Source organism: Limnohabitans sp., from assembly GCF_023910625.1.
In the GTDB taxonomy this organism is placed as follows: domain Bacteria; phylum Pseudomonadota; class Gammaproteobacteria; order Burkholderiales; family Burkholderiaceae_C; genus Limnohabitans_A.
This window is the reverse complement of record NZ_JAAVVW010000003.1, coordinates 2,133,085-2,188,402: the sequence shown is the minus strand read 5'-3', so window position 1 is coordinate 2,188,402 and position 55,318 is coordinate 2,133,085. Positions and strand designations below refer to the sequence as shown.

Genomic DNA, 55,318 nt, shown 5'->3' with positions numbered 1-55,318 from the left:
CGAACGAATTGGCCAAAGGTTTTGGCTTCTTCCAAAGCAAACCTGCCACCGCCTTCAGCCCGGTGGCCGTCACGCCCGACGAGCTGGGCGACACCTGGCAAGGCGGCCGTGTGCACCTGACGCTGCAATCCACCTGGAACGGCCGCAAAGTCGGCATGTGCGAAGCGGGCCCCGAGATGACTTTTCACTTTGGCCAGTTGATTGCCCACATCTGCAAAACCCGCAACGTGCGTGCAGGCTCCATCGTGGGCAGCGGCACCGTGAGCAACAAGAGCGTGGATGTCAACGGCAAACCCGAGTGGCCCAAAGGCTACAGCTGCATCGCCGAAAAACGCGCCATCGAAACCATCCTGGACGGCAAGCCCTCCACCGAATTCATGAAGTTCGGCGACACCATCCGCATCGAGATGAAGGGCAAGGACGGCGAGAGCCTGTTTGGCGCGATCGAGCAGGAAATCGTGCCTTTGAACCAGGAATGACGAGGTTTTGACGGCGGGGTGAAGCGCAAAAATGCCATTTACGCTTCACTCGTGAAGCGTAAATCCATAAAATACGCTTCATGTTCCTCTGGCAATCCCCCCAATGGCCTGAATTTCAGGTCGATCTGGCCGCGCTGCAACCCATGCTGGCGGCTGCGCGCTACGCGCAAGGGCGGGCCATGGGCTTGGCCAGCCATCTTCAACGGATGGACTTGGGCGACTTGCAACTGCAAGGTTGGGCCGACGAGGCCATCGCCACCGCCCAGATTGAAGGCGAAATTCTACAAATCAACTCGGTGCGGGCCTCAGCCGCCCGGCGCTTGGGACTTCAAGATGCAAAACCGCTGGCGCGTGACGCACGCACTGAAGCCACACTGGATCTGCTGCAAGCGGCCATTGAACAAAGCCATCAGCCTTTGACGCACGACATCCTGCATGGCTGGCAAGCCGCCTTGTTTCCCAATGGGCGCAGCGGTATTCAAAAGATCCGCACAGGTGCCTACCGCGACCATGCCGAGCCCATGCAGATCGTCACGCCCCGCTTGGGCAAGCCCGACATCGTCCACTACCAAGCGCCCGATTCGGCGGATGTGCCGGCGCAGATGACAGGGCTGATCGACTGGTTCAACAACAACCAGAGCCAGACCGACGGCTTGGTGCGTGCGGCGTTGGCACACCTGTGGCTTGAAGCCATTCACCCGTTTGAAGACGGCAATGGCCGAGTGGGACGGGCCTTGGTCGAAATGGCGCTGGCGCAAGACCTCAAAACCGATAAACGCCTGTGGAGCTTGTCGCAGCAAATGTGGCTCGACAGGGCGGGCTACTACGCCCAACTGCAAGCAGCCACCGGCCAAGCCAACATGGATGTGACGCCCTGGGTGCAATGGTTTGTGGGCTGCGTGCACAAAGCCGCAGATGCGACTTGGGACCACATGCAAACGGCCCTGCGCAAAACCCGCTTCTGGACAGAGCTGCGCGAGCAACACCCGCAACTCACGCCCACACAAACCAAGGCGATCAACAAGTTGTATGACGTGGGGCCAGACGGCTTTGCCAACGGCATCAGCACCGAGAAATACGTCAACCTGTGCCGCGTGTCACGTGCCACGGCCTACCGCGAACTCACGGCGTTGTGCGAGATGGGGGTGTTGGTGCAGACGGGCACGGGGCGGGGGACGCGGTACAAGCTTGGGGACTTGTTGTCGTGCCGCTAAAAGTCCTGTAAACGGTGCTGATCCCACATTTTTATGAACTCCTCTATGCCGCCGGCATATCAATCCGAACGCCCAAACAAGATGCTGAGGGCTGATCGGCCGATGCACACCCCACAACCAAACCCTCACTCAACCTGAATCGCCCCGCGCCGAATCTGGTCGCGCTCCAGGCTTTCAAACAGCGCTTTGAAGTTGCCTTCGCCAAAGCCTTCGTCGGCTTTGCGCTGGATGAATTCAAAGAACACCGGGCCCAGCAGGGTTTGGCTGAAGATTTGCAGCAGCAGGCGCTTCTCGCCATTGGCGGTGGAGCCGTCCATCAAAATGCCGCGCGCCTGCAATTCGGCCACCGGCTCGCCATGGCCCGGCAAGCGCTCTTCGAGCATTTCGTAATAGATGTCGTTGGGCGCGGTCATGAGCGGGATACCCGCCATCTGCAGCGCGTCCACGCTCTTCAAAAGGTCGTCGGTCAGCAGCGCAATGTGCTGGATGCCTTCGCCATTGAACTGCATCAAAAATTCTTCGATCTGCCCGCCGGTCTTGCCCGACTCTTCGTTCAGCGGGATGCGGATCATGCCGTCCGGCGCCATCATGGCCTGGCTGGTCAGGCCTGTGTATTCGCCCTTGATGTCAAAGTAGCGGATCTCTTTAAAGTTGAACAGCTTTTCATAAAAGCCGCTCCAGTACGCCATGCGCCCTTTGTAGACGTTGTGCGTCATGTGGTCGATGAGCTTGAGGCCGTGGCCCGGCGGGTGGCGGTCCACACCGTCGATGAATTCAAAGTCGATGTCGTAGATGCTTTTGCCGTCTTCAAATCGGTCGATCAAATACAAGGGCGCGCCGCCAATGCCTTTGATGGCGGGCAGGCGCAGCTCCATGGGGCCGGTGGGCACGTCCACCGGTTGTGCGCCCAGTTCGAGGGCTCGCGCATACGCCTTGTGCGAGTCCTTGACGCGAAACGCCAGCGCGCAGGAGCAAGGGCCGTGCTCGGCGGCAAAGTACCCCGCCAGGCTTTTGGGCTCGCGGTTGACGATGAAGTTGATGTCGCCCTGGCGGTAGAGCACCACGTCTTTGGATCGGTGCTTGGCCACCAGCGAGAAGCCCATCTGCTCGAACAGCGGCTCCAGGGTGTGGGGGGTGGGGGATGCAAACTCGACGAACTCGAAGCCACACAGGCCCATGGGGTTGTCAAACAAATCGGTCATGAAAATCTCCAGCAGTGAACGGGGCCACGCTGCAAGATGAGCATGGCCCGAATTGAAATCGGTCAAACGAAACGGGGGGGATGTTTAAAAACCCTGCGGCGGTGCGCAGGGCTTGCCCCGCGTGCTGCGGGCGAGGTGGATGCCGAAAATCAATACCTGGATGACCATGGGCTGATGGTCGTCGCTTGCGCTGCGGGTGTCAAGCGCTGAAACCCTGCCCTGTAACCCTGCCCCATTGCAAGCTGCGATGGTTGGGGCCATGTGGCCATGGCCCAAAAACATCAAGCGACCACTTGGATGCTGCGCAAGCGGGCAATCTCTGCCGCACTCAAGCCCAGGCCTTGCAGCAGCTCATCGGTGTTTTCACCTTGCGTGGGCGGCTGGCGGCGCACGCCCAAGCGTTGCCCGTCCATGGTGAACGGGAACAAGGCCGCACGGGCGGTCTGCCCCGCCTTGGGGCCATCGGTCAGGCGCACATCGGCCAAACCGCCAGTGGCATTGAGGTGCGGGTCGTCAAACAACTCTTCAGGCTTGACGATGGGTGCAAAGGGCAGGCCGGCTTTTTCGAAAATCGCGGTCAACTCGGGGGCGCTGAAGGCCTCCAGGCGGCTGCGCAGATCGGGCAACAATTCGGCACGGAAGGTCACGCGTGTGTTGTTGTCGCTGAATCGAGGGTCGGCCTTGAGGTCGGCAAAACCCAGCACATCACAAAAGACGGCCCACTGCGCGTCGCTCACTGCCGCCAAAAAGATCTGCTCGCCGTTCTTGACGGTGAACACGTCGTACACCGCCCAGGCCGAGATGCGGTTGGGCATGGGCTCGGCCGCTTTGCCAGTGATGGCGAACTGCAGCATGTGCTGGCCGACCAGAAACACGTTGTTCTCAAACAGCGCCGACTGGATCTCTTGTCCGCGCCCGGTGATGCCGCGCTGAATGAGTGCGCCCAGCACACCAATCGCGCCGAACATGCCGCCCATGATGTCGTTCACGCTGGTGCCTGCGCGCAGCGGGTCGCCGGGGCGGCCCGTCATGTAGGCCAGGCCACCCATCATCTGCACCACTTCGTCGAGTGCGGTGCGGTGGTCATACGGCCCGGGCAAAAAGCCTTTGAGGCTGGCGTAAATGATCTTGGGGTTGGCGGCTGACAGGCTGGCGTAGTCCAGACCGTACTTGGCCATGGAGCCGGGCTTGAAATTTTCGGCCACCACATCGGCCGTGGCGCACAGGCGGCGCGCCATCTCGGCCCCCTCGGAGTTTTGCAAATTGAGCTGGATGCTCTTTTTGTTGCGGTTGAACATGGGGAAGAAGCCCGCACCCGAACCCAGCAAATGCCGTGTGCGGTCGCCCTCGATGGGCTCGACCTTGATGACCTCGGCCCCCATGTCGGCCAACACCATGCCGCAGGTGGGGCCCATGACCATGTGGGTGAACTCGACGACGCGCAGGCCTTCGAGCGGGAGCTTGCGTACCGCTTCGGTCATGCGCGGATTCAGCGGTAAAACGCTTCGACCGTGCCTTTGATTTTGATCAGCAAGGGCTGGCCTTTGCGGTCCAGCGTCTTGCCCGCGGGCACGCGCACCCAGCCTTCGCTGATGCAGTACTCCTCGACGTCGTTGCGGTCCTTGCCATTGAAGCGGATGCCGATGTCGTGTTCAAACACGGCGCGCACATGGTGCGGGCTGCGGACATCAATGGCCAAGCGGTCGGGCAATGTAGGGCGGGCGGCAGTGGCAGGTGCAGTGGCAGTGGCTTCGGTCATGGCTTGGGGGATGAAAGTTCAAACAAGCCCGGATTCTCCCCGATTTGATGGCGCAGGTGCCGGGCCTGGGCTGCAGTTGGGCAGCACGGGTGAGGTCAATTCAAACGACTATTCGATCTTTTGCATATAAACAAACACGCCCATGAGGGGTTGGGCCTGGTCCAGCCGCAAGGATGCGCGGTGCGCCTTGACCCATCGCCAACCATGCTGGGCAGCCAACTTTTGCAAGTAATCCAGTCCGTGTGCATAGCGCAATGAACTGTGGAGCTGCACCGCCAAACCGGGCTCGGACTCTTCTACGGTGAACGCCAGCCACCCACCCGGCTGCATCCGGGGACTCAAGGCTTCGAAGGCGGCCTCGAGCCAGCCCACATAAATGAACACATCAGCGGCCAACACCAGATCAGCCTGCGTCGTGTTTTGCTGCAAGAAGGTCACCAGCTCCTGAGCATGCAGGCTGTCGTAAACACCCAGGCTTTGCGCTTTGGCCACCATCGCCGAAGACAGGTCCACCCCCGTCAAGTGGTCGGCACGGTGTCGGACCAAAGGCCCGCACAAACCTGTGCCACAACCCAAGTCCCATACCCGCTCGAAACGCCGCGTTGGCTCGACAGGCAACTGCTGCAACAACACGCTATGCCCTTGGTAACCCAACTGAGCCACCAGGTGCGCCTCAAAGTCTTCGGCGTATTGGTCAAACAGCTTTTCAACATAGGCCAGGGGCGCATTCACCACGGGCTGCTGCGGGCTCAGCGCGGCCAGGTAATAGCGGTGCAGCTCAGGCTCAGCCCCCAATTGCAAAGCACGCTGGTAATCGGCGATGGCCTGCTCGGTCTGGCCGGTGTCTCGGAACACGTGAGCACGCTGACTCCAGGCTTCGGCCAGGCCAGGGTCATGCGCCAGCGCCTGACCAAAGGCCTGCAGGGCTTGCGGCAAACGACCTGCGCGCGCCAGACATTGGCCCCAGCGCAAACAAAACCCGGCCCCATCGGCACCCAAAGCACGGGCTTGCTCGTGGCAATGCAGCGCTTGCGGCCAATCGCCCAAGGCCATTTGGGTCACACCCCAAGCCACCCAGGCATCGCACTGCTGGTCATCGGCCGCCAGGGCTTGGCGCAGGCACTCGTCCGCCCGTTCAAAGTGGCCCAACTGCACCCAGCTTGCGCCCAAGTTCATCAGCACAGACGGCCTGCCCGGCGCCAACTGCAAAGCCCGCTCAAAAAAAGATGCAGCCCTCTCAAATTGCTGGCGTTCAAACAGCTCAACGCCATCCAAAAACGCCTGTCGGGCTTGTTCGAGTGAGGATTCCATGCGCGCCAGTGTGACACAGACAAGCGCCCTTGTAAGCGGTGAGAGCCAAGCACAGTCAACGCTGGCGACCGTCATGCGCTTAAACTTCGCGCTCTGACCCCCACACAAGGAAAACCCCATGGGCGCGCAATGGAAAGCCAAAGGCAAAGCACAAGCCGCTGACGCCAGAGGCAAATTGTTTGGCCGCTTGGCCAAGGACATCATGATCGCGGCGCGCAACGGCGCCGACCCAGCCGCCAACTCGCGCCTGCGTTTGGTGGTCGAGCAGGCCCGCAAGGTGTCCATGCCCAAGGAAACGCTGGAGCGCGCCATCAAAAAGGGCGCAGGCCTGCTGGGCGATGCGGTCAGCTTTGACCGCGTGATTTACGAAGGCTTTGCCCCCCATCAGGTGCCGGTAATGATCGAGGTGTTGACCGACAACGTCAACCGCACAGCGTCCGACATGCGCGTGCTGTTTCGCAAAGGCCAACAAGGCACATCGGGCTCGGTCTCTTGGGACTTTGAACATGTGGGCATGATCGAGGCCGAACCCACCCAGGCCGGTGCCGACCCCGAGCTGGCCGCCATCGAGGCCGGCGCACAAGACTTTGAGCCCGCCGACGAAGACGGCATGACGCTGTTCATCACCGAAGCCGTCGACCTGGACCTGGTCAGCCGCGCCCTGCCCGGACACGGCTTCAGCGTGGTGTCGGCCAAACTGGGCTACAAACCCAAAAACCCGGTGGACCCGGCCAACCTGAGCGCCGAGCAACTCGAAGAAGTCGAAGCCTTTTTGGGTGCGATCGACAACAACGACGACGTACAAAACGTGTTTGTGGGTCTGGCAAGCTGAGCCTGCTGACCGGTGCTGCAACGCACTGAAAAACACCGCCCGACCAACTAAGGTGGGCTGCTGTCATTTTCAGGAGCGTTTTTCATGACCCTGTCCGAGCTTTGCCAACGCGACATCCTCACCCTGAGCGCCGAGGCATCGGTGCACAAAGCTGCCGAGATGATGCGCACCCACCATGTGGGCGCACTGGCTCTGACCGATCCCGAAGACCCCACACGCGTGGTCGGCGTGGTGACCGACCGCGATCTGGTGGTGAATCTGTTGGCGCAAGGCCGCACTGCGAACGAGCAGACTGTGGGAGCCTACAGCAGCGTGCACCTGGTGCGGGTGCCAGGCATAGGCCACGGTGCATGAAGCCATCCAGGCCATGCACCACCACGGTGTGCGGCGGGTGTTCGTCACAGCGCCCGACGGCCGCTTGATGGGCTTACTGTCTCTGGATGATTTGCTGACCGCCCTGGCCGATGACCTGAGCGGCCTGTCCGAGGCTTTGCGCTTTGGCATTGACATGGAGAGCGTGCGCACCTCGCCGATTTTTCGGCCCGACGAGCTGCCTACGCAGCTGTACCTGGCGCAACACGAGCCTTGAGGGTCGGCCTCTCAAGGCAGCGGGTTCAAGCCCAGCTCTTTCAAAAACGCGTTGTGCTTGGCTTTAGCTTCGACAATATCGTTTTCAATCTTCACCAATTCGGCGTGCGTGGCCGATAAGTCGATCTCCGCGTCTGCCACCGCCGTGCTGATGTAGCGCGAGATATTGAGGTTGAAATCGTTCCTCTCGATCTCGCTCATCTCCACCCGGCGTGAATACCTCGCCTCTTCAGTGCGGTTCTTGTAGGTGTCGATGATCTTGGCAATGTGCGCTTCGCTCAGCTGGTTCTGGCGCTTGCCTTTGTCAAAGTACTCAGCCTGTATTTGGGAGGCGTCCATGGTTGACCTTTTGTGGTTTCGTCTTTGGTTCACCGCTCAAGCGAACTCAAACCGAAAAGCTCGCAGCTTGGTTTTTTAATTGTGGCGAATTCGCCGTAAATAGCGTTCGAATTGTTACGCAAGAGAGGGAAAGATAAGTTCATTTCAACAAGGCCTTTCCTTGTGCGGTCAGGCAGTATTGCTGCAAGCGGCTGTTGGGTTTGTCGGGCAGGGTGTATTCAATCAGGCCGCTGCCGAGCAAGCGGCGAATTTGCTTGTTCAGTTCGCCAGACACGACTTGGTGCCCCAGCCCTTGCGCCAGTGCCAGCTTGCCCAGCGCTGAGTCATTGAGCAGCAATATGACTTTGGCCGCCAACTTTAACTCTAGCCGTGACTCTAGCCGTGACTCTAGCCGTGACTCTAGCCGTGACTCTGGCTCTTGGGTGACTGGGGCCTCGACTTGTTCGGTCACTTCTTCCTCATACACCGGCCCACTGGCCGCAAAGGTGATGCGCAAGAAGTTCTCGGTGAAGCGAAAGCACTCGGGGCCATAAAACTCGGTGATGCGGGGCAGGCCCGAGCCGAGGTGTTCCACCAGTTCCAAGTCGCGAAAGACGCGCATCAGTTCTTTGTTGCGGGGGATGGAGTAGCCCTCAAAAAACTCAGCCGGGGTCAAGCCCTCGGGCAAGGCGCAGGCAGAGGTGATTTCGATGCGGTCGGCAAAGATTTCAAACTTGGGCGGCGCTTCGCGGCTGTAGTCGTTGTGCACGATGGCGTTGATCACGGCTTCGCGCAGGGCCACGGCGTTCCACAGGCGGCGGTCAATGCGTTCTTTGGCGGTGATGGTGCTGGCGGTTTTGTTTTCTATCTCCAGCTTGTCGAGCACGGCCTTGGTGGCTTTGATGAGCGAGCAGTGGCCGTATTCGTTGTTCTCGATCAGGTGCACACGATTAAGGCCACGGTATTTGGCCACTTTGATGGAGGTGTTGTTTTCGTCGGCCAGCAGATAGGCGGCGTAGTTGAGCGCGCCGTCGTCGGTGGTCAGCTCCAGATTGGCTTTGAATTGCCGCCCAAGGGGCTTGCGCTTTTCTTCGTAGTAAATGCGCAGTTGCTCAAAGCTCAGGGCTTGGCGGTGGGCTTTGATTTTGCCAATCGAGTTGCGGGTGCGGTTGGCAAAGAGCCGCTCAATCATGGCGGTGGGCATGGGTTCGGTGGCGCTGCCCACGCGCATGAAGCAGCCTTTTTCGCTCAGCCCGTATTTCTTTTTGGCATAGGGCTTTTCGCTGCCGCTGGCCACGATGATTTTGATGCAGTGCACGCCTGTGGGGCCAGTCTCGTCCAGCACGTCAAACAATCCCATGGCCGATGGGTTGATGTTGTTTTTGATGCGGTCTTTGACCTTGAGCATGTCGCCGTCCACATCGACCACGCCCACGCGCTGTCCGTTTTTGTCGATACCGATGTAGATAAACCCGCCCTCGTGGCTGTTGAGGAAGGCGACCACTTCTTTTTCCAGGTCCAGCTCGGGCGTGAGTTCGCGCTTGAACTCGACCCGGTGGTTTTCGTGGGCATGGGCGGCGATTTTCACGGGCCGACCTCCCGGTTGATTTGCGTGATGAAGTGCTCCATTTCTTCCTTACGGGGCAACTCCACAGCGTAGCGAGAGACGAAAACCTGGTTGTTCAGGTCTTCCAGATCGGATTCGGCCATGACATCGCGCGAGCGCAGGCCCAGGAACTCAAAGACGTAGGGGTCGCGGATGACATGGGCGGGTTGCAGCGTGTCCGCCGTGGCATGGGCCAGGGCCGAGAGCTGGGCTTTGTCTTTGGAGAGGCCGCTGCGCTCGTAATACAGGCTGTCGATCTGGCGGCGCAGTTCCCGCACCGACCAGTTGCCGCGCATGCATTCGACTTCGTAGAAGCGGCGCTGGGTGTCGTCTGCGAGTTGGATCAGTTCGGCGAGATGGGTGAAAGAGAGCCGAAAAATCAGTTCAGGGTGGGCCGGTGGCAATTGTGGAGTCACTGACTCCCGAATCTGGGCAGTCGGGGGCGACGCCAGCGCCAGGAGCTGCCCCAGTTCGGGCAGCAACAAGGATTGTGGAGTCAGCGACTCCACAATCTGCGGATACGTGAGGTAGAGCTGACGAAACCGATAGAGCTCGCGGCGGTCGCAACGGGCCCAGCCCTGTTTGACCAGCCGCTTGGCCAGGGTGTCCATCAACTTGTCGCCATAGGTCGCACGGTCTAAGCCCTGGCGCTCATACACCTCAATCCGGTAGCCAATGAGCCAATTGCGCAAGGTCAGCGCGACGTTGACCGCTTTGGTGGAAAACGCCTGGGTTTGTTCATGGATGTGGACGATGGCGGACACCAGCGCCTCAAAGTCACCGCCCGCGGCGGATACAGGGGCGCGCTGGGATGCCATGGGGGCTTTCTTACTGCTCATACGCGCTGAGTCCAGAAATCTCGCGCCCTTGGGCGCGTTTGGTCAGCAGTGGCGTCAGCTCTTTCTTCAATCTGCTCCTCTTTGACGCCGTGCCCCGTTGTGACAGGGGACGAGTCATAGGTGATTTTTGAGGGTGACATATTGGAGCAAATAACCTTGGAGGCGGATGAAATGAGTACAAAAGAAATATTGTGACTGCATTTACGACTGAACAATCCGCCGTTTTTGCACCGCCTGCGCCAGCGCACCCAGCACCGGCACGGTTTGCGCAAAGCTGATGCAGGCGTCGGTGATGGACACGCCGTGTGCCAATGGCTGGCCTTCTTTCAGGTCTTGCCGGCCTTCGTTCAGGTGGCTCTCGATCATCAAGCCCATGATGCGGCGGTCCCCGCCCGCCACTTGCGCGGCCACGTCGCGCGCCACCTCGATCTGCTTGGCGTGCTGTTTGCTGCTGTTGGCGTGCGACACGTCCACCATGACTTGCGGCGCAATGCCCGATGCCTGCAAGGCTTTGCAGGCGGCATCCACGTCGGCAGCCGAATAGTTGGGCGCTTTGCCGCCGCGCAAGATGATGTGCACGTCCTGGTTGCCACGGGTTTCGAAAATCGCCGCCTGCCCCATCTTGGTCATGCCCATGAAAGCATGTGGGGCTTTGGCTGCCACCACTGCGTCTGCGGCCACTTTGACGCCACCGTCGGTGCCGTTCTTGAAGCCCACCGGGCACGACAAACCACTGGCCAGTTGCCGGTGGCTCTGACTCTCTGTGGTGCGCGCACCGATCGCGCCCCAAGTGACCAGATCGCTGATGTACTGCGGGCTGAGCAAGTCCAAAAACTCGGTGGCCACGGGCAGGCCGACATCGAGTATGCCCAGCAGCAGCTTGCGCGCCATCTCCAGGCCCTGGTTCATGGCGAAGCTGCCATCCAGGTGCGGGTCGTTGATGTAGCCCTTCCAGCCCACGGTGGTGCGGGGCTTCTCAAAATAAACGCGCATCACGATTTGCAAATCCTGGGCGTGTTTGTCGGCCTCGGCCTTGAGCAGCTTGGCGTACGCGATGGCCTGGTCGTGGTCGTGGATGGAGCACGGCCCGACCACGATCACCACACGGTCGTCCTGGCCTTGCAACACGTTCGAGATGTCTTGCCGCGAACGCTCGACCAGCGCCAGGTGGGCGGGCGATGCGGGCAGGCGCTCTTCAAGCAATGCCGGGGTCATGAGCGGGCGCACCGAAGCAATGCGGGTGTCGTCGATGCGGGTTTTGTCTTGGGTGGAGAGCATGAGGGTGACCTGATAATGAGCGCAAAGTGTAAAGGCAGCCCATGGTCAAAACCCTGGCCACACCAAGACTCGGACACCCGTGCGACCTGGCTGTGGCCATAGCGGCGCCTGTGGAGGTGGGCCATACGCCCGCCGGTTTGCGCCGCATGATTGCCATCACCGGCGGCACTGTGAACTGCGCCTGCATGAGTGGCAAAGTGTTGGCCGGTGGCGCCGACTTTCAACTGATCTTGACTGGCGGCACGCCAGCACCTTCACCCAAACCGCCGTGGCGAATAGGGCGTTGGGTCCACACAAGGCGGCTCACCGCTCACCATTTCGGCCAGCAAGCGACCTGCCACCGGGCCCATGGTGAAGCCCTGGTGCGCATGGCCAAAGTTGAACCACAGCCCCGGGTGACGCGGCGCGGGGCCCATCACGGGCAGCATGTCGGCAACGCATGGGCGAGCGCCCAGCCAGGGCGGCTCGGGCAGAGGCTGGCCCAGGTCGATCAACTCACGCGCCAAGATCTCGGCCTTGGCCAGTTGCACCGGCGTGGGCGGGGCATCGATGGGCGCAAATTCAGCACCTGTGGTCAGGCGCAAGCCACGCTGCATGGGGGCCAGCACATAGCCGCGCTCGACGTCCAGAATGGGCCGACGCAGTTGTGCGGATGATGTGTAGTGCTGGTGGTAACCGCGCTTGATGAACAGTGGAAAGCGGTAACCCAGCGTGCGGATCAAGCCGTCAGACCACGGCCCCAGGGCCAGCACCGATTGCTGGGCGTGCACCGTGCCTTCGGTCGTGCGCACCGACCAGGCCGCGCCTTGCGCCTGCAAACTGGCCGCGTCGCCCACCAGCAAACGACCGCCACGCGCCACAAACAGGTCGGCATAGCGTTGCACCAAAGCCCCCGGGTCGTTCACTGCCCACGGGTCCAGCCAGTGCACCGCGCCGGCCAAGGGTTTTTGCAAGGCCGGCTCGGCCAGCGCCAACTGGGCGGTGTTTTCGGCTTGGGAGCGCACACCAAAACGCAAAACCAAATCTTCGGCCCGCTGCGCCGCCGCGTCGAAGGCCTCGGCCGTGCGGAACACGAAGCGAAATCCTTCACGCGTCACCAAATCCTGCGCACCCGCAGCCTTGACCAACACACCGTGCTCATCGGTCGCATGGGCGATCAGGCGGCTGTAGGCTTGGGTGGCGTGGGCGTGTCGCTGGGGATGCGAGTGGTGCAAGTAGCGCAGCAATGCTCTGCCCATTTGCCACAGCCCTTGGGCGTGCCAATGCACTTGGGCACCGCGACCCAGGGCCGCGTCCAGCAAAAAGCCCGGCTCACGCGGAAAGGCATAAGGCTCGACCGCCTCGCGCTGGATCAGGCCCGCATTGCCCATGGACGTTTCCTGGCCTGGTGTACGCCGGTCCAACAGCGTCACGTCATAGCCGCGCTGCTGCAAATGCAAGGCGGTGCAGGTGCCCACCATGCCCCCACCCAAAACAAGTATCGATGTGGTCATAAGCTGCGCATCATGCAGCAGTTCCCGGAGACTCGTCTATCCCCTGCGATGTCGGTTTTTGGTCACCCGGTCACAATGTCAGGCATGAACCGCCTCTATGCCTATTTTTTCCGGGGTCTGATCACCTTTTTGCCCGTCGGTCTGACGGTCTATGCGCTGTACCTGTTCGTCACCTGGGTCGAAGGCTTGGCGATGCGCGTGCTGAGCCCGTTTACGGGGGATTTTTACCTGCCGGGTCTGGGCATTGTGCTGGGGACCGCCTTGATTCTGGTGCTGGGCTTCTTGGTGTCGCAGCCCTTCATGAAGCGGGATGCTGGGGTGGGTGGAGTTGCCCTTTACCAACTTGCCCCTGGTCAAAAGCATCTACTCGTCGCTGAAAAGCTTTGCTGATTACTTCTCGCCCAATGAGCGCGACGCGCAACAAGTCGTGTTGCTGAAAAAACCAGACAGCGACTTGTCCATCATCGGCTTGGTCACGCGCCAAAGCCTGACCGATTTACCCCTGGATGCGACCACCCAGCAACACGTGGCGGTGTACCTGCCCATGGGCTACATGATTGGTGGCTACACCGTGTTTGTGCCCCGCGATTGGGTGCAGGTGCTGGACATGTCGGTGGAAGAAGCCATGCGCTCGTCCTTGACGGCGTGGATGGGCACCCCCAAAAATCCGCCTGCGCCCTGAAGGGTGGCCAGGACGCGCTGGTCAAAACGCAGGTGCTGCGCGCAGGCAAAGTCATGGCTGTTGGCGCCGATGTCCATTTGATCAGGGGTGCCGATTTGAATTTGACCAGTGAGTGCCAAATGAACATGCCGCTCAAAGAACGTCGCAACCAAGTCGTCAAACTGGTCAAACCGTAGTCGGCGGGAACAACTGGCCCTGAACAGGCCTTCAGGCAGACCCAGCCTGAAGGCCTGTGATGCCCAAAACCTGGACCATAATCGCCCTCATGCGGTTGGATCCCCTATCTGTTCCGCAAGCCCTTTACAGGCTGCACTGATGTGACCCCGGTTGTCAGCGCCCCGCCAGCCTGGCTTGGCTACAATACCGCCATTCCTGTACTGAGGCCCTCCATGTCCAATCACAACGACGCACACACTTCTGACGACCCCGTTGAGAACGTAGTCAAACACATTCCCGTGGTCATTCCGGCCGCGGGTGCCTTGCTGATTTTCTTGTTGGCCTTCATTGCCGTGGCCATGGCCTGAGGCTTTGCCGCTCCCCGGTGCGCCGCTCAGGCAGCACCCCACCCACCCGCAACAGCGCGCGCTTTGCGGGTTTTATTTTGTCCGCACTGGCATGATGTGCAGCGCCCCAGCACAGCCAGCGGCTGGCCTGGGGAGTTGGCTTGGCTACAACGGCCGCCGCCTTGCGAAACGCACCACGGTCACGCCAGCCCGGGCCTGTCGCACAGAGGGCATGACCAGCACGCAGTCGTCATAAGGCGTGGTGACGGGCTCGCCATCGTTGTCGCCAATCACCGTGCCCGCCTTGGGGATGCATTCCAGTCCCTTGAACGGCTCGGTGAAACGGAACTTTTCGCTGCGCGCCACCACCGGTCCGGTGACTTCGAGGGCCCACTGTTGCGGGGCGTCGGCCTGTCTCCAGCCGGGCAATGCAGCCTGCAAGGCAGAAGCCGAAAGCACACCCGACACGTCCAGGAAGCGGATACACAGGTCGCGCGCCACATCGCGGCTGGCCAAGTCGCCATGAAAACCGCATTCGATCAGCAATGAGCGCGTCTCGGGTGCCTGGTCATCGGACAGGCCAAGGCGACCGTAATCGCGCATGCGCACACCGTCCTTGTGACCGGCATCGACCACGATGTGGACCGGATTGGCCAGCTCGCGTGCCAGTTGCAGGTTGCGTGGATGCATACCGGTCAGCAGCAGCGGCGCGCCAGGTTCGTGCATGGAATGCAGGTCCAGCACCCAGTCGGCTTTTTGCACCCAAGGGGCGAGCTCGGCCACGCGCTGGCGCTCGAGCGTGCGAGGTTCGGCGATGCGCTCGTCCATCCATTGGCGGTTCATGTCTTCGTCGACAAAACGCGATGCATCATGGTTCGCCTCGTCAAAGCGCTCGAATGCACGCAGGTTGGCAAACACCAGGGTCAGCTGACCCACCGCAGGGCGAACACCCGCCTCCAGCAGGCCCTTGAGCGCCCAAGCGCCACACAGTTCGTTGCCGTGGATGAGGGCGCTGATCAGGACGTGCCGACCGGGTTGTCCCGAATCGAAATGCCAAACGCCTTCGGTGCCGGTATTGCCCTGGCGCCACATCGAGATGTCGGGACAGGGCAGATCGAATTGAAGCGGTGTCATTCGCGGATCTTGGCAAAGTCAACGATGCGCTGGTACTTGGCCGTCTCTTCGCGCAGGAACTTGTTCATGTCCACCACGCCTTGGGCCACGGCCGAGCCGGAGGCTTCAAGCTTGCTGCGCACCTCGGGGTTTTGCAGGGCATCGGCCAGACCTTTTTTCAGTTTGGCGGCAACCGGTTCTGGCAGCTTGCCAGGGCCCATCAACACAAACCAGGTGCTGATGTCGGTGTTCTTAAGGAGCGGATGCTCGGCCAATGCGGGAATCTCGGGCGTGACCTTCGATCGGTTCTTTTCGGTGGTGCCCAGGGCCACCACCTTGCCGCTGCGGATGTGGGGCAGACCACTGGAGAGCACGAACACGCCGAACTCCAGGTTGTTGCCGATCAGGTCAATGGCCAGCGGGGCCACACCGCGGTAAGGAATGTGCGTCATGAAGATGCCCGCCTGTTCCTTGACCATTTCACCGGCCAGGTGCAGTGAAGTGCCCACGCCCGAGCTGCCATAGCTGAAGCGGCCCGGGTTGGATTTGGCCAGTTTGATGAACTCATCGGTGTTTTTCACGCCCATCTTGGGTGATGTGACCAGCACCAGGGGCTGCGTGGCGATCAGGCCGATGGGGCTGAAATCCTGCCAGCTGTATTTGATGGAGGGCGACACCAAGCGGTTGATGGCCACTTCGTTGTTAGCGCCCACCAGCAAGGTGTAGCCGTCGGGGGCGGCATTGAGCACCTTTTGCGCGCCGATGGCGCCGCCGGCACCACCGATGTTCTCGACCACAACCGTGGCGTTCAGGCTCTTGGCCAGGGCGGCGGCCACCACGCGCCCGGTCAGGTCGGTGCTGCCGCCCGGCGGATAACCGACCACGATGGTGATGGGCTTGGAGGGGTAGTTACCGGTCTGGGCATGGGCCAATGGGCTGACGGCAGCCAGGGTGCAGGCCAGAAGGCCGAGGATGTGTCGCACGACTTGGGTGTTCATTGCAGGCTCTTTCATGAATTGAAGAAAAAGTCATTGTGTTCAAGCAAAGCCGTCTTACATGGCCAGTTGAGCAATATGACTTGCTTTTTTGGCATCACAGAACGGGGGTGGTCTGCCAGACCTGTTCCGCGATGGGGCCCAGCATTCGCCGCATACGGACCAAGCGCACCTCGAAAGGAATTTCCATGCTGCGATCCCAACACACCTCCAGCAGCCCTTCTTGACAAGCCGTGGCGACCAAGGACCAGGGCAACCAGCAAACACCCATGCCCTTGATCGCGTATTCCATCAAGGCATCTGCCGAATCACATTCAAGCACCCTTTGCAAGCTGTCCGGGCAAGGGCAGCGCTCCAGATGGTCTTCGACCAGACCCGCCAGGGCCAAGCTGGGTGCATACGCCAGCAAGGGCAGGGCGTTGATTGCCTTGCTTCTTGGGTGCAGGCGCCGCTGCCGAACTGGCACCAGCTTGTCCTGGGCCAGCACCTTTTGCAAGAAGCCGCGCCCTCGGGGGCGTTGCGCAATGGCTGGATGGTGATAGGCCACCAGCAGATCGACCCGCCCCTCTTCGAGCCAGACCAGCGTGTCGGCCAAGCCGCCGGTCCTGACCTCAAGCCGCTTGGGATTGACGGTCTGTCCGATAAGGACCAGCCAGTCGGCCACCCAGGAGCGCGCCAAGGTTCGGCCCGTAGCCAGTTTCAGAACCTCGTCGGTTTGGCGGTTGCGCTGGAGCTCTTCGCGAACATCGTGCAAGCCTTGCAGACTTTCCTGGGCCCGCTTCATGAGTTGCAGACCGGCCTCGGTCAATTGCAGGGGTTTGTGTTCGCGATCCACCAGCGGCATGCCTGCCCAGGCCTCCAGCGCGCGAACACGCCGACCAAACGCCGGGGGAGTGACGTGTCGCAGGTCGGCGGCCCGAGCCAAGTTGCCCGTTTTGCCAATGGCCACCAAGTCTTCAAGCCATTTCAAATCCATGCTTCACTCCTTCAGGCTGTTGCCCGGCGTCCTGTTCATCAACCCAATGCAGCTGGGCAAGAGATATACGTCCATCGTTGGTCAACAGCAACCGCTTTGCGGGTTTTATTTTGTCCGCACCGGCATGATGTGCAGGGCCTCTGGCGCGATCTGCAGCTGAACCCAGGCTCCCGAGCCAACCTGCAAACGCCGCAGCAATCGGCTGGTCAGGTTCAGGGTGATGGTTTGGCTGGGCAAGGCTTCGGGCCTGAGCGTGCACAAACTGATCTCTCCCAGCGACAAGACCTCCAGCAACTGGCAGCGCAGGCGGGTGTGGCCAGGCGACGCAAGGCTGGGCTCCTCGCCATCGGCCATCACGTCCACCTGTTCCCCGTTCAGCACCCAAGTCACAGGGGGTGCCGTCGTCGATCTTGTTTTTGTCGTAACACCGCCAAGTCCAGACCGGTGCCTGATGACTGCCGCATCGGTCCAGCGCAAGCGCCCCCAGTCGGCGTGGTCCTTGTAAAAGCGCCCCTCAAAATGGTTTTGAATGCCCACCAGTTCGGCCACCCGGGCGTTGCGCGGGCTGGCAAACTACGCGGGCGGGTTCGCCCGTTTGCAGGGTCTGGCCCGCGTCCACGATCACCACCCGGTCGGCCAGGCGGCGGGCTTCTGCCAGGTCGTGCGTCACCAGCAGCATGGGCACCGATACCTTTTGGCGCAATGCGGCCAGCTCGCGGTACAGCGTCTGGCGTGTGGGTGCATCCACCGCAGAAAACGGCTCGTCCAACAACAACACACCGGGCAAAGCTTGGGGTGTTGGGGTGGCGTCCGCTGTGGGCCTGGGCATGACACGCACCAGCGCCCGCGCCAACGCCACGCGCTGCTGCTGACCGCCAGACAGTTGCGAGGGCCTGCGCTCGCTGAGCAAAGCCAGCCCCAAGCGGGCCAGCAAAGTCTGCACATCGGCGCTCGACCAACCCGGCCCAGCGGCCAGCGCCACATTGGCCTGCGCCGTCATGTGCGGAAACAGCGCGTAATGCTGGAACACCAGCCCCGCCCGGCGCTGCTGCGGGCTGAGCTGCACGCCCGCTGCCGTGTCCAGCCAGGCCTGGCCCGCCACCCGAATGTGGCCCTGCACATCGGCGGGCGTCCACAGCCCGGCAATGGCGCGCAGCATGCTGGTTTTGCCACTGCCCGACGGCCCGACCAGGGCCACCAACTCGCCCGCGCCGCAGTCAAATTCGGCCTCCAACCGAATCGGGCTGGCCGAGCGCAGTTGCACTTGCAAGCCTTGCATCAGCGCTCCTGCAAGGCGCGACCGCGCTGGCCCACCCGGTCAAAGGCCAGCACCAGCGTGAGCGCCAGCAAAGACACGCCCACCAGCGCCAGCGCCATCACATGGGCCGATTGCAAGTCCATGCCCTGCACCTTGTCGTACAGCGACACCGACAGGGTGCGTGTCTCGCCTTCGATGTTGCCGCCCACCATGAGCACCACGCCAAATTCGCCCAGCGTGTGCGCCACGGTGAGCGCCATGCCGGCCAGCAACCCGGGCCAAGCCAGGGGCAACTCAATGCGCCAAAAAGTCTGCCAAGTGGACAAGCCCGAGACCCAGGCCGCCTCGCGCAGGCTGTGCGGCACCGCTGCAAAGGCGCGTTGAATCGGTTGCACCATGAACGGCAAATTGACCAGCACGCTCACCAGCAACAGGCCTTCGAGGGTGAACACCAGCCGTAATGCCCGAGGCTGCCAGCCAAGCGCCCAAGGTGCTGCCTTGTCCAAAAGCCACCAAAAAATAAAAACCGATCACGGTGGGGGGCAGCAAAAGGGGCAGCAGCAACAAAGCCTCGACCACGGGCCGCCCCGCCCAGGCTGTCACGGCCAGCCAACGGGCCAGGGCCAAGCCCACTGGCAGCAAAGCCAAGGTGGTGAGAGCCGCCAGGGTCAGCGAAACGTGAAGGGCAGACCAATCCATGGGGTGAAGAATGCTTGTGCGGGGTTTTGATTATTGCGGCAAGGCATATCCGTGGCGCACAAACACCGCTTGGGCTGCCGGGCTGAGCAAAAACCGATGCCAATTCGCGGCCGCCGCACTGGCGCCTTGCAACAACACCATGCGCTGGTGCAGGGGTGAATGCAAATGCACAGGCAAAGGCAAGACCTGCAATGCGCTGGCGATTTCGGGGGCATTGGCCAATGCCAGCGCGGTGATGCCAGCTTGCGCTGCACCCGTGGCCACAAACTGTGTGGCCTGGCCAATGTTGTCCCCCAACACCTTTTGCGAGGCCGCCAGAGGCCGCACACCCGCCCTTTGCAAAGCCTCCTCTGCCGCCACCCCATAGGGCGCCAGCGCCGGGTTGGCGATGGCGAATTTGTCATTCGGCTTCAAGGCGTGCACCACAGCGACCAAGCCTTGGCTCAGTGGCAATGCTGAATTTTTGGGCACCACCAAGGCCAACTGGCCAGTGGCATAGCGTTGTCCCGCATCCACCGTTCGGCCCGCTTTGACCAGCTCAGCCACCCAGGCCTCGTCTGCTGAAATGAATTGCTCCACCGGCAAGCCTTGCAAGATTTGACGCGCCAAATTGCCGGATGCGCCCAAGTTGACGTCCACCTGAACACCTGTTTGCTGCTTGTAGAGAACCACCAAGTCAGCAAGTACAAACTTCAGGTTGCTGGCCGCAGCCACCTTGATCCGGGTTTGCGCCAAAGCCCAAGAAGGGCCAAGCAAGGCCCCCGACAGCGCCCCCATCAAGCCCAGACAACGCCGCCGCTGATGCCTCAAGGGCAATCCATCGCCTCGCATACTTTGATGATTATTTTGCATAGATTTAACGGGGTTTTGAGCCGATCTGGCAAGCAAGAAAGGGGCAGTCTCCCTAAAATCGAGACCCTGCTGAGACCTGCCGATGGCCAATGCCCAGTATCTCAGCCCCACAGCCGTTTTTTCAAAGCCCCTGCGCAGAGGTTTTGAAAAAACGAATTTTAAACTTGGAGCACTTCCCATGAACTCCCCCGTGATGCAGGGCCTGGCCCTCAATACGCCCCATTACGTCAAGAACGCCAAACTGATCGCCTGGGTCGCCGAAATGGCCGCCCTGTGCAAGCCCGCCAACATTTACTGGTGCGACGGCTCGCAAGAGGAATACGACCGCCTGTGCGCTGAACTGGTCGCTGCGGGCACCTTCAAAAAGCTCAACCCCGCCAAACGCGCCAACTCTTACCTGGCTTGCTCCGACCCGTCGGACGTGGCCCGCGTGGAAGACCGCACCTACATCTGCTCGGCCCAAAAAGAAGACGCTGGCCCCACCAACAACTGGATGGAACCTGCGCAAATGCGCGCCACCCTCAACCCGCTGTTTGACGGCTGCATGGCGGGCCGCACCATGTACGTGGTGCCGTTCTCGATGGGCCCCTTGGGCTCGCACATCAGCCACATCGGCATCGAGTTGAGCGACAGCGCCTATGTGGTCGTCAACCAGAAAATCATGACCCGCATGGGCAAAGCCGTGTACGACGTGCTGGGCACCGATGGTGAGTTTGTGCCTTGCATGCACACCGTGGGCGCGCCTTTGGCCGCTGGCGAGAAAGACAAAACCTCTTGGCCTTGCAACCCCAGCACCAAGTACATCGTCCACTTCCCAGAGACCCGCGAAATCTGGTCTTATGGTTCAGGCTACGGCGGCAACGCGCTCTTGGGCAAGAAGTGCTTTGCGCTGCGCATTGCCTCCAACATGGGCCGGGAAGCCGCAGGGGGCCCCTCCGGTCGCCAAGGATGGTTGGCCGAGCACATGCTGATTTTGGGTGTGACCAACCCGCAAGGCAAAAAATACCACGTGGCTGCGGCTTTCCCCAGCGCCTGCGGCAAAACCAACTTCTCGATGCTGGTGCCGCCTGCGGCCTTTGAAGGCTGGAAAGTCACCACCATTGGCGACGACATCGCCTGGGTCAAGCCGCACACCGACGGCAAGATGGTCGCCATCAACCCCGAAGCCGGTTACTTTGGCGTGGCCCCCGGCACCAACATGAAAACCAACCCCAACTGCATGCTGAGCCTGCACAAGGACGTGATCTTCACCAACGTGGCCCTCACCGACGACGGCGACGTGTGGTGGGAAGGCATGGAAAAAGACACCGGCAAGCTGCCCGACCATTTGATCGACTGGCAAGGCAAGGACTGGACCCCCCAGATCGCCAAAGAAACCGGTGCCAAAGCCGCTCACCCCAACGCCCGCTTCACCGTGGCTGCGACCAACAACCCCGCTCTGGACCCCGCTTGGGACGACGCTGCAGGCGTGCCCATCGACGCCTTCATGTTCGGCGGCCGCCGCTCGACCACCGTGCCGCTGGTGACCGAAGCGCGCAACTGGACCGAGGGCGTCTACATGGCCGCGACCATGGGGTCTGAGACCACTGCCGCCGCCTTTGGCGCACAAGGCGTGGTGCGCCGCGACCCGTTCGCCATGCTGCCGTTTTGCGGCTACAACATGAGCGACTACTTCCAGCACTGGCTCGATACCGGTGCCAAGGCCACAGCCGCTGGCCACAAGCTGCCCGCGATGTACTGCGTGAACTGGTTCCGCAAAGGCGAAGACGGCTCGTTCGTCTGGCCCGGCTACGGCGACAACATGCGCGTGCTCAAGTGGATGATCGACCGCTTGGAGGGCAAGGCCCAGGGCGAAGAGACCATGTTCGGCATTGCGCCCACTTACAGCGAAATCAACTGGAATGGCATCGCGTTCAGCGCTGAGCAGTTCAAGGCCGTCACCAACATCGACCGTGCCGCCTGGCAAGCCGAATTCAAGCTGCACGACGAGCACTTTGCGCAGCTGAGCTACCACCTGCCCCAGGCCTTGTTGGACACCAAAGCGGCGCTGCAGTCGCGTCTGGCTTGAAAATCAGGATCTGCGCCCCTCCGGCGTCCGAGTCTCCAACCGCACCGGCCACCACAAACCGGGGCGGTTTTTTTTTGGCCTGCACAATCGGGGCCATGTCTTTGTTTCAAACCGCTGAATCCCGCACCCGCATTGCTCTGTGGCTGATGTGGGTCACACCCGCCTTGTGGTCGGTCAATTACATCGTGGCGCGCTCCGCCCCCGGCGTGGTGGAGCCGCACATGCTGGCCTTGGGCCGCTGGGCTTTGGCAGGGGTGATTCTGGCGTTTTTTGCGCGCAGCGAACTGTGGCGCGAACGGCACAGCACGCTGCGCGATGCGGGTCGTTACTTGGTGTTGGGGGCCTTGGGCATGTTGATTTGCGGGGCTTGGGTTTACCAAGGCGCGCAAACCACCACGGCCATGAACATCGCTCTCATTTACGCCGCTTCACCCGTGCTGATCGCGCTGGGCGCTGTGGTCTGGTTGGGCGAACGGTTTTCGTGGCGACAAGGCCTGGGCGTGGTGATCGCCATGGCGGGCGTGTTCCATGTGGTGGTCAAAGGCCAGTGGCTGGCCTTGGGCCAAGTGCAATGGGTCGCAGGGGACGGCTGGATCGTGTTGGCCATGGTGGCCTGGGCGGCATTTGCCTTGCTGCAAAAAAAGTGGCCCACACCGCTGGGCTCCACCGCGCGTTTGGCCGCCATTTGCATGGGGGGCATGCTGGTGCTGCTGCCCTTGGCCGCTTGGGAGTTCGTTCAAGCCGACACACCCGCTTGGACCCCGCAGGCCACCCTTTTGGTGGTGGCCGCAGGCTTGTTGCCAGGGATTGGGGCGTATTGGGCCTATGGCTTTTGCCAAAAGGTCTTGGGTGCCAGCCGGGTCGCAGCCAGTTTGTACCTGGGGCCTTTGTATGGCGGGTTGGCCGCCTGGCTGGTCTTGGGCGAGACGATGGGGTGGCACCATGCCATGGGCGCGGCCTTGATCTTGCCCGGCATTTACTTGGCATCACGGCGCTGAACACGGCGGCTGACACCCCTCCAAGCGCCTCCCATGCATCTAAGACGATGGCGCAGCCAATGGGCTGCTCGCTGGAAGATGCGATTTTCCGGATGGCGCACCACCGTGTGCTTGGCGGCTGCTCGGCCCATGGCCACTTCCAGATCGCGCCTCATTCGCGGGTCGTTTTGGACCATCTCCCACAGGCGCTGCTCGGCACGACGATGGGCCAACTGCGCCGACCAGGCATCCAGCCGAACCATCAGCTTGTGCGCCAAAGCGCGGGTCAAGCCACGCAAAAGCACGATGGCCAAGACCGCAAGCCCCCACAACACCATGTTGGCAGACAGCAAATGGGCATCGGCCCAACCTTGCATCAAGCTATCGGTCACGACACACACAGCGCAAACGCCTGCGGCCAGCAGGACCGTGGCCAGCAATCGGGTGGATGCTGCGGTCGATGTTGCAACCACAGGCTCGCGCCGCGATGGGCTTGGCACGGTGGGGGCGACGGATTTCATTTTGTTTTCCCTGAGATGGAGTGGGTGTGATCAGACAGTGCGCATGACTTAAATCAAGACCGAATACTAGGGTTTTTACTGATGCGACTCAACTTTATATTCATGATCTCAACCATTCATAATCGTGATAGTTAGCCGCTCGCCATGAACCCCATGCCTCCCAGCACCTTCCACACTCTGGACCTGAACCTGCTGCGGGTGTTTGACGAAGTCATGGCCGAACGCAGCCTGACTCGCGCTGCACACAACCTGGCCCTGACACAGCCCGCCGTGAGCAATGCCTTGCGGCGTTTGCGCGAGGCCTTGGGCGATGAACTGTTGCGCCGCCACGGTCACGGCATGGAGCCCACACCCCGGGCGCTGGCGCTGTGGCCCAGCGTGCGCGAGGCCCTGCGCCAATTGCAGGCGACCATCGTGCCCAGCGCTTTCGAGCCCCAGCAAGCCAACAGCACCTTTGTGCTGGCCATGGCCGACGCCACAGCGGCCGAACTGATGGGCGGGCTGGCCCGACAGCTGGAGTTGCAGGCTCCCGGTGTGTCCTTGCGCGTGGTGCCCCTGACCACGCGCGATCCGCGCAGCATGCTGGCCGACGGGACGGCCGACATCGCGCTGGGCTACTTTCCTGCGGTGCTGACCGATTTGACGGGACGCGCCCAGGCCGGTGAAGCTGTCGCATTTGAGCACCAGCGCCTGTACACGGGTGAGTACGTGTGTGTGATGCGACGCAGCCACCCTCTGGCCGAGCAGCCCATGACGCTGGAAAGCTATTGCGCCGCGCGGCATTTGCTGGTGAGCTTTTCCGGTCGCCCCCATGGTTTTGTCGACGAGGCCCTGACCTCGATCGGACGCCAGAGACGCATCGTGTTCACCGTCAACCAGTTCTTCACCGCTGGTCAGGTGGTGGTCAACTCCGACTTGCTGACGGTGCTGCCGCGCCACTTTGTGCCCACCACGGGCATGGGCGAGCAGCTGGCGTTGCGCGATTTGCCACTCGATGTGCCGCCTGTGCACGTCGAAGCGCTGTGGCACCGCCGCCTGCAACACGACAGCGCCCACCAATGGCTGCGCCGCCAGTTGCTGCAAGTGGCCCAGGCAGCTTTTGGCACCGAGGCCAAGCCATGAACATCCAACTTCTATCGGACTTGCACCTGGAATCCAACCCCGGTTTCATGCCCAGCCCAGCCCCTGGCGCCGATGTGCTGGTGCTGGCCGGTGACATTGGCTCTTACCAAAGCAACTCGGCGCTGGCCGCAGCAGGCGATGCCGACTTTGGCCTGCAGCGCTTTTCGCCGCTGCACGGCTGGCCCACGCCCGTGTTGTTTGTGCCCGGCAACCACGAATACGACGGCTTGGACTTTGATGAGGCCCACGCCCGCCTGCAGGACAGTTGTGCCCGGCTGGGCATCACCTGGCTGGAGCGCAAAGTGGTAGAGATGGGCGCGGTTCGCTTTGTGGGCACGACGCTGTGGAGCGACTTTGACGCGCTGGGGCCACTGGCGGGGCAGACTTTGCCAGAACCGACACCGGCCAAATTTCCAGCCCAGCTCCACCACCCCAACAGCCCGTACACGCGCCAGCTCAAGGCCCGCGACAAAGCTTTTCGCGCCGCCAACCATTACCTTCGCAAGGCCGCCACCACGCGCCAGGGCCAAGCCTGGTTGGCCGAAGGCCTGCGCGAGCAAGCGCTGCAGTGTCAGGACTGGCTCCAGCAAGCGTTGAACACCCCGTTTGCCGGTCACACCGTGGTGGTGACGCACTTTGCCCCCAGCCTGCACAGTGCCGACCCGCGCTATGGCCGGGTGCCGGGCACGGCGGGGTTTTGCAATGCGCTGGACCACTTGCTGCCCCTGGCAAGGCTTTGGTTGCACGGCCACCTGCACTGCCCCAGCGACTACACCCAACACGGCTGCCGCGTGGTGGCCAACCCGCTGGGTTATGCGGCCAAAAACGAGCAACTGCAGTTCAAGGCCCACTGTCTGCTGGCCGTCTGAAGGCCAGGCGCATCCGAGCGTCAAACCACAAACATCTGCTGCGAGCAGGCAGACTCGCTTTTTCATGACCCAAGTCAAGACTTGCTGCCAAGACGCGGGTTAGAGTCAAACCTTGTCTGATACCTCACAGGAGATCTTCATGAAAATTCTATTGGCCGTTGATGGCAGCGAATACACCAAAAAAATGCTCGCTTACCTGACCACGCACGATGAACTCTTCAGCACCAGCAACCAATACACCTTGCTGACGGTCAATCCTCAATTGCCCCCGCGTGCACGCGCTGCCGTGGGCAAGGAGATGGCCGAGTCTTTCCAGCGCGAAGAAGCCGAAAAAGTGCTGGGCCCTGTGACCAAGTTTTTGTTGCGCCACGGCATCGACGCCAAGACCATGGCCAAAGTGGGCCATGCGGGTGAAACCATCGCCAAGACCGCCGATACCGGCAAATTCGATCTGCTGGTGATGGGCTCACACGGCCATGGCACGCTGGGCAACCTGGTGATGGGCTCGGTCGCCACGCAGGTGTTGGCCAACAGCAAAGTGCCCGTGCTGCTGGTGCGTTGAGGCCGATACTTCAGCGGGCATTCAATCCTTCGAAGCAGGTGCTCATCACCTGGTCGAGGATCTGCGCATCGGTGTGCTGCTGGCCCATTTTCAGAAACTCCAGCACCGGGTCGCAGGCCCGGGCAAACAAGGTATAGAGGACCGCCACAGCGGGCAAACCCTGGTTGATTTGGCCCAAAGCCTGGGCCTCTTCGATCCAGCCGCCCAATGCGTCACTGACCTCCATCAGACCATCCATATAGTCCTTGCTGGCCATCAGGGTGGCGCGCAGGCTGGAGTTCTGGCTGGGCAAAGAAGGCATCTGGCCTTGCAGCTTGAGCGTCATGGTCCAGCGCGTCACGGACTTCAGTTTGTCCAGCGGTGACAAGCTGGGGTCCGTGGCCTGAATGACTTCTTGCGCCCGGCGCATGGCCGTGACCATGGCGGCACAGGCCAGCTCTTCCTTGCTGGTGAAATGTTTGTACAAACTGGCTTTGGCAATGCCCACTTCGGCCGCCACTTCGTCCACCGTCATCGCATCAAAGCCTTTTTCGGCCAACAAACGGTTGACCGACTGGATGATTGCTGCCTCACGGGCTGCGAGCATCTGGACTTTGAACGATTTTTTGGGTGCTGGAAGGGTTTTGGTTTGCATGACCGCATTTTATCCGCGCCGCCTTAAAAGTGACTCAATGGTTACCCTTGCATACCTTCAGGTCACTTCATGCACCCGGCCCGACGCCGGCTACGCCCTGGTGCACGGCCCATCGGGCCTGAACGCTCAGTCCGGCATGGGGCGCAACCGGGTGCGGGGTGGTCAAAAACTGCGCATCCAGTCGCTCAGGCCGTAGGTCAATGAAGGTGTAACCCCGTTCGTCTGAACGGGCATGGCGCAGGTCCGGGTTCTCGCCCTGAATTTGTGCCATCAGCGTTTTGGACATGCCTCTGGACGATACAGACGTGGTCACCAATTCGCTGGCCAGGACGGGCGAGCGCTCATCGCCCGCGTGCAAACGCAGCTGCGCCGCCACATTGGCGTGCACATCGCCGCCCAGCATGACCACATCCTTGAGCCGCGCATCAGCCAAGGTCTGCAACAGGCGCGAGCGCGCTTGCGGATAACCGTCCCAACCGTCGGTGAAGGCGCTGCGGCCCAAGGGCGTAGACAGGCCACTGCTGGCCATCAAGGTGGACTGCGCCAGCAATTTCCAGCGACGCTGTGTTTGGGTGAGGCCCGCGGTCAGCCACTGCTCTTGCGCGGCGCCGAGCATGCTGCGGGCCGGATCGTTCAATGCCTCACAACCCATGACCACACGCCCCCCACCCCGCATCGGATCCGGACAGGCCTGGTGGTCCCGGTATTGCCTGCAGTCCAAGGTCCACAGATCGGCCAGGGTGCCCCAAGCCATGCGGTCATGGATGCGCATCTGACTGGGCTGCGCCGCATCAGGCCCGATGCGCAAGGGCATGTGCTCAAAATACGCTTGGTAGGCCGCCGCACGCCGCTTCAAAAACACGGCCGGTTCGGTGAAATTGCGGTCCAGGTCATTGGCGTAGTCGTTCACCACCTCATGGTCGTCCCAGGTCATTTGCCAGGGATGCGCCGCATGGCAGGCCTGCAAGTCGGGGTCGGATTTGTACAGCGCATGGCGTGCGCGGTACTCGGCCAACGAAAAGGGCATGCCGCTTTCGTGGGCGCGGATCTTGAAATTCTTGTTGCTGCTTTCATAGATGTAGTCACCCAGAAACAGCACCAGGTCCAGGTCTTGCGCTGCCATGTGGCGGTGCGCTGCAAAGTGCCCTTGTTCGTAATGCTGGCAAGACGCCAAAGCCAGTCGCAAGCGGCGCACCGGCTCGTTCAGTGCGGGGCTTGTGCGGGTTCGGCCCACCGCACTCACGGCCTGACCGCTGACAAAACGGTACCAATAGGGACGCCCGGCTTGCAGCCCATCGGCCAGCACATGCAGGCTGTGGCCACGTTGGGGGTCTGCCACCAGTCGCCATTGCCGAACCGGCTGGCGCAAAGCCTCGTCGGCATACAACTCGCACACCACTGTTGGGCCCGGTGTTCGCCATGCGGCATCGGCTTCGTGGATGAGCAAGCGCGTCCACAGCACCACACTGCCCGGCTGGGGCTGACCACTGGCCACCCCCAAACTGAAGGGATTGACCTGCCATCGCGGGGCTGCCCCTTGCGCCTGAACACCCCACGCCATCCAGGGGGCCAAGGCTGCGGCCAAAGCCATGCGGTGCAGGTCTCGACGAGACACATCCATACGGGTTCGGACTGAAAAGGCCATGAAGCGGTCGATCAGGATTACAAAAGGAGAAGAGCGGGCGTCAGCCGCTGGCTGTTGTCAGACATGTTAACCGCCCATGCCGCCGTGCAAGGTGACAGCGTGCCGAGCTGGATGGCGGCACAATCGACCCATGAATACCTCAAGCCGTCCCCGCAAAGACCACTTGGACCCCCTGGCGGTCGGGATCTTGCTGTTGTGCTGTTTGTTTTGGGGGTTTCAACAGGTCATGGTGAAAGCCACAGTGGCCGAGTTGCCCCCGGTGTTCCAGTCGGCGGTGCGCAGCCTGGGTGCCACACTGCTGTTGTGGGTGTGGTGCCAGTGGCGCGGGGTGCATCTGTTTGCACGCGATGGCAGCCTGTGGGCAGGTCTGCTGGTAGGCTGCCTGTTTGCGCTTGAATTTGCCTTTCTCTACATCGGGCTGCAGCACACCTCGGCATCACGACTGACGGTGTTTTTGTACACCTCGCCCTTCTGGGTGGCAGCCCTGTTGCCTTGGTTCATCCGCACCGAACGGCTGCGGCCAGTGCAATGGCTGGGCTTGGCCTGCGCTTTTGCCGCTATGGTGTTCGCGTTGCGCGAAGGCTTTGGCAGTGGCAATGCCACGGGCGATCTGATGGGACTGACAGCCGGGGCCTTGTGGGGGCTGACCACCGTGGCCATCCGGGCCACCAACCTCACGCGGCTGTCGGCGGAAAAGCTGCTGTTCTACCAACTGGCCGTCAGCACCGCGGTGCTGGCCCTGCTGTCGCACGGGATGGGCGAGCCCTGGGACAACCCCTGGAGCAGCTTTGCCATGGCCTCGGTGGTGGTGCAGACCGTGGTCGGTGCCTTTGCCACTTACCTGGCCTGGATGTGGATGCTGGGCCACTACCCGGCCACCAAAATTTCGGCCTTTGTTTTTCTGACACCGCTGTTCGCGCTGTTGTTCGGCATGCTCTGGCTGGGCGAAACCGTCACACTCACCCTGACCCTGTCCTTGACGCTGGTGGCGGTGGGCATTGTGCTGGTCAACCGCAAATGAAGCCCCCACACCTGCGTAAGCTGGTGCCCCCCTGTGTCAGACTAGTTGTCGCTTCGATACAACCAAGAACCTGGGGGCGGCGATTAACCAAGTAAACATGCTCGCACTAACAGGTCTTAATCCCCTGATTTTCGGGGCTTGGGTTTGGCTCCTCGGTCCAAAAAATCCAATGGCATCCATTACTTGCGTGCTGGGTTGCCAAGGAATTTGGGTCATGAAAAGTTGAGCCTTTTGTCGTCTTCTGCCGTGCTGGGTTCGGTGTCGTGGTCCACCGCTCTGAGTTTATCCATGAAATCGTCGCACAGCGTATTGCCGTCGTCATTGAATTGTGTCCCCAGGCCCCAGATGCGCGTGTTTTCGGTCAGCGGGTAGATGCGCACGTCGTCGGCGCGTTCGTCGATGAGTTCGCGCAGACGTTCGATGATCCTAAATCCGGCAGTTACCCTGCCGCTGTAAGTTGGGCTGACGGTAGCCAAGGTGGCAGTGGGCGCGTGATTTTGGCCACCACGTAGTCCAGAAATGTCCTCCATCGATCCGTAAAAGGCAACTGCTCCGCAACATCCCTGACATGACTTAAAGCCGCACGAATGTTGGCAATGAGCGCGAGCAACTTGTCCTTGGCAGCATGCATGGGTGTCAGATACAGCGTTGTCTGTCCCGCATGTTTGACAGCGCGCCCCACACTGGCAAGCAATAACGCTCGGCTGGTTATGGCTTCCATGCGTGCACCCGGCTTGGCCGCCCGGCAATACCAGGACCACCAGTTGTACACCAGCGCTACAGCGCGAGCACTGGTCTGGCAGCGCTCAATGTCCTGGGTCGTGAAGCCACCCCATCCCCACTGATTTTTGAGCTCGTCAAATCCGTTCTCGCAGTCAGCCCGGTCCCGATAGAGTTGACCGAACGCGTCCAATGCGTAGGCGCTGTTTGTCACCAACACCGCGTATTCCCAAACCTGAACATCCTTGTCCGGCATCAGCAACTCAATCTGCTCGCCCGGCTCGTTCTTGGTCTTTCGACTCAGCGCCAAATCGGCTTTGACGGCACGCCGCAAGATCACTACCCGACGTGATTTGTCCCAGCCCGAGAGTTTGAGGGTATCTTCGACTGCGCTCCAGCCTTGCTCGCTGGGGCCGGGTGTGCTCCAGTCATCACGCGCGAATTGGCGTGCCAATAATTTCTTGACACCCACAGTTTGACGCAGCTTGAACAGGTAGGGCTGGGCTCGCTCCTCCAGCTCGGTGATAAAGGGTTCGTTGCCAAAGCCGCAGTCGCCTCGGACCAAGGTCGGACGCTGCTGGGGCGTGAGCTTTTCCAGTACGCCGATCAGACCAGGCCGCGCTTTGGCTGCGCTGTGCTCTTTGCCGGGGCAGACAACGACGTCCAGCACCAAGCGCAGGTTGCCAACCCAGTATGTGTGCAGTGCGTGGCTCGGGCGCCCGGGTTTGTGTGGGTTGTAGCTGACCTCAGCTCCGCTTTGTTTTCCGAACATCGGCTTGATGTCGTCGCGCAGCACGGTGATGTGGGCGTAGCGGTTGTGCCCTGCCAGTATCGCCAGCAGCCATGTGCCCAAGATATCCTGTTTGCTGGGTGCATTGGGGCTTGTGTAGGTCAATGGGCAGCTATCGACCCAGGAGCTGTACACACCCGTGGTGGCCAAGAACTCGGAGAAGAAGGTCAACTGTGCATTCGGTGTGGCGCTGGCACCATGGTCCTACTTCACATGAATTCGCCCGCCCGGCGTATCCACGACCATGGCCTCCAGTGCCTGCGTTTGGACAGCAAGTTGACGCCTTTTTGCTTCACCCATTTGGTGACTCCAATAAATCCATTGAAATTGGCATCTAGTCTAGCTTGCAGCCGGTTTACGCAATGTCAACTGCCGGAAATAGGTTCATAGGAGCTTGCTGAGAGTGGATGGATGTATTACGATGTCATACGCATTCATGGGGGTGCGCTGAAAGGACTGAAATGAGTACGTTGACCGTGCGTTTGACCGAGCGCGAAGAGCGCGATTTGCAGCTGGCTTGCGAGCAAACGGGCAAGACCAAGAGCGAGGTGGTGCGGGAGTTGCTGGCCGAGTCCTTGCGGGGTTATCGCTTGCGTACGGCCTTGCAAGCGGCGCATTCCGAACTGGGCCCCGCAGCGCGGCAGGCGGGCTGGCTGACCGAGGATGACATTTTGCGAGACGTGTCGTGAAGGTGTTTCTGGACACCAATGTGTGGCTGTCGGCCACGGTGTTTGCAGGTTTGTGTGCAGAAATCTTGACTGAGTCGGCCCAGCGCAATTGGCTGTTGACAACGCGCCTGGTGCAGGCTGAGGCGCATGAGGTGCTCTGGCGCAAGTTTCCCCATTTGCCACAGTCACAGGCCATGTTTGATGCGATTTGGTCTGTGGCAGCTTGTGCGCCAGATGTGGATGAGCCGGCCGACGACAACGATGTGCGTTTGGTGCGGGCTGCCCAAGAGGCGGGGGCCGTGGTGTTTGTGACAGGGGATCGGCGGGTCTTGGGTTGGGGTGCCCAAGGCGATATGCAAATACTCAGTCCCCGCGATGCCTGGATGCGCTTGTTTGTCAAAAGCGGCGTCAATTGAACGGTCCTTCGTAAGCGCCGTGTGTTCACGGCGTCGGTTGCCATGGCCGGATGGTTCATGGCAGTGCCTCGGCGAATGAAGCTGGGATCATTTGAATCTCAAAGCACTCGAGTCGTGCTTGGCATTGGCGCAGTTCGTAGGCGCTGAGTTCGCGCCCACGCCAGTCGGCGGGCAGGTCCAGGCTGAGGTTGAAATACCGTGCGCCTTGGCTGCAGACGGCAGCGGCCAGGTGCACGGGCAGGGTGCCGATGACGGTGTCGCCGTACTGGATGAGCGCTGTGTCCAGATGCGCCAGGTGTTGGTCGATGTGCAGGCCTTGCTCTGCGGCCCAGGCTTTGGCACCGGGGTGGCGGCTGATGAACCAGGTGGCCATGTGTCGTGTGAAATGCGGTTTACGCTTCGGGGCGCGAGGCCTTCATGCGCCAGAGGCCGAGCGAAGTTGCGCTACGCCAATGTCTGAGGGGCCCGAGCTTGGCACCGTGCCTCGGCTGTGCAGCACAAACACCTGCTCGTCCATGCGCTTGAGCAGCGCCTCGCGATCGGCGGCGGGCAAAAAGGCGTGCAGGAAGGCTTGGCGCGTAAGCGCCAGTGTTTCCCAAAGAGTTAAGCCGCCTTCGCTCATGCGTGCAGCGGCCAGGTATTCGTCGGCCAAGCTGGTGCGCGAGATGCCAGGGTTGTCGGTGCACAGCGTCAGCGGCAGGCCCTGCTGTATGAAGCGGCGCAGCGGGTAGCGAGGCAGGCCGTCGGTGGCGGGGTAGGCGGGGTCAAAAAAGCCCACCACTTCGCGGTTGGAGCTGGGGCACAGCTCCAAGCAGATGCCGCGATTGCGAAAGCGCGCGGCAAGCTGTGGATGCTCGGCCAGCGTCAGGCCGTGGCCAATGCGGTCTGCGTGCAGGTGGTAGGCGGCTTGCCAGATGTTCTGCGCGGCTTCGCCTTCACCGGCGTGGATGGTCAAGGGTAGGCACTCGGCAAAAGCCGGGGCAAAGCCAGTGGCCAGCGCGGCGGGGTTGTGGGTACCTTCATCGCCCGCCAAGTCCAGGCCCAGTAAAAAATCGGGTAGTTACGCGCGTGCCGCCACTGCAGCTTGCACCACGGTGGGCACTTGCTGGGGCTGGCGGCGGTCCACTATCCATACAAAGCCGATGCGCAACGGGGCGCTGCTGGCTACGCCCACGCTCCCCGTCTGCATGGGCGGCGCAGCCGCCAGCGCACGGTCCAGTTCGGTGGACAAATCGCGCAAAAAGCCCGTTGGGTCGAGTGGCCGGTATTTGTGCGGGCTGCCGCGCAGCTCCAAGTAGCACAGACCTTCTTGCAGCGCCTGCGTCACCACGGCCTGCGCATAAGGGGCTAGGGCTGCCGGGTGGCACAGCAGGGCCGAGCCGCTGAGTTCGCCTGGGCGCTCGTATGCGGCAAAGCCGTGCGCGCTGCATTTTTTCAGGGCTACGCGTGGTTCGGTGACGGCAAAGAGGTTGTGCTGTAGCTGCTCAGGGCTTGCGTGAATCAGCAGCGCAGCACTGGCCAGTGCGCGCTGTGAGCCGTGCAGCCTATCAGGCCAGTCCCAGGGCCACTGCGACGTCTTGAGCCATTTTTTGACCGTGTTGCGCGACAAACCCGTGCGCTTGGCTATCTCGCTGTGGGAGAGTTGCTCGCGCAACTTCATGCGCCTGACCTTGCCTATCATTTCCATGGTGATCACTTTCTTGCGCTCCTGCTGAAATATTCAGCAGAGCAGTTGAACACCCTGGTCAATTTTGAGTCGGCACTCCTAGGTTTAGATGGTCAGTTTTCGGTCGGCGGCAACACCCCACCCCGATGCCATTCTTGTGCCCATGCTGTTGGATTTCCTATCCATTTGTTCCCAGGGTTTTTATCCTGCCAATTCAGGTCCGCGCTGCAACACGGTTGACCACGGTAACCGGTCAGCACAGACAGCGATTGAGCGCAGTCAATGCGCTCGATGACACATCCCCGATAATCACCCCTTCCCATTTTCAACGGCCCGCCAGCATGGCGGGCCTTCTTTTGCGGAGCAAAACATGAGCACATTCCAAACCACCGGCGCACGCGCCACGGGCCTGGCCACCATCGCCGCTGACGGCACCGTGCTGGACACCTGGTTCCCGGCCCCCGAACTGGCTGCCGACGTCGCCGCCAGCGGCAGCACCCGCCTGACCCTGGCCGAAGCCGTCGCCGCACTGGGCGCTGACGTGGCCCAAGCCCTGGTCGCCTGCAGCGTGCGCAACGCCACCGTGGTCGCCGTGCGCACCGAGATCAAAAGCCTGGCCGACGCGCCCGCCGACACGCACGACGCCTACCTGCGCCTGCACCTGCTGAGCCACCGCCTGGTGTTGCCGCACGGTGCCAACGTGACCGGCATCTTTGGTCTGCTGCCCAACGTGGCCTGGACCAACTTTGGCCCCTGCGCGCTGGCCGATGTGCCCGCCGCCCGGTTGAAAGCCCGTGGCACTGGCCGCGTGCTTGAGATCAAGGGCCTGGACAAGTTCCCGCAAATGACCGACTACGTGATCCCATCGGGCGTGCGCATTGCCAACGCCGACCGCGTGCGTCTGGGCGCGCACCTGGCCAGTGGCACCACCGTGATGCACGAAGGCTTTTGCAACTTCAACGCCGGCACCTTGGGCGCCAGCATGGTCGAAGGCCGCATCAGCGCAGGCGTGGTGGTCGATGACGCCAGCGACATCGGCGGCGGCGCCTCCATCATGGGCACGCTGTCGGGCGGCGGCAAAGAAGTCATCAAGGTCGGCAAGCGTTGCCTGCTGGGCGCCAACGCCGGCATCGGCATCTCGCTGGGCGACGACTGCATCGTCGAAGCCGGTTGCTACATCACCGGCGGCAGCCGCGTCCAAATGCCCGACGGCTCGGTCATGAAGGCCAAAGAGTTGTCCGGCAAAAACGGCATCTTGTTCCGCCGCGACTCACAGTCGGGCGCGTTGCACGCGATCCCGCGCAACAAGAGCTGGGGCGAGTTGAACGCTGAGTTGCACAAGAACTGATTCGGTTGAAGCTCAAAACGAAACGGCGTGCCTGCTAAAGCGGCACGCCGTTTTTGCTGGCGCACATCATTTCCACTCGCCCACAGACCACACCTCTACACCCATCTCGCGCTCCAGGTTAGGCTGTCGTCCTGGCCCTATACCTGGGCACATGAAGAACACATATTTGAACGTTGCGAATGTTTGACTGACTTTTTGACGGTCTTTCACCAGCTTTCTGTTGCTCGTCGTGCTCACAGCAGCAAAAACTTCCGCGGCCAATTCGCCGTTTGCGCTTGCAATGTCCGAGCCTGGAGCTGTGCCGAGATTCACGGTAAATGGAGCAAGCGATGGGTGCAAGGCCATGAGTTTTTTGACCGCCTTGACCGATGCCAAATAAGTAAAAGTCTGGTTGACCTGCTCGATGAGGTTCAAGGGCCTTCCGGCATCTAGGGGATCACGACCGATAGGTCGAAATTTGATGTTCTCAAGCACCTGAAGACCCCCTTGATGCTGCATCAAGCTTTGCAGCTGTTCGACGGCATGATCCGCAGATTTTGAAAGCTCAGCCATCAGGGCATCTGCTTCGTCGGTCGTGTGTATGAGGCGGGTCTTCATGATCTTCCCATCGTTTTTATGTCGCCAGGCTATTCAAATAATCCCCAGCCCTCGCAATCTGGATGTCGCCCAGCGTGTAGCGGTGCCGCGCATCGCGCATCACCTGCACCGCTTATACCGGGGCTTTTTCCTTCGCAAACCGTTGCAAAGCGCGGTGCGGTTTTTCGCCGGAGAGTGTGCATTCGACCAACTGGGTGCGCTGGTTTTCTCGCTCAACGAACCCGTTTTTTCCCAGATGGTGGCGGCAGAAAATTGCTCCCGGTCACCACAAGCTGCCCCGTCAGTTGCTCTAGGTCTTCCTTGGCACGTTTGGCCACACGCCCGCCCGCGACACCCGCTTTGGCGTTTTCGCTCAAGCCTTGCGCCTGTTCTTTCTGCGCAATCTGGCGGGTGGACAACTCCGCCAGCGCCGTGAATATCAACTCAGCCTCACTCATGTGATCGCGCAGGTTTTGGGTTTTCAGGGTTTTAAGCGCCTTATGTTCCTTGACGCTGACGCCCGCCCATTCCTGGTGAATCAGGTTGGTCAGCAGGGCAAACTGATCCGAGCCTTGCACGCCGTGTGTCTGCCAGTAATCGGTCAGCTTGTTGCGGGTTTCCTGCCCGGTCATGCGCTGCTGAATCCACTTATCGCTGCGCCCCATTTTTTGCCAGTTTTCGCGGGCGCGGTCCAGGCTTTGCGCCGGATCGGCGATTTCCTGCATGCGCTCGTAGCCCACCTTGGCTAGCCATTGTTTGAAGGGCTCTGCCTTGGGCGAAGGGATGGACTGGATCAGGCGCAAGAGTGTGGGCACATCGGCGGCCAGGGTTCTGCGCATCACCCCAGAGGCACTGGGCATGGCGACCTGGGGACAATTTGTCCCCAGGTAGCTCCCCAGCTCTGCATCTCGCTTGCGTAATTTTTTGAGGTAATCCGTCGGGTTGGTGGAATCCGTCAACACCCGAACCACATCGACCACCGAGAAATACCATTTCTCTTGCGCCTCATCCCAATGCGAACGGACATGGATGGATTCAAAAAGCTGTATCTCGTGATCGGTCATTGAAAGCCTCCTTGATGCGTCCATCGGCGCGTGTTTCTTGTTCACACCAATGTAGCGTTTCATGCCTGAGACACCAAGCACCTGTTCACTCGCGCCACAACTCGGAAGTCCTCACTGATCCGGGCATCTGCCGCTGCGCTTTGCCAGAACTGCAAGGCAAGCGCCTTCGCCTGCGGCCAGACGCTCAGGGTGTGGGCATTGGGGCGTGGCAGCTGACTGGCCCAATCGCGTTCGACCACCTCGCCCGCCACCGGGGCGTAAAACATGGGCAGCATGTCGTAGGCGGGGGCCAGTTGCCAGCGGTGTTGGTGCAGCAGCAGCGACACATTGCCGTGGTGGCGGTCGGTGTTGGCGATCAGGGCGCCAAAGGCATCGAGCAGGCACAGCGTCTGGATGTCGGTGACGCTCAATTTTTCTGCGCCTGCTCGCCCAGTCTGCATGGCGGTGGCCGCCCATTGCGATCCGATGCCGATGTAGTGCGCGTCGTACATCTCCAAAGACACCATGCCCATGCGCCCCTGCACCGTGCGGTCAAAGCGGCGGCTTTGCAAAAAGACGCGACCACCGGCCTGCACGATGTCGGTCTGCGCGGCGGCAATGCCTGCGGTTTGCAAGGTTTGCAGGGCCAGGGCCTCGCACACCAGCAGGTCGCGCCAGCGCTGGTCGGCCGGGGCGTCGCCTGCGGGCGAGAACTTGACCAGCACGGGCAAGCCGTCCTTTACCGCGCCAAACTTGGGCTGCTCGCCCCCCGCGCTGGAGCCCGGGGCGGCACTGCCCAAAGCCTGCAATGCCAAATGCGGGTAGTCGCGCGCCGAGTCGGTCACCAACGGAGCCGCGCTGCGGTTGGGGGGCAAGGCCAAATAACGGTCGAGCGACGCAGCGCCCACCAGCAAATTTCCGGGCAAGTCTTCGCCTGCGCGCACCAACGCCAGCAGGATGTGGTCGTCGCTCCAGTGCGCCAAGTGGGGGGGCAAGGCCAGCTCAGCATGCACCTGCGCAAAGGCGCGGCCCAAAAAACCTTGGGGTCGGGTGTCCATCAAAAACCAGGGCAGGCTGGGGTGAAACGCGCTTTGGCCATGGACCTTGTCGGCTTCTTCCATCCAGAACCCACCACCAACCAGCGGGTAGAGCGTGCCAAAGAGTTGCAGCTCGCCACTGGGCAGCACCTGATGAATGAGCACCTGCCGCCCAACACCAGGCACATCACGCGGCAGCAAATAGCGCTGCGCACGAGCAGCTCCTACCTTGATCACCTGGCCCGACGCCAACAAGGGGGCCAGCAGGCGTGAGGCCGTAGGCTGGCTCACGCCCAGCCGTGCCTGCAACTCGGGGCTGCTGGCCTGGCCGTTATGGCGTCGCAGGGCTGCAATCAGGTTTTCGGCGTCGGTCATTGAATGAATAACTGAATAAATACGCCGATGATACGGGCGTTCTAAGCTGTTGTCATTCAATGATTTTTAGAAATTTTCTCTTGTTTAATGGTTTTTTCATGAATGGTTACAGACTATGTGTGCCCCTTGGCCAGTTCATGCCTTAGCCAAATGCTGCTTGGCCAACTCCACATACCAATCCAAGCACCACGGGTTGGCCATGGCGTCCCTGTTGACGACCTTTTCCAGTGGCTGGCCGAGCATGAGTTTTTTGATCGGAAGCTCCTGTTTTTTACCGGACAGGGTGCGCGGGATCTCGGCCACCTGGAAGATCTCATTCGGAATAAAGCGCGGGCTGAGCGCCACCTTGATGGCGCTGTTGAGCTTGGCCTTGAGCGCATCGTCGAGCGTTGTGCCGGGGCGCAACACCACAAAGAGCGGCATGTAGCTTTCTTTGCCCAGGTATTCCAAATCCACCACCATCGAATCCATGACTTCGGGCAGGGCCTCCACCGCGCTGTAAAGCTCGCTGGTGCCCATGCGCAGGCCGTAGCGGTTGATGGTGGCGTCGCTGCGGCCAAAGATCACGCAGCCTTCGCCCTCGCCTTTTTTCTCCGGATTTCCGTTACCAATGCGCAGCCAATCGCCATGACGCCAGACGCCGCCCATGCTGGCCGGGCCGTCGCCGCCGCCGGGTTGGCGTCCATGGCCTGCAGGGTACATCTCGAAGTAACTGGCCAGATAACGCGCGTTGTTCTGGTCGCCCCAAAAGTACAGCGGCATGGACGGGATGGGCTGGGTGCAGACCAGCTCACCCACTTCGCCTTTGACCGGCTCGCCCGCTTCGTTCCAGGCCTCGACCGCGCAGCCCAGTTCTCTGCACTGCATCACGCCGGGCTCTTGCGGCAGCTCGCGGTGGCCACCCACAAAGGCGCCCGCAAAGTCGGTGCCGCCCGAGATGTTGCACCACCAAATGTCGGTGCCAATGGCCTTGAATTGGTCCACACCCCAACTTTGGGTTTCGGGCGACAAGGGCGATCCGGTGGTGCCCAAGGCCCGCACCCGCGACAAATCACCACAGCGCTCAATGTCCACGCCGGCCTTCTGGCAGTTGGCAAAGAAAGCAGCACCCGCACCAAAGAACGTGACCTTTTCTTCAGCCGCCATGCGCCACAAAATGCCCCAGTCCGGCTTGTCTTTGCTGCCGCCGGGGTTGCCGTCATAGATCACGCAAGTCACGCCATTGAGCAGGCCTGCCACCTGTGCGTTCCACATGACCCAGCCGGTGGAGCTGTACCAGTGAAAGCGCTCGCCCCAGCTGTTGGGGTGGTAACTGCAGCCGATGTCGTTATGCAAGATCTTGTTGGCCAGCGCCACGATCACCGTGCCACCATGGCCATGCACGATGGGCTTGGGCAATCCGGTGGTACCGCTCGAATAAACAATCCACAGCGGGTAGTCAAATGGAAGCCACAGGGGCACAAAAGCCTGCACGGCGGCATCGTCACGCGCCGTGAGGGTTGACATCTGCACGCTGGCACCCACGGCGCAATGGGCCAAGTCGAGGGTGCCCAAGTTTTCGTGAATGATCACATGCTGCACGCTGGGCAAGGCATCGCGCAGCTCCTGCACCACACCCATGCGGTCAAAGTCGCGTCCGCCGTAGCTCACGCCATCCACAGCCACCAGCACTTTGGGCTCAATCTGCTTGAAGCGGTCCAGCACAGCGTTGGTACCCATGTCGGGCGCGCAGATGCTCCACACGCCACCAATGCTGGCCGTGGCCAAGAACGCCACCATCGCCTCGGGGATGTTGGGCATGTAGGCGGCAACCCGATCGCCCGGCTGCACACCCTGGGCTTGCAGGTGCAGCGCCATGGCCGCCACTTGGCGGCGCAGTTCGGGCCAGGTCATTTCGCGACGCAAGCCTTTTTCGTTGTGGCTGATGACGGCCAAAAACCCTGCGTCGTGCGCGGGCTGCACATGCCGCAGCACTTGGTGCGCGTAATTGGTCTGGGCCCCAGGGAACCACTTGGCTCCGGGCATCACGTTGTTGGCCAACACCGCCGTGGGCGGCGTGGGCGACTGAAAGTCGAAGTAATCCCAAATGCTTTGCCAGAACGCGTCCAGCTCGGTCACCGACCAACGCCACAGGTCGTTGTAGGTGGCAAAACTCAGGCCGCGCTCATCGCGCAGCCAGTTTTGGTACAACCGAATTTGGGGCAAATGAGGCGCAGGAATAGAAGGGCGTGTCACATTGTTCATGGTTTGCAGCGTAGCAGCGCCTGCGCTGCGCTGTCACGCGCAAGAACCCTGAAACATGCACCTAGGTGACAGGCCGCGCTGCGCTCAGCCGGGCACGGTTTCGCAACGGCCCTGGCCGGTGGCATGGCCCCGAAAATCGCTTTGCCATTGGCGCGCGACCAAGTCAATCTGAATGCGTTCGTTGTCGAGCGCCGTCATCACGCCCTGGGGAATGAGTGAAAAACCATGGGGCTCCACGCCATCGATGCGCAAACTGCGGATGGCTTTTTTGTCCCAATCGATGCGCACCTCGCGCACCCAGGTGCTGCGCTGCGGCAGGTAGGCCACGGCGCAACTGAGCACCACCGACGACGGCGCAGCCACAGCGGGGCTGAGCGCGCTCAGGCTCAACACAGCCCACCCCAAGGTGTGCAAAAGCCTGCGCACGTTTTCAGGCCGACGTTTCTTTGTTCATGCGCTGACTTTTCCAGTACACATCGTCGCCACCATTCATGCGGTTGAGCACGCGGGCCAGCACAAACATCAGGTCGGACAGGCGGTTGAGGTATTGGCGCGGGGTGTCATTCAGGGCTTCTTCGTTGCCCAGCGCCACGCAAGCGCGCTCTGCGCGGCGGGCCACGGTGCGGCACACATGGGCTTGCGCAGCGCCACGGGTGCCCGCGGGCAAGATGAACTCTTCGAGCTTGGGCAACTGGGCGTTGTACTTTTCAAGGGCCACGTCCAAGGACGCCACCGCTTCTTCCTTGAGCAGCTCAAAGCCGGGGATCGACAGCTCACCGCCCAAATTGAACAGCTGGTGCTGCACTTCCACCAGCACCTCGCGCACGTCGGCAGGCATGTCTTCGCACAACAAGACGCCGATGTTGGAGTTGAGTTCGTCCACCTCGCCCATGGCGTGCACGCGCAGGCTGTTTTTAGACACGCGCTGGTTGTTGCCGAGGCCCGTGGTGCCGTTGTCCCCGGTGCGGGTGGCGATTTGTGTGAGTCGGTTGCCCATGGAGTCTTTCTGTATTCGGTGTCGATCGTGCGACTGAGATCGGGATGCGGCCTTAGCTTAAGTCTTACGGCCCAAGTCAAAAATGTTCGCATCCTCTTGAGTCAGCATGATTTTTTCCATTCTTGGCCGCAAATCGATGGCTTGTTCGTCTGGCGCAACGGATACAAAACCCCATTTCTTCATGAGCTTGCATCCGATTTCTGATGATCCTACCCCAAGCAAACGCGCCGGGAACGGGCCGTGGTTTTTGAAGACTTCTGGTACGGCGCCACACAAACTGGCAAAAGCCAGCGCCGCCCTGGCCGGCTTCTCTTGCCGCAAATCAGGACTCACGATCATGCTGCCGACGTACCGAAGGCCAGTAAGGGTGTCTGCTGGCGAGAGGATATCGCGCTCGTGGATGGATTTTTTCGGTAATAACGCATCAGCTCTTCTGGTTGTCGGTGCATCCCTTTGCCGTACGCCTGTTCTTACCATTGGCAGATGGTTTGCATGCAACGATATTGATTTTTATCGGTCAGGTTCAGTTTGTAATAGTTGCCATTCGAATATAAATCTATTCAATTGCATCGAATTTTGCCTACCAGTACTTTCAGAGTTCCATTTGCTAAATATCTCGGCGTCGTCTTTCAGGTGCCGACCCACCAGCATGTGTTGCGCTCCCCATCCCCACGCGTACACATCGCGGGAATGTGACTCAACCACCCGGCCATGATTTTGCTATGAAGCTCGCATTTTTCGACGTTCGTAGGCTTGGGCAAGCGATTCATGAATATCCAATGATTTCTACACTGACTTGGCTTTTCCATAAGCTCATCAACAAGATGGTCAAACCCCATCTCTTTTTTATCATTCTCAGAAAAGAATCGATTCGGCCCTAACCCGCCAACCTTAGAGGCTTTACGCAACCTAGAGAGGACTTCACCCCATTCAACAGAACCATTTGAGATGTCATGGCTATCGATGCAGTTAGGCACCGCCGGGGTAAATTCAAAACATTTACTAAACTGATTATAAATTTCTGAGTCCTTGAAATTGGCGAGCCACGGAGGATCAGGAAAATCTTCAAAAACAATAACGCAACGGTCTAATGCATCTAAATTAGCAAATAGAAACCGCGGATCTTGATCTCCTGCAATATATATTAAAAATAACTCTTGGGTGTCTTTAGAATTAATTATTTTTCGATGTAAGTTTTTTATTTCTATTTTACTTACATCACAATAAAAGGAATCGAATAAGCGCTCATTTGATTTGGAAATCTCATCAAATACATCGCGAATAGCTTCAAAAGTTCCCATGTCCATAAATTCATGCTCAATGTAATATAGCCATTCTGCAGATACATCGGATTTGCTTGTCAATTCAAATGCTGCTGAAAGCCTTTTTTTCAATTCATTATTTTTGATTTTGCGAGATGCGTGTTGCGAAGATTTATTTGCAACGGACGAAAGATTCTGAGATATTTTCAAATCCTCATAATTAATTTGTGCTAGCGCCTGATGAATTAACTTGTATTTTACTTCCGAGGGAATCACTATACCTTTAGCGATATTGATCGTTGACTCAATAAGCTTTTGTGCCTTATCTATTACATCGGCAACGTAAATTTCGATCTGTTTGCGGTTGGATGTCAAATTTTTATCATTTGTTAGAAACGCATTAAAATCTATACAAGCCTCATAAAAGGCTGTAGTAACCGCAGTTAAATTAATTCGGCCAGTTCCCCTATCATTCGCATGACTCATATATTGCGACAAGTGATTAACCCATGGCTTAACGAGCTCTTCCTGACAGCCGTCCAACACATCAACAACTGTTTTATTTACAGGAGCACTCCAAGCCTTGTCATCGAAACGATTGGCCCGATAAAAAACCTGTAACATCTTTAGTCGCAAGGAGATTATTTGTAGCCCCTCAATGATACTTTCGCTCACTTTCAAAGCGTGTTCATACTCAGGGGTTGACTGCTCGGTAAGCTCAGCTTGTCGTTCTGATATTTTAATTACAACTAGTGCGCCGGCGTAAGCAACAGCGCTTGCAAATGCAAAAATGAACAAATTGCCAATCGTTTGACCATCCAAATTCCATGGCCAAGGGTTGAGGCCAACTTCTTTACCAGGTTCGGCATAAACCAAGTAAATAGACACCAGTGCCACACCAATAATCGATATAAAGACGAATATAATAGCCAATAGAAGTGATTTTTTTATGAAAGATATTTCATTTTTTGTAATTCCAAAGTGATTGAAACATTTAAACACAAATACTCTCCAAAGCCCGCGTTAACGGCATAATATTGGTTAATGGTTGACCCGCCATAAAAGTCATAAAATTAGCTTGCATGTACGGTGTACATTGCAGGTGGTCTAATATATGATGCCCTTCATTCTCAAACAATTGCCACGACCTCAGCAGCCATTCTGGCTTACCCTCATTTGTTTCATGAGTCAACTGATCACACCAGCCCGTCGTTGAGCTGACTTTTGCGGGCGTTCATTAGCAAGCCTCACCTTGCCGAAAAACGGCAAATAACCGGCCTGATATCACCGGCAAGTTTCCAGCGTGAACTCAAATCACTAAGTTCATTAGCACGCCCGCAAAAAATCATGTGAAACTCCGCCTTTTTTAATTTTCGAATTCAAATAAGAAGGGCAATACGGCTTGGTAAGCCGCCGAACATCTCGCTGATTTTCTTGAATCATCCTCCAGTTTTAAAAATCAGATTATTTAGAGTCACCTAAATGATTGAATTTTGTCAAAAAGAAGTGCGTCAAAAACACCTGTAGAGCCAGAAGAACTACAGAGCCGAATAGGTTCATGATGTCTTTTGCCGCCAACAACATAAAAATGCCTAACGGTAAAAAATATGCGCCAACACCAAGCAGCAGAGTTGTAAAATCTTTTCCCCGTTGGTTTGATTTCGTAAAAATTTGTACAGTTAATATTGGCAAAAATACCATCCCAAACAGCATGCCAGCGATTGGAATACATAACATGACAGCCCCAAACCACCCAAAAAACATTTTTTCTCGATTTTTTTGAGTTTCTTCTGAAACAGACTTGCTCATTTTTTTCCTTTTACTATTGATCAAATTAACACTGGGATATTCATGGACTCCGGCATGCCACGCGCCCACTCAATCAGCTTTTTCATGCCGTTCTTGAAATTGACGCCATTCATGGAGTACAACTGTTTGTCAGCCTCGTGACCGCTTGCGTTAATCATTGCCTCAGGGTGACATGCATAGCAGCAATTTGTTTTGAATGTACCCATCGCGATCATCACGAACACGGCATTTCAGCCGTGTTCATTCATTGTTTATAACTCATTGAGGTACAAATTTTAGTACCAAGTTTTGATGGGTTTGGATTTTTTACTGGTCGTCGCCATCATCGGACAACCAACGGCCAGCACTCGTCTCTTTGCAAACATGCCGTTTGGCTTGCTCCACAGACACGCTGCTCAAGACCGTGCCTTGCCCCAGCGGTCCCTCATAGGCGTATCCGACAGCGGGTTTTTCAGAATGCTCCACCCGGTAGGACTGCAGTTTGTAAGGCGCGCCGTTGGCACACGTCCCCTCCATCAATGGAGATGTCCAGGTCGCAGGAGCCTGGGCTTGGCTCGCACCCGCTGCAATCCACAGAGCCAAAACATTCAAAACGTTCGTGTGTTTCATGTCAATGCCTTCCAAAGTTGTTGATGACATTCCTTAGTCGTCATCCAACTTGAATTGGTTCACTTTATTTTTCATAAAGTCCTAGAATCGCCGCATTGCGCCATCCTCCACACCCATGATTGACTTGCCTTCCGAGGTCTTGAAAGACTTGCTGCACCGAATCGGGCCAGATGACCCAGCAGCGTTCGAGCAGCTGTACCGGTTTTATGCACCGCAACTTCACCGCTGCGTCATGCGTTTGCACAACAACCCGGCTGACGCGGAAGAGATCACCCATGACGTGCTGGTCGATGTGTTTAAAAATCCTCAGGGTTTTTTAGAGGAAGCTCGTTTCAGCACCTGGCTGTTCTCTCTGGCCAAGAACAAAGTCAACGACATTTGGCGCAAAAAAGGCCGCCGCCAACAACTGCTGCCAGAGACAGTGCCGTCTGCAGACAACGAGGCAGACACTGAAGCAGATCCTCTGTCTATCGTGATCAAACGCCAACAAGAGCAAGCGCTGAAGCGCTGCAGCAGTGCCTTGCCGTTGGAGCAACAAATCGCCTACCGAATGGCGTTTGTCGAAGACAAAAGTGCCGCCGAGATTGCGCAGGTACAAAAGTGTCCCGAAGGGACTGTGAAATCACGCCTGCACAAAGCCCGGCTTCAGGTGACCGATTGCATGCTGCGCTGGCAGAAAAAGGAGATGCGATGACCCCCCAGCTTTCTCCGTCAGATGAGCAACGTTTTGCCGAGGACTTACCCTTTTGGTCCAACGGCACACTTTCAGTTCAAGATGCGCAATGGATGCAGGCATGTCTTGATGCCCATCCTGAACTTCTACGTGATGTCAATGAAGTTCAACGCCAAATGGCGTTGAGCCAAACCGCGCAATGGCTCACACCAGAGGATGTGCGTCTGCAACGCTTGCGGGATGAGCTCCAAGGGGGCAACAAACAAGGGACCACAACAGATGCGCCAAGCATCAGGCCAATTGACAGACCACCCACGGGCAGCGCCACAACGGCCTGGTGGCGGCCTTGGCTGAATGTATTGGGTGGAGGCGTACTGGGGGTGGGCTTGGCACTCAGCACACCATCGTTATGGCAGCGGCCGGGTGAAATGCTGACCACTTCACCCCAATTCCGGGGCGAGCGTCCGCCCTGTAACGATCTGCCAGGCGTGCGAGCCGTGTTCAAACCGAACATGCCTTGGTCGGCTCAAGTGCAACTGCTCAGAAGCTTGCAATTGAACCTGGTTCATGGCCCCAACGAAGATGGCGAAGTTTGGCTGCGTGCACCGCTAGATACCCCCATGGCTCAAACCTTGACTTTGCTGCGCAACAACCCTTGGGTTGAGCAAGCGTTTGCCTCACAAGTTCAGCCACCCGGAACTTGTCAGCGATGAAACGCTTGCTGTGCGTGGCCCTTTTGTTGCTGGCAGGGCATTTGGGTGCACAAGAGGTCAAGCCTCCTGTTCTCCCCGATGTGCAACGCAATCAAACAGCCAAACACGCGCTGGTGATTGGCAACAGCCAATACCAAGGCTTCAATCGTTCTCTAAAGAACCCTGCCAACGATGCACGGTTGATGACACAAACGCTTACGCGTCTGGGTTTCGAGGTGCAAACCTCGCTGGATGTCACGCGTGAGCAAATGGCCGAACAGGTGGCCCGCTTTGCACGCGAGTTGCCAGCGGGTGCAACGGCTTTGTTGTTCTACGCAGGTCATGGCGTCCAAATTGGGGGAGCCAGCTATTTGATGCCCGTGGACATTCAACTGAGCAGCGAGCAAAGCGTGCAGCAGCGGGCCTATCCTCTGCGACGCATGTTGGATGAGCTGGGCGCAGCACGCTCGGCGGTCAATATCGTGGTGCTCGATGCGTGCCGAGACAATCCGTTTCAACCGCCGCCGCCTGTACGCTACCGCAGCACTGGCCCCATGGGACTGGCCAAAGTGCAAGCGCCTCGCGGCACTTTGCTGGCCTATTCGACCCAACCCGGCCAATTGGCCGCCGATGGTCGCGAATCGAACAGCGTTTACACCGCGGCCCTGGCCAGCACACTTTTGGAGTCTGGGCTGACCCTGGAGGACGTGTTCAAAAAGGTCAACACCCTGGTGCGCAACACCACACGGGACGATCAAATTCCTTGGTACGAGTCGTCCATCACGCAAAACTATTATTTTTTGCCCCCCCCCGATACCCAAGTGGTGGCCAGTGCAAGCCCACGCCAAAGCGGGGGCACACCCGGCAAGAAGCGCTCTGACCGATTGGCGACCCGCCAGCAGCCGCAACTTTGGTTCATGGGAATGACCGATGCGCAATGGAGTGAAATGGATTGGCAAATTCAGCAGCGTGTGCGCCATATGACTGAAGATGAGATTCCTGAAATGACTCAGTTGGCCCAAGCGGGCAATGTGATCGCCATGACCACACTGGGGATGCTTTACGAACAAGGTGTCGGCAAAACCCTGAACTCAAAAACAGGTGCCGTATCACGAACAGGCGGCAACAATACCTTGGCCAGACACTGGTTTCAAATGGGTGCTGATGAGGGTTTCCCGATTGCACAAACCTTGCTTGCTGAGAGTTGGCATGGCGCTGGCCGCAACAAAGAAGCCTTGTCATTGCTACAAAAAGCAGCCAAAGCCAACTACCCACGCGCCAAATTGAATCTTTTGCAATTGAGCGCCAACCACAAAGGGGCTGATCCTGCCTTGCTCTTGGATGCATTCAAATCCATGGTGAGAAGTACGCAACCAAGCCGTTGACGACATAATCTCTTTTCCAATTGGTCCATAACGAGGCCAATGTTTGAGGAGACACCCATGAACGCCCCAACCTCTGCCGCCCACCTGGCCCCCGAAATCACGCAACGCGCGGTGCCCGAGGCCTTTTTGACCGCGCTCAAAGCCCGCTTTAGCGGCAACTGCTCGACCGCGCTGGTGGTGCGCGAGCAGCATGGCCGCGACGAGTCGGCCTTCACCCATGTGCCGCCCCCTGCCGCCGTGGTGTTTGCCGAAAACACGCAGGATGTGGCAGACGCTGTCAAGTTGTGCGCCGAGCACAAGGTGCCGGTGATTCCATTTGGCGTGGGCTCTTCGCTCGAAGGCCATTTGTTGGCGGTGCAAGGCGGCATCAGCATTGACTTGATGCGCATGAACAAGGTGTTGACCATCAACGCCGAAGACCTGACGGTGACGGTGCAGCCGGGCGTGACGCGCAAGCAGCTCAACGAAGAGATCAAGTCCACCGGCCTGTTTTTCCCGATCGATCCGGGTGCCGACGCCACCCTTGGCGGCATGAGCGCCACGCGGGCCAGCGGCACCAACGCCGTGCGTTACGGCACCATGCGCGAAAATGTGTTGGCCCTTGAAGTGGTCACCGCAGCAGGCGAAGTGATCCGCACCGGCACGCGCGCCAAAAAATCGAGCGCCGGCTACGACCTGACCCGCCTGATGGTGGGCAGCGAAGGCACGCTGGGCGTGATCACCGAGGTCACCGTGCGCCTGTATCCCTTGCCCGAAGCCATCTCGGCGGCCATTTGCTCTTTCCCCAGCATCGAAGCCGCGGTGCGCACCGTGATCCAGACCATTCAACTGGGCGTGCCGATCGCCCGGGTGGAGCTGATCGACCACAACACGGTGCGCATGGTCAACACGCATGCCAAACTGAGTCTGCGCGAAGAGCCCCTGTTGTTGATGGAGTTTCACGGCTCGCCTGCGGGCGTGAAAGAACAAGCCGAGACGGTGCAAGAAATCGCCAGCGAGTTTGGCGGCAATTCGTTTGAATGGGCCACCACCCCCGAAGAGCGCACCCGCCTGTGGACGGCACGGCACAACGCCTACTTTGCGGCCATCCAGAGCAAACCCGGCTGCCGCGCCATCAGCACCGACACCTGCGTGCCGATCAGCCGCCTGGCCGATTGCCTGCTCGACTCCATCACCGAAACCGATGCCAGCGGCCTGCCTTACTTTTTGGTCGGCCATGTGGGCGATGGCAACTTCCACTTTGGCTATTTGATCGACCCGAACAACCCGCAAGAGTGCGAAACCGCCGAAGCGCTCAACCAACAATTGGTCAGCCGCGCCCTGCGCTTAGGGGGCACCTGCACCGGCGAGCACGGCATTGGCCTGCACAAGATGGACTTCTTGCGCACCGAAACCGGCGAAGGCGCGGTGGACATGATGCGCACCATCAAGCGGGCGCTGGACCCGCACAACATCATGAACCCGGGGAAGATTTTTTCAATGTGATGCTGCTTGACGTCGTGTCCACAACCACTGCGCCAAACCGCCGACCACCACGCCCCAAAAGGCCGAACCCACGCCCATCAGCGTCACCCCCGAGAGCGTCACCAAGAATGTGAGCAGCGCAGCCTCACGGTGCTGCTCGTCTTTGACGGCCACCGCCAAACCCGAGGCCATGGTGCCGAGCAAAGCCAAGCCAGCCACCGCCAAAACCAGCGCCTGCGGAAACGCAGCCATCAGGCTGACGATGGTGCCCCCCGCCAAACCCAAAGCGATGTACAACAAGCCCGCCGCAACCGAAGCGGTGTAACGGCGGCTGGTGTCGGAATGGGCTTCTTTGCCCATGCAGATCGCCGCCGTGATCGCGGCCAAATTGAGGGCGTAGCCGCCAAAAGGGGCCAAGACCAAGCTGGCCAAACCAGTCGCCCCCACCACGGGAGAGATCGGCGTGTCATAACCCGAAGCCCGCTGCGCCGCCACACCCGGCAGGTTTTGCGAAGCCATGGTCACCACAAAAAGCGGCAGGGCCACGCTGACCATGGCGGCACCACTCCAAGCTGGGCTCACCCACACGGGCACCGCCCAAGTCCAGGCCACACTGGCCAGCTGCAGCTGGCCTTGCAGTGCCGCCACCCCCATGCCCACCAACAACACCACGGGCACCGACCAGCGCGGCCACCAGCGCCGACCCAGCAGATAGGTCAGGGTCATGGCCAGCACCAACACCGGCGCATGCGCCACGGCCCCCACGGCGTCCAGCGCAAAGCGGGCCAACACCCCGGCCAACAAAGCACTGGCCAAAGCCAAAGGAATTTTAGACATCAAGCGTTCAAACCAACCGCTGTAGCCTGCCAGCATGATCAGCAACGCACACACCAAGAAAGCCCCCGTGGCCTCCGGCAAGCTCACGCCTTGGCTCACGGCCAATACCGCCGCACCGGGTGTTGACCAGGCCGTCAGCACGGGTTGCCGGTACCACAGGCTCAAACCCAAACTGGTCACGCCCATGCCAATGCCCAAGGCCCACATCCAGGACACCAGTTGTTCAGGGGTGGCCCCCAAGGCTTGCGCGGCCGAAAACACAACGGCCACAGAACTGCTGAACCCGACCAACACGGCAACAAAGCCAGCCACCAGGGTTGAGACCGAGACATCACGCCAAAGGCTCATGCAGCAGTACCTCACGCCAACAACAGCAGCTCAATTCGACGGCAAAACTGTTCGGGCTCGAAAGGCTTGAGCATCAAGTCACTCAGCCCTGCCGCCTTGAAACGCCCCAGGTCTACAGGATTGACATTGGCCGTCAAACCCAGCACCGGCACTTGCCGGATGCGCGCCTCAGGCTCCTGACGAATCAGCAGGGTGGCGTCAATGCCGTCCATGACGGGCATGACCATGTCCATGAACACCATGTCAACCGCCTGTTCGCGCAACAGCTCCAAAGTCTTTTGCCCATCCACAGCCTCCAGCACGATGCTCAGAGGCCAAGCGTTTTGCAGCACTTGCTTGAGCAACAAACGGTTCAGCGGGTGGTCATCGGCCACCAGAAAAGTCCAGGCCCGCCCGGCACTGTGCAGGGGCTGGTGCTGTTCAAGTGTCTGGGCGGGCGCTGCCACTGGCAACAAGGGCAAACGCAACCAAAAGCGTGAGCCTTGTCCTGCCACGCTTTCAAACCCGATGTTGCCACCCAGCAGTTGCGCCACTTTTTGGGAAATTGCCAAACCCAGACCATTGCCGCCATAAATGGTTTGCGTGTCTTTTTCGGCTTGCGTAAAACGCCTGAAAATCTGGTCTTGCTGCTCTTTGGCAATGCCAATGCCCGTGTCCTGCACCGAAAACTCCACCCCCGCGTCGGTCCAGTGCACCCCCAACACGACCGAACCCTGATGCGTGAACTTGAGCGCATTGCCCAACAAGTTCACCAACACCTGCATCAAGCGGTGGCGATCGGTGGTGACCCAAACGGGCAAGTTGTCATCCTGCACCAAACGGTAGCTCAAATTCATGCTGTCCACACGTGGCTTGAACATCTCAAAAGCGCGCTCGGCCAAGGGCCGCAACTCGAAGGTTTCTGGCTGAATGACCAGTTGCCCGGTTTGCAATTGCGAGTAATCGAGGATGTCGTTGATCACCGTCATCAGGTGGTCGGCCGACTGGCGTGTGTGGTTGAGCACCTTGAGGGCCTCGGGCTTGTCTTGCACGCGGGACAACAACAAGGCGTTGAAGCCCAGGATGGCATTCATGGGGGTGCGCAGCTCGTGGCTTACAGTGGCAATGAAATGCTCCCGCATGGCCGAGGTGTGCTCCAGCTCCTCTCGTTTGGCCTCGAGCTCCAGTTGGTGATTGCGGCTTTTTTCAAGGGCCTCGCGGTACATGTGGTCATAAATCAAGGGCACCACCATCAACACACAGGTCACAAAGGTGTAGGTCAAATACGACGACGGCACATGCTTGATGCCCGTCTCGAACGCCTGAATCCAGCCCAAATGGTTGGAAACCGCCATGACGACCTGCAACACCAGCACCACCGACATCCAGAAAAACCCCGCCCTGCGGTTGATCACATAAAAAGGGGTCAAAGGCAAAATCAACATCCACCCCAATCGGGGTGAATAAACCCCCCCGGAGACCCAAGCCCCATAAAACAGAACCAGCGCGCCAAGGCCAGTACCCACATGAACGGCCCCGTTCAAAGAAAAGCCCTTGTTGACCAACCACAGCAGCAGCAGCAAACAAGCCGCCAAAGAGCCGAAGATCACGGAGGCAAACGGGTAGGGACTGATCGCGACGAAAATCAACAACACCACGATCGTTATGCACATGAAGAAGAAGAAATACGGCATCTTGCCGTCTTGGTAACGCACAGGCAAATGGCTCACCAGGCGGGGCGCGCCCTGGCGCAGGCTGGCCAGCCAATTCACAGCTTGCCCTCCCGTGCGCGACGCACATATTGGCCCACCGTGGCCATCAACACCCCCATCTCGATGGGCTTTTGCAACACCTCTTGCATGCCTGCTGCCAAGCAGCGCTCCCGGTCGACCGGGTTGGTGTTGGCCGTGAGGGCCAATATGGGCATTTGGGCTGCAATGGCCGGAAAGTGCCGACGAATTTGCTGTGTGACCTGCAGGCCATCCATGTCCGGCATGATCATGTCAATCAGGGCCACATCGAACAACTGTTGATCGATCAAAGTGAGTGCTTGGGCGCCGTTGTCGGCCATGGTGATGTGTGCATTCGGCCAGCATTTTTGCAATATCAACTGCGCCACCATCAGATTCACCTTGCTGTCGTCGACCACCAGAATTTGCAGCGGCTCATCCGCCAAGGTGTCGTCTTCAGGGCTGCAGGTCGCGTCCGTGGATTGCGCCGCTTGCAAAGGAACATCGAACCAAAAGCGTGCCCCGCACCCCTCCTGGCTGTCTACCCCAATGCGCCCACCGTGCAAGGTCACCAGTTTTTCGCAGATCGTCAAACCCAGGCCCGCGCCCCCATAGGTGCGGTTGGTCTGAACATCGGCGTGTTCAAACCGCCGGAAGATGTGCGCCTGCAGCTCCACGGGAATGCCCCGACCACCGTCCTGCACCTCAAAAAGCAGGCGGTCGCCTTGCGCTTTGACCCCGACCGTCACTCTGCCATGGCTTGTGAATTTGATGGCGTTGTCGACCAGGTTGTTCAGGGTCTGCAGCAGTCGATGGCGGTCGCCATGCACCCGCGTGGGCAATGCAGCGTCCAGCACAAAATGCAGCGCCACGCCTTTGGCTGTGGCCTTGTCGCCATGGCGCTCTTGCAACTGATCCAGCAGGGATTGCAAGACAAAGTCCGAGGGGTTCAGGCGCAACCTGCCCGCCTGCAACTGCGAAAAATCCAGGATGTCGTTGACCACCTTCAACAAATGCTCGGTCGAGCGACGGATGTGGCCCACCACCAACAGTTGCTCAGGACAATCAGACAACTCTCGCTGCAATACGCCGTTGAAACCCAAAATCACATTCATCGGGGTGCGCAACTCATGGCCAACAGCGGCCACAAATTCGTCCTTGTGCGCCTGCGCCCGAATCAAGGCCTGATGCATGGCCTCCAGCTCCTCATTGCGCTGATTGAGTTTTCGCAATTGCACATTGTGCAAGTGTTCATAAATGCGAACCCCCAGGATCAGGTTCAACAACGCCAGCATATGGTTCAAAAAAGCCCAGGTCACCACCGATGAGGACACCTGGATGTGGCTGCTCATCCAGCCGACCCTGGTCAACCAGGCCAAGCCTGCAATGGACAGCAGCATGACGCCCATCCACACCATCGAGGCCGGGCGACCCAAGAACAACAACACGGGGACAGACAGAACATTGAGCCAAATCACGGCCGTGGAATTGATGCCGCCCGTCTGTGTGGCCGTGTACAACGTGAGCAGCACACAAAGCGCAGTGACGGCATGCACCAGAAAGCCAAAAAGCGCCCGGATACGGACCACGGCAAACAGGCTTAACGCCAAAGCGGAAACCACCAAATTGGCCTGCGCCACCGCCGGTATGGGCGTGAACAAAAACCCACAAAAGGTGGTCACGCACACCAACATCAAATAGATGGTGAGCGACTCCAGACGCAAAAAACCCTCTGGCCAGAACAAGGTCCGCCACCAGTTATTGAGCCATCCAAACAGCCGCCTTGACACAGGTCTTATCCCCGCAGCTTGTCGATCAAGCCATTGAGCTCGTCCAGCGAGCCAAACTGAATGCTCAACTCACCCAACTCCTCCATCCGACCCAAGCGCTTGACACGTTTTTTCACCCGAACCTCCACCTCTGCCGTCAAGAGGTCTGAGAGCTCCTCTTCAATGCGGCGAATGTCCCGTGATTTTTCCTTTTTTGGCTTTTGCGTCAACAAATTGAACTCTGCGCCCAGTTTTTTGACCAGGCTTTCCGCCTCCCTGACGGACATCTTGCGCGCGCTGATCTGGTTGGCTGCGGTAATTTGCGCCGCCCTGTCCAGGGACAACAGGGCCCGGGCATGGCCCATGTCGAGATCTCCCGCCATCAGCATGGCCTGCACGGGCTCTGTCAAATTGAGCAAGCGAAGCAAGTTGCTGCCCGCGCTGCGCGAACGGCCAACCGCCTGAGCCGCCGCTTCGTGGGTGAGCCCGAACTCTTTGATCAAGCGCTGCAAACCCTGCGCCTCTTCCAGCGGATTGAGGTCTTCGCGCTGGATGTTCTCGATGAGGGCCATGGCGGCTGCGGCCTCGTTGGGCACATCGCGCACCAAAACAGGGACAGCATCCAAGCCCGCCAAACGCGAGGCCCTGAAGCGGCGTTCACCCGCAATGATCTCGTATTTGCCGGCGTTCGGGCCGTCGGTGAGTTGACGGACCAGGATCGGCTGCATGATGCCCTGCGCCTTGATCGACTCGGCCAGTTCGTACAGGGCACCTTCGTCCATGCGGGTGCGCGGCTGGTACATGCCCGGCACCATCTGGTCGAGCTTGAGTTGGGTGGGCAAGCCACTTTCGGCGTAAGACGCGGTGTCCGGTCCATCTTCGACCGTTGGGCCCAACAGGGCCTCAAGTCCTCGGCCAAGACCTTTGGGTTTTTTGGTGACCATGGTCATTCCTTCAAGAGTGTTTGCAAAAGGGCATGGCCTTGCGACCAATCGCCCAAAGAAGATTCGGCGTTGATGTGCCCCGCTTGACCCAGGTTTAACCACTGGGCACCCCAGTCTTGGGCCATACCTTGGGCGCGTTCTGACGAACAATACGGGTCGTCCAGGCTGCCCACCAAAACACTTTGGAAAGGCATGCGCTGGCGCACCACTGGCGACCAACCGGGCAGTCGATCCCGCATGTGCGGTACTTCGGTGTCACCGGGTGCCACCAACAAAGCCCCTTGCACGCGGTCGGTGTGCCGCGACACCGCAGCCCAAGCCGCCACCAAAATACAGCCCAAACTGTGCGCCGCCAGCACCACAGGGCCAGGCGCATCGATGACGGCTTCGTCCAAGCGGGCCATCCAGTCACCACGCAGAGGGTTGAGCCAATCGTTTTGTTCGACCACGGTGTACGCATGCAAACGCGCCCAGCGCATTTGCCAATGGTCCGGACCGCTGCCCTGCCAGCCCGGCAAAAT

The 55,318-nt window shown here is 59.6% G+C and carries 58 protein-coding genes and 4 pseudogenes (2 of these 62 running past the window's edge); 22 read left to right on the top strand and 40 right to left on the bottom strand.

Annotation, left to right across the window (positions count from 1 at the left end; genetic code table 11):
• Both HEQ17_RS13910 and HEQ17_RS13905 read left to right on the top strand, forming a co-directional pair.
• On the top strand, positions 1 to 479 hold the final stretch of the coding sequence (locus HEQ17_RS13910; protein WP_296293286.1) for a fumarylacetoacetate hydrolase family protein. 535 nt of this gene lie to the left of the window's left edge; 479 of the gene's 1,014 nt are visible here — the last part of the coding sequence; the start codon falls outside the window, past its left edge; its stop codon occupies positions 477 to 479.
• Positions 480 to 559: 80 nt separating this feature from the next.
• Positions 560 to 1,693, top strand: coding sequence for a Fic family protein (locus HEQ17_RS13905; RefSeq protein WP_296293285.1), 1,134 nt, complete (start codon positions 560 to 562; stop codon positions 1,691 to 1,693).
• Between the two features lie 125 nt (positions 1,694 to 1,818).
• On the opposite strand, the gene hppD is transcribed toward HEQ17_RS13905, so the two are convergent.
• The 4 genes from hppD to HEQ17_RS13885 all read right to left on the bottom strand — a co-directional run bounded on the left by hppD (position 1,819) and on the right by HEQ17_RS13885 (position 5,965).
• Positions 1,819 to 2,895 (bottom strand): 4-hydroxyphenylpyruvate dioxygenase, encoded by a 1,077-nt coding sequence (hppD, locus tag HEQ17_RS13900; protein ID WP_296293284.1) that lies wholly within the window; start codon positions 2,893 to 2,895, stop codon positions 1,819 to 1,821.
• 281 nt (positions 2,896 to 3,176) lie between these two features.
• The gene (locus HEQ17_RS13895; protein WP_296293283.1) at positions 3,177 to 4,376 is read right to left on the bottom strand and encodes a CaiB/BaiF CoA-transferase family protein; all 1,200 of its coding nucleotides are present in this window, start codon (positions 4,374 to 4,376) and stop codon (positions 3,177 to 3,179) included.
• An 8-nt stretch (positions 4,377 to 4,384) separates the two neighbouring features.
• Positions 4,385 to 4,654, bottom strand: coding sequence for a DUF3297 family protein (locus tag HEQ17_RS13890; protein ID WP_296293282.1), 270 nt, complete (start codon positions 4,652 to 4,654; stop codon positions 4,385 to 4,387).
• Between the two features lie 108 nt (positions 4,655 to 4,762).
• Positions 4,763 to 5,965 carry a tetratricopeptide repeat protein gene (locus HEQ17_RS13885; protein ID WP_296293281.1) on the bottom strand — a complete coding sequence of 401 codons (1,203 nt, stop codon included), beginning with the start codon at positions 5,963 to 5,965 and terminating at the stop codon, positions 4,763 to 4,765.
• A gap of 118 nt (positions 5,966 to 6,083) precedes the next feature.
• Here HEQ17_RS13885 and HEQ17_RS13880 point away from each other — a divergent pair, with 118 nt between their 5' ends.
• The 3 genes from HEQ17_RS13880 (at position 6,084) to HEQ17_RS13870 (ending at position 7,386) form a co-directional block, all read left to right on the top strand.
• Positions 6,084 to 6,797 (top strand): YebC/PmpR family DNA-binding transcriptional regulator, encoded by a 714-nt coding sequence (locus HEQ17_RS13880; protein WP_296293280.1) that lies wholly within the window; start codon positions 6,084 to 6,086, stop codon positions 6,795 to 6,797.
• Positions 6,798 to 6,881: 84 nt separating this feature from the next.
• A complete protein-coding gene (locus tag HEQ17_RS13875) occupies positions 6,882 to 7,151 on the top strand; it encodes a CBS domain-containing protein (protein ID WP_296293279.1) in 270 nt (89 codons plus the stop codon).
• Positions 7,144 to 7,386: a CBS domain-containing protein gene (locus HEQ17_RS13870; RefSeq protein ID WP_296293278.1), complete on the top strand. Its 243-nt coding sequence runs from the start codon at positions 7,144 to 7,146 to the stop codon at positions 7,384 to 7,386. The genes HEQ17_RS13875 and HEQ17_RS13870 overlap by 8 nt, the downstream gene beginning before the upstream one ends.
• Positions 7,387 to 7,397: 11 nt before the next feature.
• On the opposite strand, the pseudogene HEQ17_RS13865 reads toward HEQ17_RS13870, so the two are convergent.
• The 4 genes and pseudogenes from HEQ17_RS13865 to HEQ17_RS13850 form a co-directional block, all read right to left on the bottom strand.
• Positions 7,398 to 7,703 (bottom strand): annotated as a pseudogene (locus HEQ17_RS13865) (N-6 DNA methylase); the annotation flags it as partial.
• A 160-nt stretch (positions 7,704 to 7,863) separates the two neighbouring features.
• Positions 7,864 to 9,291, bottom strand: a complete 1,428-nt coding sequence (locus tag HEQ17_RS13860; RefSeq protein WP_296293277.1) for an RNA-binding domain-containing protein — start codon at positions 9,289 to 9,291, stop codon at positions 7,864 to 7,866.
• Positions 9,288 to 10,127: a DUF1016 N-terminal domain-containing protein gene (locus HEQ17_RS13855; protein ID WP_296293276.1), complete on the bottom strand. Its 840-nt coding sequence runs from the start codon at positions 10,125 to 10,127 to the stop codon at positions 9,288 to 9,290. Before HEQ17_RS13855 ends, HEQ17_RS13860 begins: the two co-directional genes overlap by 4 nt.
• Positions 10,128 to 10,349: 222 nt before the next feature.
• Complete coding sequence (locus HEQ17_RS13850) at positions 10,350 to 11,426, bottom strand: 3-deoxy-7-phosphoheptulonate synthase (RefSeq protein WP_296293275.1); 1,077 nt, start codon at positions 11,424 to 11,426, stop codon at positions 10,350 to 10,352.
• A 41-nt stretch (positions 11,427 to 11,467) separates the two neighbouring features.
• Between HEQ17_RS13850 and HEQ17_RS13845 the strand changes: the two are divergent.
• Positions 11,468 to 11,656 (top strand): annotated as a pseudogene (locus tag HEQ17_RS13845) (DUF3237 family protein); the annotation flags it as partial.
• Between the two features lie 24 nt (positions 11,657 to 11,680).
• Here HEQ17_RS13845 and HEQ17_RS13840 read toward each other — a convergent pair.
• Positions 11,681 to 12,919 (bottom strand): FAD-binding oxidoreductase, encoded by a 1,239-nt coding sequence (locus HEQ17_RS13840; RefSeq protein WP_296293274.1) that lies wholly within the window; start codon positions 12,917 to 12,919, stop codon positions 11,681 to 11,683.
• An 84-nt stretch (positions 12,920 to 13,003) separates the two neighbouring features.
• On the opposite strand from HEQ17_RS13840, the pseudogene HEQ17_RS13835 reads away from it, so the two are divergent.
• From HEQ17_RS13835 to HEQ17_RS13825, 3 genes and pseudogenes are all read left to right on the top strand, one after another.
• Positions 13,004 to 13,601, top strand: a pseudogene (locus tag HEQ17_RS13835) (DUF502 domain-containing protein).
• Positions 13,565 to 13,777 (top strand): hypothetical protein, encoded by a 213-nt coding sequence (locus HEQ17_RS13830; RefSeq protein WP_296293784.1) that lies wholly within the window; start codon positions 13,565 to 13,567, stop codon positions 13,775 to 13,777. Before HEQ17_RS13835 ends, HEQ17_RS13830 begins: the two are co-directional and overlap by 37 nt.
• Before the next feature lie 213 nt (positions 13,778 to 13,990).
• Positions 13,991 to 14,125: a hypothetical protein gene (locus HEQ17_RS13825; protein WP_296293273.1), complete on the top strand. Its 135-nt coding sequence runs from the start codon at positions 13,991 to 13,993 to the stop codon at positions 14,123 to 14,125.
• A 144-nt stretch (positions 14,126 to 14,269) separates the two neighbouring features.
• Here the strand turns inward: HEQ17_RS13825 and HEQ17_RS13820 are convergent, their stop codons facing one another.
• From HEQ17_RS13820 to modA, 7 genes are all read right to left on the bottom strand, one after another.
• On the bottom strand, positions 14,270 to 15,238 hold the full coding sequence (locus tag HEQ17_RS13820) for a succinylglutamate desuccinylase/aspartoacylase family protein (RefSeq protein ID WP_296293272.1): 969 nt from the start codon (positions 15,236 to 15,238) through the stop codon (positions 14,270 to 14,272).
• A complete protein-coding gene (locus HEQ17_RS13815) occupies positions 15,235 to 16,215 on the bottom strand; it encodes a tripartite tricarboxylate transporter substrate binding protein (protein WP_296293271.1) in 981 nt (326 codons plus the stop codon). Before HEQ17_RS13815 ends, HEQ17_RS13820 begins: the two co-directional genes overlap by 4 nt.
• 94 nt (positions 16,216 to 16,309) lie before the next feature.
• The gene (locus HEQ17_RS13810; protein WP_296293270.1) at positions 16,310 to 17,188 is read right to left on the bottom strand and encodes a LysR family transcriptional regulator; all 879 of its coding nucleotides are present in this window, start codon (positions 17,186 to 17,188) and stop codon (positions 16,310 to 16,312) included.
• Between the two features lie 105 nt (positions 17,189 to 17,293).
• Positions 17,294 to 17,578 carry a hypothetical protein gene (locus HEQ17_RS13805; protein WP_296293269.1) on the bottom strand — a complete coding sequence of 95 codons (285 nt, stop codon included), beginning with the start codon at positions 17,576 to 17,578 and terminating at the stop codon, positions 17,294 to 17,296.
• Positions 17,579 to 17,702: 124 nt separating this feature from the next.
• Positions 17,703 to 18,467: an ATP-binding cassette domain-containing protein gene (locus HEQ17_RS13800; protein ID WP_296293268.1), complete on the bottom strand. Its 765-nt coding sequence runs from the start codon at positions 18,465 to 18,467 to the stop codon at positions 17,703 to 17,705.
• Positions 18,467 to 18,898: a molybdenum ABC transporter permease gene (locus HEQ17_RS13795; RefSeq protein ID WP_296293267.1), complete on the bottom strand. Its 432-nt coding sequence runs from the start codon at positions 18,896 to 18,898 to the stop codon at positions 18,467 to 18,469. Before HEQ17_RS13795 ends, HEQ17_RS13800 begins: the two co-directional genes overlap by 1 nt.
• Positions 18,899 to 19,175: 277 nt before the next feature.
• Positions 19,176 to 19,997 carry a molybdate ABC transporter substrate-binding protein gene (modA, locus tag HEQ17_RS13790; protein ID WP_296293266.1) on the bottom strand — a complete coding sequence of 274 codons (822 nt, stop codon included), beginning with the start codon at positions 19,995 to 19,997 and terminating at the stop codon, positions 19,176 to 19,178.
• A 178-nt stretch (positions 19,998 to 20,175) separates the two neighbouring features.
• On the opposite strand from modA, the gene HEQ17_RS13785 reads away from it, so the two are divergent.
• Positions 20,176 to 22,065 carry a phosphoenolpyruvate carboxykinase (GTP) gene (locus HEQ17_RS13785; RefSeq protein WP_296293265.1) on the top strand — a complete coding sequence of 630 codons (1,890 nt, stop codon included), beginning with the start codon at positions 20,176 to 20,178 and terminating at the stop codon, positions 22,063 to 22,065.
• A gap of 95 nt (positions 22,066 to 22,160) precedes the next feature.
• Complete coding sequence (locus HEQ17_RS13780; protein ID WP_296293264.1) at positions 22,161 to 23,063, top strand: DMT family transporter; 903 nt, start codon at positions 22,161 to 22,163, stop codon at positions 23,061 to 23,063.
• Here the strand turns inward: HEQ17_RS13780 and HEQ17_RS13775 are convergent.
• A complete protein-coding gene (locus HEQ17_RS13775; protein WP_296293263.1) occupies positions 23,042 to 23,563 on the bottom strand; it encodes a hypothetical protein in 522 nt (173 codons plus the stop codon). The two genes, HEQ17_RS13780 and HEQ17_RS13775, sit on opposite strands and share 22 nt — an antisense overlap.
• Positions 23,564 to 23,716: 153 nt before the next feature.
• On the opposite strand from HEQ17_RS13775, the gene HEQ17_RS13770 reads away from it, so the two are divergent.
• From HEQ17_RS13770 to HEQ17_RS13760, 3 genes are all read left to right on the top strand, one after another.
• Complete coding sequence (locus HEQ17_RS13770; RefSeq protein ID WP_296293760.1) at positions 23,717 to 24,685, top strand: LysR family transcriptional regulator; 969 nt, start codon at positions 23,717 to 23,719, stop codon at positions 24,683 to 24,685.
• Positions 24,682 to 25,554, top strand: a complete 873-nt coding sequence (locus HEQ17_RS13765; protein WP_296293262.1) for a metallophosphoesterase — start codon at positions 24,682 to 24,684, stop codon at positions 25,552 to 25,554. Before HEQ17_RS13770 ends, HEQ17_RS13765 begins: the two co-directional genes overlap by 4 nt.
• 139 nt (positions 25,555 to 25,693) lie before the next feature.
• Positions 25,694 to 26,116, top strand: a complete 423-nt coding sequence (locus HEQ17_RS13760) for a universal stress protein (RefSeq protein ID WP_296293261.1) — start codon at positions 25,694 to 25,696, stop codon at positions 26,114 to 26,116.
• Between the two features lie 10 nt (positions 26,117 to 26,126).
• Here HEQ17_RS13760 and HEQ17_RS13755 read toward each other — a convergent pair whose 3' ends face one another.
• Both HEQ17_RS13755 and HEQ17_RS13750 read right to left on the bottom strand, forming a co-directional pair.
• Positions 26,127 to 26,750, bottom strand: coding sequence for a helix-turn-helix domain-containing protein (locus tag HEQ17_RS13755; RefSeq protein ID WP_296293260.1), 624 nt, complete (start codon positions 26,748 to 26,750; stop codon positions 26,127 to 26,129).
• 67 nt (positions 26,751 to 26,817) lie between these two features.
• Positions 26,818 to 28,395, bottom strand: a complete 1,578-nt coding sequence (locus tag HEQ17_RS13750) for an alkaline phosphatase D family protein (RefSeq protein ID WP_296293259.1) — start codon at positions 28,393 to 28,395, stop codon at positions 26,818 to 26,820.
• A 130-nt stretch (positions 28,396 to 28,525) separates the two neighbouring features.
• Here HEQ17_RS13750 and HEQ17_RS13745 point away from each other — a divergent pair, with 130 nt between their 5' ends.
• Positions 28,526 to 29,416 (top strand): DMT family transporter, encoded by an 891-nt coding sequence (locus HEQ17_RS13745; protein ID WP_296293258.1) that lies wholly within the window; start codon positions 28,526 to 28,528, stop codon positions 29,414 to 29,416.
• 212 nt (positions 29,417 to 29,628) lie between these two features.
• On the opposite strand, the gene HEQ17_RS13740 is transcribed toward HEQ17_RS13745, so the two are convergent.
• Positions 29,629 to 29,892, bottom strand: a complete 264-nt coding sequence (locus HEQ17_RS13740; protein WP_296293257.1) for a CRISPR-associated endonuclease Cas2 — start codon at positions 29,890 to 29,892, stop codon at positions 29,629 to 29,631.
• Positions 29,856 to 31,097 (bottom strand): transposase, encoded by a 1,242-nt coding sequence (locus HEQ17_RS13735; protein WP_296293256.1) that lies wholly within the window; start codon positions 31,095 to 31,097, stop codon positions 29,856 to 29,858. Before HEQ17_RS13735 ends, HEQ17_RS13740 begins: the two co-directional genes overlap by 37 nt.
• 290 nt (positions 31,098 to 31,387) lie before the next feature.
• Between HEQ17_RS13735 and HEQ17_RS13730 the strand changes: the two genes are divergently transcribed.
• The gene (locus tag HEQ17_RS13730) at positions 31,388 to 31,615 is read left to right on the top strand and encodes a hypothetical protein (RefSeq protein ID WP_296293255.1); all 228 of its coding nucleotides are present in this window, start codon (positions 31,388 to 31,390) and stop codon (positions 31,613 to 31,615) included.
• Positions 31,612 to 32,010, top strand: a complete 399-nt coding sequence (locus tag HEQ17_RS13725; RefSeq protein ID WP_296293254.1) for a hypothetical protein — start codon at positions 31,612 to 31,614, stop codon at positions 32,008 to 32,010. Before HEQ17_RS13730 ends, HEQ17_RS13725 begins: the two co-directional genes overlap by 4 nt.
• A 55-nt stretch (positions 32,011 to 32,065) precedes the next feature.
• Here HEQ17_RS13725 and csx16 read toward each other — a convergent pair whose 3' ends face one another.
• The 3 genes and pseudogenes from csx16 to HEQ17_RS13710 form a co-directional block, all read right to left on the bottom strand.
• Positions 32,066 to 32,383, bottom strand: coding sequence for a CRISPR-associated protein Csx16 (csx16, locus tag HEQ17_RS13720; protein ID WP_296293253.1), 318 nt, complete (start codon positions 32,381 to 32,383; stop codon positions 32,066 to 32,068).
• Between the two features lie 42 nt (positions 32,384 to 32,425).
• Positions 32,426 to 33,043: a hypothetical protein gene (locus tag HEQ17_RS13715; RefSeq protein WP_296293252.1), complete on the bottom strand. Its 618-nt coding sequence runs from the start codon at positions 33,041 to 33,043 to the stop codon at positions 32,426 to 32,428.
• 543 nt (positions 33,044 to 33,586) lie between these two features.
• Positions 33,587 to 33,697, bottom strand: a pseudogene (locus HEQ17_RS13710) (helix-turn-helix domain-containing protein); the annotation flags it as partial.
• A gap of 349 nt (positions 33,698 to 34,046) precedes the next feature.
• Here HEQ17_RS13710 and dapD point away from each other — a divergent pair.
• On the top strand, positions 34,047 to 35,024 hold the full coding sequence (gene dapD / locus HEQ17_RS13705; protein ID WP_296293251.1) for a 2,3,4,5-tetrahydropyridine-2,6-dicarboxylate N-succinyltransferase: 978 nt from the start codon (positions 34,047 to 34,049) through the stop codon (positions 35,022 to 35,024).
• Positions 35,025 to 35,090: 66 nt separating this feature from the next.
• Here the strand turns inward: dapD and HEQ17_RS13700 are convergent, their stop codons facing one another.
• From HEQ17_RS13700 to HEQ17_RS13650, 11 genes are all read right to left on the bottom strand, one after another.
• Positions 35,091 to 35,621: a hypothetical protein gene (locus HEQ17_RS13700; RefSeq protein ID WP_296293250.1), complete on the bottom strand. Its 531-nt coding sequence runs from the start codon at positions 35,619 to 35,621 to the stop codon at positions 35,091 to 35,093.
• A gap of 212 nt (positions 35,622 to 35,833) precedes the next feature.
• Positions 35,834 to 36,664 carry a Bro-N domain-containing protein gene (locus HEQ17_RS13695; protein WP_296293249.1) on the bottom strand — a complete coding sequence of 277 codons (831 nt, stop codon included), beginning with the start codon at positions 36,662 to 36,664 and terminating at the stop codon, positions 35,834 to 35,836.
• Between the two features lie 59 nt (positions 36,665 to 36,723).
• Complete coding sequence (gene yjjJ, locus HEQ17_RS13690; RefSeq protein WP_296293248.1) at positions 36,724 to 38,055, bottom strand: type II toxin-antitoxin system HipA family toxin YjjJ; 1,332 nt, start codon at positions 38,053 to 38,055, stop codon at positions 36,724 to 36,726.
• A gap of 135 nt (positions 38,056 to 38,190) precedes the next feature.
• Positions 38,191 to 40,299, bottom strand: coding sequence for an acetoacetate--CoA ligase (locus HEQ17_RS13685; protein ID WP_296293247.1), 2,109 nt, complete (start codon positions 40,297 to 40,299; stop codon positions 38,191 to 38,193).
• An 84-nt stretch (positions 40,300 to 40,383) separates the two neighbouring features.
• Positions 40,384 to 40,725 (bottom strand): hypothetical protein, encoded by a 342-nt coding sequence (locus tag HEQ17_RS13680; RefSeq protein ID WP_296293246.1) that lies wholly within the window; start codon positions 40,723 to 40,725, stop codon positions 40,384 to 40,386.
• A gap of 4 nt (positions 40,726 to 40,729) precedes the next feature.
• Positions 40,730 to 41,296, bottom strand: coding sequence for a cob(I)yrinic acid a,c-diamide adenosyltransferase (locus tag HEQ17_RS13675; RefSeq protein ID WP_296293245.1), 567 nt, complete (start codon positions 41,294 to 41,296; stop codon positions 40,730 to 40,732).
• A 57-nt stretch (positions 41,297 to 41,353) separates the two neighbouring features.
• A complete protein-coding gene (locus tag HEQ17_RS13670; RefSeq protein ID WP_296293244.1) occupies positions 41,354 to 41,794 on the bottom strand; it encodes a hypothetical protein in 441 nt (146 codons plus the stop codon).
• A 131-nt stretch (positions 41,795 to 41,925) separates the two neighbouring features.
• Entirely contained in the window at positions 41,926 to 43,446 is a 1,521-nt protein-coding gene (locus HEQ17_RS13665) for a hypothetical protein (RefSeq protein ID WP_296293243.1), read from the bottom strand.
• A gap of 576 nt (positions 43,447 to 44,022) precedes the next feature.
• Positions 44,023 to 44,367 (bottom strand): hypothetical protein, encoded by a 345-nt coding sequence (locus tag HEQ17_RS13660; RefSeq protein ID WP_296293242.1) that lies wholly within the window; start codon positions 44,365 to 44,367, stop codon positions 44,023 to 44,025.
• 20 nt (positions 44,368 to 44,387) lie between these two features.
• The gene (locus HEQ17_RS13655) at positions 44,388 to 44,591 is read right to left on the bottom strand and encodes a hypothetical protein (RefSeq protein ID WP_296293241.1); all 204 of its coding nucleotides are present in this window, start codon (positions 44,589 to 44,591) and stop codon (positions 44,388 to 44,390) included.
• A gap of 82 nt (positions 44,592 to 44,673) precedes the next feature.
• Positions 44,674 to 44,976 carry a hypothetical protein gene (locus HEQ17_RS13650; RefSeq protein WP_296293240.1) on the bottom strand — a complete coding sequence of 101 codons (303 nt, stop codon included), beginning with the start codon at positions 44,974 to 44,976 and terminating at the stop codon, positions 44,674 to 44,676.
• 115 nt (positions 44,977 to 45,091) lie between these two features.
• Between HEQ17_RS13650 and HEQ17_RS13645 the strand changes: the two genes are divergently transcribed.
• The 4 genes from HEQ17_RS13645 (at position 45,092) to HEQ17_RS13630 (ending at position 49,211) form a co-directional block, all read left to right on the top strand.
• The gene (locus HEQ17_RS13645) at positions 45,092 to 45,670 is read left to right on the top strand and encodes a sigma-70 family RNA polymerase sigma factor (protein WP_296293239.1); all 579 of its coding nucleotides are present in this window, start codon (positions 45,092 to 45,094) and stop codon (positions 45,668 to 45,670) included.
• A 155-nt stretch (positions 45,671 to 45,825) separates the two neighbouring features.
• Positions 45,826 to 46,362 carry a hypothetical protein gene (locus HEQ17_RS13640; protein WP_296293238.1) on the top strand — a complete coding sequence of 179 codons (537 nt, stop codon included), beginning with the start codon at positions 45,826 to 45,828 and terminating at the stop codon, positions 46,360 to 46,362.
• Positions 46,359 to 47,726 carry a caspase family protein gene (locus HEQ17_RS13635; protein WP_296293237.1) on the top strand — a complete coding sequence of 456 codons (1,368 nt, stop codon included), beginning with the start codon at positions 46,359 to 46,361 and terminating at the stop codon, positions 47,724 to 47,726. The genes HEQ17_RS13640 and HEQ17_RS13635 overlap by 4 nt, the downstream gene beginning before the upstream one ends.
• Before the next feature lie 57 nt (positions 47,727 to 47,783).
• Positions 47,784 to 49,211, top strand: coding sequence for an FAD-linked oxidase C-terminal domain-containing protein (locus HEQ17_RS13630; RefSeq protein WP_296293236.1), 1,428 nt, complete (start codon positions 47,784 to 47,786; stop codon positions 49,209 to 49,211).
• On the opposite strand, the gene HEQ17_RS13625 is transcribed toward HEQ17_RS13630, so the two are convergent.
• The 5 genes in view from HEQ17_RS13625 to HEQ17_RS13605 are tightly spaced (at most 50 nt apart) and all read right to left on the bottom strand, a layout consistent with a single transcriptional unit that may run on beyond the window.
• Positions 49,203 to 50,375 carry a benzoate/H(+) symporter BenE family transporter gene (locus tag HEQ17_RS13625; protein WP_296293235.1) on the bottom strand — a complete coding sequence of 391 codons (1,173 nt, stop codon included), beginning with the start codon at positions 50,373 to 50,375 and terminating at the stop codon, positions 49,203 to 49,205. The two genes, HEQ17_RS13630 and HEQ17_RS13625, sit on opposite strands and share 9 nt — an antisense overlap.
• Before the next feature lie 11 nt (positions 50,376 to 50,386).
• Positions 50,387 to 52,126, bottom strand: coding sequence for an ATP-binding protein (locus tag HEQ17_RS13620; RefSeq protein ID WP_296293234.1), 1,740 nt, complete (start codon positions 52,124 to 52,126; stop codon positions 50,387 to 50,389).
• Positions 52,123 to 53,829, bottom strand: a complete 1,707-nt coding sequence (locus HEQ17_RS13615) for an ATP-binding protein (RefSeq protein ID WP_296293233.1) — start codon at positions 53,827 to 53,829, stop codon at positions 52,123 to 52,125. Before HEQ17_RS13615 ends, HEQ17_RS13620 begins: the two co-directional genes overlap by 4 nt.
• Positions 53,830 to 53,879: 50 nt before the next feature.
• On the bottom strand, positions 53,880 to 54,797 hold the full coding sequence (locus HEQ17_RS13610) for a ParB/RepB/Spo0J family partition protein (RefSeq protein WP_296293232.1): 918 nt from the start codon (positions 54,795 to 54,797) through the stop codon (positions 53,880 to 53,882).
• A gap of 2 nt (positions 54,798 to 54,799) precedes the next feature.
• Positions 54,800 to 55,318, bottom strand: the 3' portion of a protein-coding gene (locus HEQ17_RS13605; RefSeq protein WP_296293231.1) for an alpha/beta hydrolase. 18 nt of this gene lie beyond the right edge of the window; the window shows 519 of its 537 coding nt (coding positions 19-537); its start codon lies beyond the right edge, outside the window — the gene reads right to left on this strand; the stop codon is at positions 54,800 to 54,802.

Coding starts and splice junctions, on each gene's coding strand:
- HEQ17_RS13780 (WP_296293264.1), top strand. CDS start 22,161: ATGTCTTTGTTTCAAACCGCTGAATCCCGCACCCGCATTGCTCTGTGG.
- HEQ17_RS13745 (WP_296293258.1), top strand. CDS start 28,526: ATGAATACCTCAAGCCGTCCCCGCAAAGACCACTTGGACCCCCTGGCG.
- HEQ17_RS13810 (WP_296293270.1), bottom strand. CDS start 17,188: ATGGATTTGAAATGGCTTGAAGACTTGGTGGCCATTGGCAAAACGGGC.
- HEQ17_RS13785 (WP_296293265.1), top strand. CDS start 20,176: ATGAACTCCCCCGTGATGCAGGGCCTGGCCCTCAATACGCCCCATTAC.
- HEQ17_RS13890 (WP_296293282.1), bottom strand. CDS start 4,654: ATGACCGAAGCCACTGCCACTGCACCTGCCACTGCCGCCCGCCCTACA.
- HEQ17_RS13645 (WP_296293239.1), top strand. CDS start 45,092: ATGATTGACTTGCCTTCCGAGGTCTTGAAAGACTTGCTGCACCGAATC.
- HEQ17_RS13815 (WP_296293271.1), bottom strand. CDS start 16,215: ATGAACACCCAAGTCGTGCGACACATCCTCGGCCTTCTGGCCTGCACC.
- modA (WP_296293266.1), bottom strand. CDS start 19,997: ATGCAAAATAATCATCAAAGTATGCGAGGCGATGGATTGCCCTTGAGG.
- hppD (WP_296293284.1), bottom strand. CDS start 2,895: ATGACCGATTTGTTTGACAACCCCATGGGCCTGTGTGGCTTCGAGTTC.
- HEQ17_RS13820 (WP_296293272.1), bottom strand. CDS start 15,238: ATGACACCGCTTCAATTCGATCTGCCCTGTCCCGACATCTCGATGTGG.
- HEQ17_RS13730 (WP_296293255.1), top strand. CDS start 31,388: ATGAGTACGTTGACCGTGCGTTTGACCGAGCGCGAAGAGCGCGATTTG.
- HEQ17_RS13685 (WP_296293247.1), bottom strand. CDS start 40,299: ATGAACAATGTGACACGCCCTTCTATTCCTGCGCCTCATTTGCCCCAA.
- HEQ17_RS13880 (WP_296293280.1), top strand. CDS start 6,084: ATGGGCGCGCAATGGAAAGCCAAAGGCAAAGCACAAGCCGCTGACGCC.
- HEQ17_RS13700 (WP_296293250.1), bottom strand. CDS start 35,621: ATGAAGACCCGCCTCATACACACGACCGACGAAGCAGATGCCCTGATG.
- HEQ17_RS13770 (WP_296293760.1), top strand. CDS start 23,717: ATGCCTCCCAGCACCTTCCACACTCTGGACCTGAACCTGCTGCGGGTG.
- HEQ17_RS13660 (WP_296293242.1), bottom strand. CDS start 44,367: ATGAGCAAGTCTGTTTCAGAAGAAACTCAAAAAAATCGAGAAAAAATG.
- HEQ17_RS13610 (WP_296293232.1), bottom strand. CDS start 54,797: ATGGTCACCAAAAAACCCAAAGGTCTTGGCCGAGGACTTGAGGCCCTG.
- HEQ17_RS13635 (WP_296293237.1), top strand. CDS start 46,359: ATGAAACGCTTGCTGTGCGTGGCCCTTTTGTTGCTGGCAGGGCATTTG.
- HEQ17_RS13895 (WP_296293283.1), bottom strand. CDS start 4,376: ATGACCGAAGCGGTACGCAAGCTCCCGCTCGAAGGCCTGCGCGTCGTC.
- HEQ17_RS13640 (WP_296293238.1), top strand. CDS start 45,826: ATGGCGTTGAGCCAAACCGCGCAATGGCTCACACCAGAGGATGTGCGT.
- HEQ17_RS13650 (WP_296293240.1), bottom strand. CDS start 44,976: ATGAAACACACGAACGTTTTGAATGTTTTGGCTCTGTGGATTGCAGCG.
- HEQ17_RS13825 (WP_296293273.1), top strand. CDS start 13,991: ATGTCCAATCACAACGACGCACACACTTCTGACGACCCCGTTGAGAAC.
- HEQ17_RS13875 (WP_296293279.1), top strand. CDS start 6,882: ATGACCCTGTCCGAGCTTTGCCAACGCGACATCCTCACCCTGAGCGCC.
- HEQ17_RS13750 (WP_296293259.1), bottom strand. CDS start 28,395: ATGGCCTTTTCAGTCCGAACCCGTATGGATGTGTCTCGTCGAGACCTG.
- csx16 (WP_296293253.1), bottom strand. CDS start 32,383: ATGGCCACCTGGTTCATCAGCCGCCACCCCGGTGCCAAAGCCTGGGCC.
- HEQ17_RS13905 (WP_296293285.1), top strand. CDS start 560: ATGTTCCTCTGGCAATCCCCCCAATGGCCTGAATTTCAGGTCGATCTG.
- HEQ17_RS13850 (WP_296293275.1), bottom strand. CDS start 11,426: ATGCTCTCCACCCAAGACAAAACCCGCATCGACGACACCCGCATTGCT.
- HEQ17_RS13855 (WP_296293276.1), bottom strand. CDS start 10,127: ATGGCATCCCAGCGCGCCCCTGTATCCGCCGCGGGCGGTGACTTTGAG.
- HEQ17_RS13800 (WP_296293268.1), bottom strand. CDS start 18,467: ATGCAAGGCTTGCAAGTGCAACTGCGCTCGGCCAGCCCGATTCGGTTG.
- HEQ17_RS13675 (WP_296293245.1), bottom strand. CDS start 41,296: ATGGGCAACCGACTCACACAAATCGCCACCCGCACCGGGGACAACGGC.
- HEQ17_RS13695 (WP_296293249.1), bottom strand. CDS start 36,664: ATGACCGATCACGAGATACAGCTTTTTGAATCCATCCATGTCCGTTCG.
- HEQ17_RS13885 (WP_296293281.1), bottom strand. CDS start 5,965: ATGGAATCCTCACTCGAACAAGCCCGACAGGCGTTTTTGGATGGCGTT.
- HEQ17_RS13755 (WP_296293260.1), bottom strand. CDS start 26,750: ATGCAAACCAAAACCCTTCCAGCACCCAAAAAATCGTTCAAAGTCCAG.
- HEQ17_RS13630 (WP_296293236.1), top strand. CDS start 47,784: ATGAACGCCCCAACCTCTGCCGCCCACCTGGCCCCCGAAATCACGCAA.
- HEQ17_RS13775 (WP_296293263.1), bottom strand. CDS start 23,563: ATGAAATCCGTCGCCCCCACCGTGCCAAGCCCATCGCGGCGCGAGCCT.
- HEQ17_RS13625 (WP_296293235.1), bottom strand. CDS start 50,375: ATGAGCCTTTGGCGTGATGTCTCGGTCTCAACCCTGGTGGCTGGCTTT.
- dapD (WP_296293251.1), top strand. CDS start 34,047: ATGAGCACATTCCAAACCACCGGCGCACGCGCCACGGGCCTGGCCACC.
- HEQ17_RS13840 (WP_296293274.1), bottom strand. CDS start 12,919: ATGACCACATCGATACTTGTTTTGGGTGGGGGCATGGTGGGCACCTGC.
- yjjJ (WP_296293248.1), bottom strand. CDS start 38,055: ATGACCGACGCCGAAAACCTGATTGCAGCCCTGCGACGCCATAACGGC.
- HEQ17_RS13760 (WP_296293261.1), top strand. CDS start 25,694: ATGAAAATTCTATTGGCCGTTGATGGCAGCGAATACACCAAAAAAATG.
- HEQ17_RS13765 (WP_296293262.1), top strand. CDS start 24,682: ATGAACATCCAACTTCTATCGGACTTGCACCTGGAATCCAACCCCGGT.